This window comes from Streptomyces sp. NPDC107559 (genome assembly GCF_055657365.1).
This window is the reverse complement of record NZ_JBVKBD010000018.1, coordinates 1-53,000: the sequence shown is the minus strand read 5'-3', so window position 1 is coordinate 53,000 and position 53,000 is coordinate 1. Positions and strand designations below refer to the sequence as shown.

Annotated in this window: 71 protein-coding genes and 1 pseudogene (1 of these 72 running past the window's edge); 59 read left to right on the top strand and 13 right to left on the bottom strand. The window is 70.1% G+C overall.

The features are described 5' to 3' along the window. From ACZ7OY_RS35795 to ACZ7OY_RS35750, 10 genes are all read left to right on the top strand, one after another. Window positions 1–220 carry the final stretch of a hypothetical protein gene (locus ACZ7OY_RS35795; RefSeq protein ID WP_472249730.1) on the top strand. 314 nt of this gene lie to the left of the window's left edge, so the window shows 220 of its 534 coding nt (coding positions 315–534); its start codon lies off the left edge, out of view; the stop codon is at window positions 218–220. Beyond that, a complete protein-coding gene (locus ACZ7OY_RS35790) occupies window positions 220–489 on the top strand; it encodes a hypothetical protein (protein ID WP_472249729.1) in 270 nt (89 codons plus the stop codon). Before ACZ7OY_RS35795 ends, ACZ7OY_RS35790 begins: the two co-directional genes overlap by 1 nt. Window positions 490–525: 36 nt before the next feature. Further along, a complete protein-coding gene (locus tag ACZ7OY_RS35785; RefSeq protein ID WP_472249728.1) occupies window positions 526–999 on the top strand; it encodes a hypothetical protein in 474 nt (157 codons plus the stop codon). A 13-nt stretch (window positions 1,000–1,012) separates the two neighbouring features. Continuing rightward, on the top strand, window positions 1,013–1,309 hold the full coding sequence (locus ACZ7OY_RS35780; protein WP_472249727.1) for a hypothetical protein: 297 nt from the start codon (window positions 1,013–1,015) through the stop codon (window positions 1,307–1,309). A gap of 49 nt (window positions 1,310–1,358) precedes the next feature. After that, complete coding sequence (locus ACZ7OY_RS35775) at window positions 1,359–3,515, top strand: hypothetical protein (RefSeq protein ID WP_472249726.1); 2,157 nt, start codon at window positions 1,359–1,361, stop codon at window positions 3,513–3,515. A gap of 288 nt (window positions 3,516–3,803) precedes the next feature. Continuing rightward, complete coding sequence (locus ACZ7OY_RS35770) at window positions 3,804–7,967, top strand: GNAT family N-acetyltransferase (RefSeq protein WP_472249725.1); 4,164 nt, start codon at window positions 3,804–3,806, stop codon at window positions 7,965–7,967. Next, on the top strand, window positions 7,964–10,420 hold the full coding sequence (locus ACZ7OY_RS35765) for a 2'-5' RNA ligase family protein (RefSeq protein ID WP_472249724.1): 2,457 nt from the start codon (window positions 7,964–7,966) through the stop codon (window positions 10,418–10,420). Before ACZ7OY_RS35770 ends, ACZ7OY_RS35765 begins: the two co-directional genes overlap by 4 nt. Window positions 10,421–10,458: 38 nt before the next feature. Then, window positions 10,459–11,223, top strand: a complete 765-nt coding sequence (locus tag ACZ7OY_RS35760; RefSeq protein ID WP_472249723.1) for a hypothetical protein — start codon at window positions 10,459–10,461, stop codon at window positions 11,221–11,223. A gap of 101 nt (window positions 11,224–11,324) precedes the next feature. Then, window positions 11,325–11,873 carry a hypothetical protein gene (locus ACZ7OY_RS35755; protein WP_472249722.1) on the top strand — a complete coding sequence of 183 codons (549 nt, stop codon included), beginning with the start codon at window positions 11,325–11,327 and terminating at the stop codon, window positions 11,871–11,873. A 102-nt stretch (window positions 11,874–11,975) separates the two neighbouring features. Beyond that, entirely contained in the window at window positions 11,976–13,004 is a 1,029-nt protein-coding gene (locus tag ACZ7OY_RS35750) for a DUF2637 domain-containing protein (RefSeq protein ID WP_472249721.1), read from the top strand. A 73-nt stretch (window positions 13,005–13,077) separates the two neighbouring features. On the opposite strand, the gene ACZ7OY_RS35745 is transcribed toward ACZ7OY_RS35750, so the two are convergent. From ACZ7OY_RS35745 to ACZ7OY_RS35735, 3 genes are all read right to left on the bottom strand, one after another. After that, window positions 13,078–13,437 carry a hypothetical protein gene (locus tag ACZ7OY_RS35745; protein ID WP_472249720.1) on the bottom strand — a complete coding sequence of 120 codons (360 nt, stop codon included), beginning with the start codon at window positions 13,435–13,437 and terminating at the stop codon, window positions 13,078–13,080. Between the two features lie 63 nt (window positions 13,438–13,500). Next, window positions 13,501–13,833, bottom strand: a complete 333-nt coding sequence (locus ACZ7OY_RS35740) for a hypothetical protein (protein WP_472249719.1) — start codon at window positions 13,831–13,833, stop codon at window positions 13,501–13,503. A gap of 516 nt (window positions 13,834–14,349) precedes the next feature. Next, window positions 14,350–15,213 carry a hypothetical protein gene (locus ACZ7OY_RS35735; protein ID WP_472249718.1) on the bottom strand — a complete coding sequence of 288 codons (864 nt, stop codon included), beginning with the start codon at window positions 15,211–15,213 and terminating at the stop codon, window positions 14,350–14,352. A 338-nt stretch (window positions 15,214–15,551) separates the two neighbouring features. On the opposite strand from ACZ7OY_RS35735, the gene ACZ7OY_RS35730 reads away from it, so the two are divergent. Both ACZ7OY_RS35730 and ACZ7OY_RS35725 read left to right on the top strand, forming a co-directional pair. Further along, complete coding sequence (locus ACZ7OY_RS35730; RefSeq protein WP_472249717.1) at window positions 15,552–16,214, top strand: hypothetical protein; 663 nt, start codon at window positions 15,552–15,554, stop codon at window positions 16,212–16,214. Window positions 16,215–16,245: 31 nt separating this feature from the next. Next, window positions 16,246–16,575, top strand: coding sequence for a hypothetical protein (locus tag ACZ7OY_RS35725; RefSeq protein ID WP_472249716.1), 330 nt, complete (start codon window positions 16,246–16,248; stop codon window positions 16,573–16,575). Window positions 16,576–16,720: 145 nt separating this feature from the next. On the opposite strand, the gene ACZ7OY_RS35720 is transcribed toward ACZ7OY_RS35725, so the two are convergent. The 4 genes from ACZ7OY_RS35720 to ACZ7OY_RS35705 form a co-directional block, all read right to left on the bottom strand. Beyond that, complete coding sequence (locus tag ACZ7OY_RS35720) at window positions 16,721–16,987, bottom strand: hypothetical protein (protein ID WP_472249715.1); 267 nt, start codon at window positions 16,985–16,987, stop codon at window positions 16,721–16,723. A 51-nt stretch (window positions 16,988–17,038) separates the two neighbouring features. Beyond that, complete coding sequence (locus tag ACZ7OY_RS35715; protein WP_472249714.1) at window positions 17,039–17,386, bottom strand: DUF397 domain-containing protein; 348 nt, start codon at window positions 17,384–17,386, stop codon at window positions 17,039–17,041. 212 nt (window positions 17,387–17,598) lie between these two features. Beyond that, the gene (locus ACZ7OY_RS35710) at window positions 17,599–17,739 is read right to left on the bottom strand and encodes a hypothetical protein (RefSeq protein WP_472249713.1); all 141 of its coding nucleotides are present in this window, start codon (window positions 17,737–17,739) and stop codon (window positions 17,599–17,601) included. A 111-nt stretch (window positions 17,740–17,850) separates the two neighbouring features. Continuing rightward, window positions 17,851–17,985, bottom strand: coding sequence for a hypothetical protein (locus ACZ7OY_RS35705; RefSeq protein ID WP_472249712.1), 135 nt, complete (start codon window positions 17,983–17,985; stop codon window positions 17,851–17,853). A gap of 154 nt (window positions 17,986–18,139) precedes the next feature. Here ACZ7OY_RS35705 and ACZ7OY_RS35700 point away from each other — a divergent pair, with 154 nt between their 5' ends. Beyond that, complete coding sequence (locus ACZ7OY_RS35700) at window positions 18,140–18,388, top strand: hypothetical protein (RefSeq protein ID WP_472249711.1); 249 nt, start codon at window positions 18,140–18,142, stop codon at window positions 18,386–18,388. Continuing rightward, complete coding sequence (locus ACZ7OY_RS35695; protein WP_472249710.1) at window positions 18,385–18,582, top strand: hypothetical protein; 198 nt, start codon at window positions 18,385–18,387, stop codon at window positions 18,580–18,582. The genes ACZ7OY_RS35700 and ACZ7OY_RS35695 overlap by 4 nt, the downstream gene beginning before the upstream one ends. Before the next feature lie 334 nt (window positions 18,583–18,916). Here ACZ7OY_RS35695 and ACZ7OY_RS35690 read toward each other — a convergent pair whose 3' ends face one another. From ACZ7OY_RS35690 to ACZ7OY_RS35675, 4 genes are all read right to left on the bottom strand, one after another. Continuing rightward, window positions 18,917–19,396 carry a hypothetical protein gene (locus tag ACZ7OY_RS35690; RefSeq protein ID WP_472249709.1) on the bottom strand — a complete coding sequence of 160 codons (480 nt, stop codon included), beginning with the start codon at window positions 19,394–19,396 and terminating at the stop codon, window positions 18,917–18,919. A 77-nt stretch (window positions 19,397–19,473) separates the two neighbouring features. Next, the gene (locus ACZ7OY_RS35685) at window positions 19,474–20,481 is read right to left on the bottom strand and encodes a site-specific integrase (protein WP_472249708.1); all 1,008 of its coding nucleotides are present in this window, start codon (window positions 20,479–20,481) and stop codon (window positions 19,474–19,476) included. Further along, entirely contained in the window at window positions 20,478–20,885 is a 408-nt protein-coding gene (locus tag ACZ7OY_RS35680) for a hypothetical protein (protein WP_472249707.1), read from the bottom strand. The genes ACZ7OY_RS35685 and ACZ7OY_RS35680 overlap by 4 nt, the downstream gene beginning before the upstream one ends. Next, window positions 20,882–21,484, bottom strand: coding sequence for an RNase H family protein (locus tag ACZ7OY_RS35675; RefSeq protein WP_472249706.1), 603 nt, complete (start codon window positions 21,482–21,484; stop codon window positions 20,882–20,884). Before ACZ7OY_RS35675 ends, ACZ7OY_RS35680 begins: the two co-directional genes overlap by 4 nt. A gap of 112 nt (window positions 21,485–21,596) precedes the next feature. Here ACZ7OY_RS35675 and ACZ7OY_RS35670 point away from each other — a divergent pair, with 112 nt between their 5' ends. Both ACZ7OY_RS35670 and ACZ7OY_RS35665 read left to right on the top strand, forming a co-directional pair. Continuing rightward, on the top strand, window positions 21,597–21,794 hold the full coding sequence (locus ACZ7OY_RS35670) for a hypothetical protein (RefSeq protein WP_472249705.1): 198 nt from the start codon (window positions 21,597–21,599) through the stop codon (window positions 21,792–21,794). A 490-nt stretch (window positions 21,795–22,284) separates the two neighbouring features. Further along, on the top strand, window positions 22,285–22,653 hold the full coding sequence (locus tag ACZ7OY_RS35665; protein ID WP_472249704.1) for a hypothetical protein: 369 nt from the start codon (window positions 22,285–22,287) through the stop codon (window positions 22,651–22,653). A gap of 102 nt (window positions 22,654–22,755) precedes the next feature. Here the strand turns inward: ACZ7OY_RS35665 and ACZ7OY_RS35660 are convergent, their stop codons facing one another. Continuing rightward, window positions 22,756–22,962 carry a DUF397 domain-containing protein gene (locus tag ACZ7OY_RS35660; RefSeq protein WP_472249703.1) on the bottom strand — a complete coding sequence of 69 codons (207 nt, stop codon included), beginning with the start codon at window positions 22,960–22,962 and terminating at the stop codon, window positions 22,756–22,758. A 17-nt stretch (window positions 22,963–22,979) separates the two neighbouring features. Next, window positions 22,980–23,867, bottom strand: coding sequence for a helix-turn-helix domain-containing protein (locus ACZ7OY_RS35655; RefSeq protein ID WP_472249702.1), 888 nt, complete (start codon window positions 23,865–23,867; stop codon window positions 22,980–22,982). A 200-nt stretch (window positions 23,868–24,067) separates the two neighbouring features. Between ACZ7OY_RS35655 and ACZ7OY_RS35650 the strand changes: the two genes are divergently transcribed. From ACZ7OY_RS35650 to ACZ7OY_RS35440, 43 genes and pseudogenes are all read left to right on the top strand, one after another. Next, window positions 24,068–24,550 (top strand): ATP-binding protein, encoded by a 483-nt coding sequence (locus tag ACZ7OY_RS35650; RefSeq protein WP_472249701.1) that lies wholly within the window; start codon window positions 24,068–24,070, stop codon window positions 24,548–24,550. A gap of 176 nt (window positions 24,551–24,726) precedes the next feature. Further along, window positions 24,727–25,581 (top strand): hypothetical protein, encoded by an 855-nt coding sequence (locus ACZ7OY_RS35645; protein ID WP_472249700.1) that lies wholly within the window; start codon window positions 24,727–24,729, stop codon window positions 25,579–25,581. Between the two features lie 108 nt (window positions 25,582–25,689). Further along, the gene (locus tag ACZ7OY_RS35640; protein ID WP_472249699.1) at window positions 25,690–26,520 is read left to right on the top strand and encodes a hypothetical protein; all 831 of its coding nucleotides are present in this window, start codon (window positions 25,690–25,692) and stop codon (window positions 26,518–26,520) included. Further along, window positions 26,517–27,071, top strand: coding sequence for a hypothetical protein (locus tag ACZ7OY_RS35635; RefSeq protein WP_472249698.1), 555 nt, complete (start codon window positions 26,517–26,519; stop codon window positions 27,069–27,071). The genes ACZ7OY_RS35640 and ACZ7OY_RS35635 overlap by 4 nt, the downstream gene beginning before the upstream one ends. Next, the gene (locus ACZ7OY_RS35630) at window positions 27,068–27,316 is read left to right on the top strand and encodes a hypothetical protein (protein WP_472249697.1); all 249 of its coding nucleotides are present in this window, start codon (window positions 27,068–27,070) and stop codon (window positions 27,314–27,316) included. Before ACZ7OY_RS35635 ends, ACZ7OY_RS35630 begins: the two co-directional genes overlap by 4 nt. Beyond that, complete coding sequence (locus ACZ7OY_RS35625; RefSeq protein WP_472249696.1) at window positions 27,306–27,773, top strand: hypothetical protein; 468 nt, start codon at window positions 27,306–27,308, stop codon at window positions 27,771–27,773. The genes ACZ7OY_RS35630 and ACZ7OY_RS35625 overlap by 11 nt, the downstream gene beginning before the upstream one ends. A 140-nt stretch (window positions 27,774–27,913) precedes the next feature. Beyond that, entirely contained in the window at window positions 27,914–28,909 is a 996-nt protein-coding gene (locus ACZ7OY_RS35620; RefSeq protein WP_472249695.1) for a hypothetical protein, read from the top strand. Between the two features lie 62 nt (window positions 28,910–28,971). After that, the gene (locus tag ACZ7OY_RS35615; protein WP_472249694.1) at window positions 28,972–29,601 is read left to right on the top strand and encodes a hypothetical protein; all 630 of its coding nucleotides are present in this window, start codon (window positions 28,972–28,974) and stop codon (window positions 29,599–29,601) included. Between the two features lie 116 nt (window positions 29,602–29,717). Beyond that, window positions 29,718–31,265 carry a hypothetical protein gene (locus ACZ7OY_RS35610; RefSeq protein WP_472249693.1) on the top strand — a complete coding sequence of 516 codons (1,548 nt, stop codon included), beginning with the start codon at window positions 29,718–29,720 and terminating at the stop codon, window positions 31,263–31,265. A gap of 118 nt (window positions 31,266–31,383) precedes the next feature. Continuing rightward, on the top strand, window positions 31,384–32,052 hold the full coding sequence (locus ACZ7OY_RS35605) for a hypothetical protein (RefSeq protein WP_472249692.1): 669 nt from the start codon (window positions 31,384–31,386) through the stop codon (window positions 32,050–32,052). A gap of 158 nt (window positions 32,053–32,210) precedes the next feature. Then, window positions 32,211–32,651 (top strand): hypothetical protein, encoded by a 441-nt coding sequence (locus tag ACZ7OY_RS35600; protein ID WP_472249691.1) that lies wholly within the window; start codon window positions 32,211–32,213, stop codon window positions 32,649–32,651. 105 nt (window positions 32,652–32,756) lie between these two features. After that, entirely contained in the window at window positions 32,757–33,023 is a 267-nt protein-coding gene (locus ACZ7OY_RS35595) for a hypothetical protein (RefSeq protein WP_472249690.1), read from the top strand. 106 nt (window positions 33,024–33,129) lie between these two features. Next, window positions 33,130–33,855 carry a hypothetical protein gene (locus tag ACZ7OY_RS35590; RefSeq protein WP_472249689.1) on the top strand — a complete coding sequence of 242 codons (726 nt, stop codon included), beginning with the start codon at window positions 33,130–33,132 and terminating at the stop codon, window positions 33,853–33,855. 34 nt (window positions 33,856–33,889) lie between these two features. Continuing rightward, window positions 33,890–34,450: a hypothetical protein gene (locus ACZ7OY_RS35585; protein ID WP_472249688.1), complete on the top strand. Its 561-nt coding sequence runs from the start codon at window positions 33,890–33,892 to the stop codon at window positions 34,448–34,450. Between the two features lie 226 nt (window positions 34,451–34,676). After that, window positions 34,677–35,993: a hypothetical protein gene (locus ACZ7OY_RS35580; RefSeq protein WP_472249687.1), complete on the top strand. Its 1,317-nt coding sequence runs from the start codon at window positions 34,677–34,679 to the stop codon at window positions 35,991–35,993. Window positions 35,994–36,143: 150 nt separating this feature from the next. Further along, a complete protein-coding gene (locus ACZ7OY_RS35575) occupies window positions 36,144–37,283 on the top strand; it encodes a hypothetical protein (RefSeq protein WP_472249686.1) in 1,140 nt (379 codons plus the stop codon). 98 nt (window positions 37,284–37,381) lie between these two features. Continuing rightward, on the top strand, window positions 37,382–37,840 hold the full coding sequence (locus ACZ7OY_RS35570; RefSeq protein WP_472249685.1) for a hypothetical protein: 459 nt from the start codon (window positions 37,382–37,384) through the stop codon (window positions 37,838–37,840). 117 nt (window positions 37,841–37,957) lie between these two features. Next, window positions 37,958–38,992: a hypothetical protein gene (locus ACZ7OY_RS35565; protein WP_472249684.1), complete on the top strand. Its 1,035-nt coding sequence runs from the start codon at window positions 37,958–37,960 to the stop codon at window positions 38,990–38,992. 366 nt (window positions 38,993–39,358) lie between these two features. Continuing rightward, the gene (locus ACZ7OY_RS35560) at window positions 39,359–40,726 is read left to right on the top strand and encodes a hypothetical protein (RefSeq protein WP_472249683.1); all 1,368 of its coding nucleotides are present in this window, start codon (window positions 39,359–39,361) and stop codon (window positions 40,724–40,726) included. Between the two features lie 153 nt (window positions 40,727–40,879). Next, the gene (locus ACZ7OY_RS35555) at window positions 40,880–42,190 is read left to right on the top strand and encodes a hypothetical protein (protein WP_472249682.1); all 1,311 of its coding nucleotides are present in this window, start codon (window positions 40,880–40,882) and stop codon (window positions 42,188–42,190) included. Between the two features lie 128 nt (window positions 42,191–42,318). Beyond that, the gene (locus ACZ7OY_RS35550; protein ID WP_472249681.1) at window positions 42,319–43,470 is read left to right on the top strand and encodes a hypothetical protein; all 1,152 of its coding nucleotides are present in this window, start codon (window positions 42,319–42,321) and stop codon (window positions 43,468–43,470) included. Window positions 43,471–43,676: 206 nt separating this feature from the next. Further along, entirely contained in the window at window positions 43,677–44,036 is a 360-nt protein-coding gene (locus tag ACZ7OY_RS35545) for a hypothetical protein (protein WP_472249680.1), read from the top strand. 89 nt (window positions 44,037–44,125) lie between these two features. Continuing rightward, complete coding sequence (locus ACZ7OY_RS35540) at window positions 44,126–44,470, top strand: hypothetical protein (protein ID WP_472249679.1); 345 nt, start codon at window positions 44,126–44,128, stop codon at window positions 44,468–44,470. Window positions 44,471–44,562: 92 nt separating this feature from the next. Continuing rightward, on the top strand, window positions 44,563–44,829 hold the full coding sequence (locus ACZ7OY_RS35535; RefSeq protein ID WP_472249678.1) for a hypothetical protein: 267 nt from the start codon (window positions 44,563–44,565) through the stop codon (window positions 44,827–44,829). Between the two features lie 98 nt (window positions 44,830–44,927). Further along, a complete protein-coding gene (locus tag ACZ7OY_RS35530) occupies window positions 44,928–45,314 on the top strand; it encodes a hypothetical protein (protein WP_472249677.1) in 387 nt (128 codons plus the stop codon). 27 nt (window positions 45,315–45,341) lie between these two features. Further along, complete coding sequence (locus tag ACZ7OY_RS35525) at window positions 45,342–45,704, top strand: hypothetical protein (protein ID WP_472249676.1); 363 nt, start codon at window positions 45,342–45,344, stop codon at window positions 45,702–45,704. A 76-nt stretch (window positions 45,705–45,780) separates the two neighbouring features. Beyond that, window positions 45,781–46,086, top strand: a complete 306-nt coding sequence (locus tag ACZ7OY_RS35520) for a hypothetical protein (protein WP_472249675.1) — start codon at window positions 45,781–45,783, stop codon at window positions 46,084–46,086. 2 nt (window positions 46,087–46,088) lie between these two features. Beyond that, complete coding sequence (locus ACZ7OY_RS35515; RefSeq protein WP_472249674.1) at window positions 46,089–46,487, top strand: hypothetical protein; 399 nt, start codon at window positions 46,089–46,091, stop codon at window positions 46,485–46,487. A gap of 3 nt (window positions 46,488–46,490) precedes the next feature. Continuing rightward, on the top strand, window positions 46,491–47,105 hold the full coding sequence (locus tag ACZ7OY_RS35510; protein WP_472249673.1) for a hypothetical protein: 615 nt from the start codon (window positions 46,491–46,493) through the stop codon (window positions 47,103–47,105). 88 nt (window positions 47,106–47,193) lie between these two features. After that, window positions 47,194–47,814, top strand: a complete 621-nt coding sequence (locus tag ACZ7OY_RS35505; RefSeq protein WP_472249672.1) for a hypothetical protein — start codon at window positions 47,194–47,196, stop codon at window positions 47,812–47,814. Window positions 47,815–47,816: 2 nt separating this feature from the next. Next, window positions 47,817–48,020 (top strand): hypothetical protein, encoded by a 204-nt coding sequence (locus ACZ7OY_RS35500; RefSeq protein ID WP_472249671.1) that lies wholly within the window; start codon window positions 47,817–47,819, stop codon window positions 48,018–48,020. 111 nt (window positions 48,021–48,131) lie between these two features. Continuing rightward, the gene (locus ACZ7OY_RS35495; RefSeq protein ID WP_472249670.1) at window positions 48,132–48,785 is read left to right on the top strand and encodes a hypothetical protein; all 654 of its coding nucleotides are present in this window, start codon (window positions 48,132–48,134) and stop codon (window positions 48,783–48,785) included. Window positions 48,786–48,787: 2 nt separating this feature from the next. Beyond that, the gene (locus tag ACZ7OY_RS35490) at window positions 48,788–49,579 is read left to right on the top strand and encodes a DUF7239 family protein (RefSeq protein ID WP_472249669.1); all 792 of its coding nucleotides are present in this window, start codon (window positions 48,788–48,790) and stop codon (window positions 49,577–49,579) included. Between the two features lie 2 nt (window positions 49,580–49,581). Continuing rightward, entirely contained in the window at window positions 49,582–49,782 is a 201-nt protein-coding gene (locus ACZ7OY_RS35485) for a hypothetical protein (RefSeq protein ID WP_472249668.1), read from the top strand. A gap of 1 nt (window position 49,783) precedes the next feature. Continuing rightward, window positions 49,784–50,281, top strand: coding sequence for a hypothetical protein (locus tag ACZ7OY_RS35480; protein WP_472249667.1), 498 nt, complete (start codon window positions 49,784–49,786; stop codon window positions 50,279–50,281). Between the two features lie 2 nt (window positions 50,282–50,283). Continuing rightward, a complete protein-coding gene (locus ACZ7OY_RS35475) occupies window positions 50,284–50,718 on the top strand; it encodes a hypothetical protein (RefSeq protein WP_472249666.1) in 435 nt (144 codons plus the stop codon). A 2-nt stretch (window positions 50,719–50,720) separates the two neighbouring features. Beyond that, window positions 50,721–50,945: a hypothetical protein gene (locus ACZ7OY_RS35470; protein WP_472249665.1), complete on the top strand. Its 225-nt coding sequence runs from the start codon at window positions 50,721–50,723 to the stop codon at window positions 50,943–50,945. A gap of 2 nt (window positions 50,946–50,947) precedes the next feature. After that, on the top strand, window positions 50,948–51,235 hold the full coding sequence (locus ACZ7OY_RS35465) for a hypothetical protein (RefSeq protein ID WP_472249664.1): 288 nt from the start codon (window positions 50,948–50,950) through the stop codon (window positions 51,233–51,235). Between the two features lie 121 nt (window positions 51,236–51,356). Beyond that, window positions 51,357–51,557: a hypothetical protein gene (locus ACZ7OY_RS35460; protein ID WP_472249663.1), complete on the top strand. Its 201-nt coding sequence runs from the start codon at window positions 51,357–51,359 to the stop codon at window positions 51,555–51,557. After that, window positions 51,554–51,904: a hypothetical protein gene (locus ACZ7OY_RS35455; RefSeq protein WP_472249662.1), complete on the top strand. Its 351-nt coding sequence runs from the start codon at window positions 51,554–51,556 to the stop codon at window positions 51,902–51,904. The genes ACZ7OY_RS35460 and ACZ7OY_RS35455 overlap by 4 nt, the downstream gene beginning before the upstream one ends. Further along, window positions 51,904–52,224, top strand: a complete 321-nt coding sequence (locus ACZ7OY_RS35450; protein WP_472249661.1) for a hypothetical protein — start codon at window positions 51,904–51,906, stop codon at window positions 52,222–52,224. The genes ACZ7OY_RS35455 and ACZ7OY_RS35450 overlap by 1 nt, the downstream gene beginning before the upstream one ends. Before the next feature lie 8 nt (window positions 52,225–52,232). Beyond that, on the top strand, window positions 52,233–52,478 hold the full coding sequence (locus ACZ7OY_RS35445) for a hypothetical protein (protein ID WP_472249660.1): 246 nt from the start codon (window positions 52,233–52,235) through the stop codon (window positions 52,476–52,478). 45 nt (window positions 52,479–52,523) lie between these two features. Beyond that, window positions 52,524–53,000, top strand: a pseudogene (locus ACZ7OY_RS35440) (hypothetical protein); the annotation flags it as partial.

Here is a 53,000-nt window from a genome sequence, read left to right as displayed (position 1 = left end):
CGGCCTGGCCATCGACATCCGCTGGAAGGCTCTCGCCGACGGCACCGGCCGCCTCATCGAGGGCGCCGCCAGCCCCGAGATCGAGATCGTCGGCCGCGTCGAGAAGCGGATCTTCGACCACGACCAGAAGGTCCACGAGGTCACCCGCGACATCGCCGACCTGGGCACCCAGGGCGTCATCGCCTCGCAGGAGCCCGCGCGCGGAGGACATCCCCACTGATGAAGGACAGCCGTCTCCACGACTGGGACGCGGACAGCGTCACCGTCGCGATCATCCCTCAGACGTGCGGGAACTGCGGTGAACGCGCCGACCGGGTCCGCATGTCCCTGGAGGTCATCGCCTCCGGCACGTCCGGCTTCCTCGGCATCCAGACCGTCGCGGAGACGCCCTGCTGCGGGGGCAAGCGCAACTCGGCCTACCCGCCCGAGTACCTGGCCCGGCTCCTGGACCACCTCAAGGTCTGCCCGAACCACCACCGGAAAACGTAAATCCATTTTTCCGTTGAACCATTGAAGGAGAACATCATGTCCCGTAACCGCGACATCGAACTCGGCCCCGTCGGCCTCGTCGTCAGCGGCCTCCTCGCCCTCGTCCTCCTCGTCGGCCTCTTCATGGGCGGCATCGCGGGCTTCAAGGCGTTCGGCCGCTACCAGACCATGTCCGACGCCAAGAACAACGCCCAGGTCGCCCTGGTCAAGGCGAACAACAACGTCAAGGTCACCGAGATCGAGATCAAGAACCAGGGCCAGCGGGTGAAGGTCGCCCAGCAGCAGGCCCAGATCCGGTACGAGAACGCCAAGGGCGTGCGCGAGGCCCAGGACGAGATCGCCAAGACCCTGACCCCGCTGTACGTCCAGTTCGAGTACGCCGAGGCCCTCAAGGAGATCGCCAAGAGCGGCAAGAACTCCTCGGTGGTCTACATCCCCTCCGGCGCGGGCGGCGTGCCGCTGGTCTCCGGCGTCCAGGGCCAGCCGTCCGTCGGCGCCCCGACGAAGTAGGGGGTCGACTGACATGACGGACTTCCTCACCACCGCAGAGGCCCAGGCGTGGGTCACGAGGCAGATCAAGGCGGGCTTCCGCCACGGCTGGGACGACGACAAGGGCGACGGCTGCACCGTGGTGCTCGACGTCAGCCTGGACGTCGCAGGGGCGAAGCCGGTGGCAGTCAGCGTCGTCGCCTTCCCTCCCCTCGACGGCAAGCGTGTCGCCACCCTCGTGACCATCGACAGCATCGCCCAGCAGAAGCTCTTCGATGCTGGCAAGGAGATGGCCGAGTCGATCATCAAGACCCTGCCCGACGCCTACTGATGTCCCACCGGCGCCCTCCCGCCCCTGAAGGGGTGAGGAGGGCGCCGCCATGATCAGCAAGAACAACGAGGACACCTCGCCGCTGGCGAATTTCGACCCGACGGAGATCCACCAGCTGTTCCTCGGGCTGGAGGTGCCCGACCCGATCACGTTCGTGGTCTCGCCGAAGTACCTGAACCGGCCGAACCTCTACCCGCGCCAGGCGACCTTGCTGAAGGTCTTCTTCCTGCGTGAGGACCTCTTCACGGACTACGACTACCAGGTCGTATCGGAGTGGGACGAGCAGTACCGCACCGCGAAGACCACCAACGAGCAGCGGGCCGCCCGCGCCGCCGAGCTCGGCGAGGGCGACGAGATCATCTTCGAGGCGCTCGCGGAGCTGGACCGCAACGAGGACGCCCCGAAGATGCCCATCGGCGGCACCCCGGACGTCCTGGGCCGCATGCGGGCCTGCAAGGAGCTGGGCTACCAGTGGTTCCGCGAGATCCTCCTGGTGATGGGCCGACGCGCCGGAAAGGGCCACATCAGTGCCCTGGCCATGGCCTATGTCCTGTGGAACTACATGGCCAAGGGCGACCCGCAAGATCACTACGGAGTCGACAGGGATAAAAAGCTCGCGTGCCTGATTTTCGCCGGTAAGCGCGAGCAGGCCAAGGCCAACCTGTGGCGTGACCTCGTCAACGTGGTCACCGGCGGGCCGTGTTTCGCCCCCTACATCGCCTCCAGCCTCGGCGAGAAGCTCTCCGTGTACGCGCCGCACGACTTCGTGCGCATGGATGAGATGCGCAACCGGGGCATCACCACGGCGCTCGACATGGCCACCTTCGAGATCCTCCCGAAGGAGTCCACCCTGATGGCAGGCCGTGGACCTGCGTCTTTTATCATGGGTTTTGACGAAATGGCCCACGTTGTCGCTTCTGGCGCGAACCGGTCGGCCGAAGAGGTCTACACCGCCTCCGTCCCCTCCCTGGACCAGTTCAAAAAAGACGGCTTCCTCATCGAGCCATCCTCCCCCTGGCAGATGACCGGCCAGTTCTACTCGAACTACGAGCGCGCCGTCGAGATGGAGCCGGACGGCATCACCCCGGCCTACCCGGCGATCATGATGATCCAGCTCGCCTCCTGGGACATCTACCTCGACTGGCAGATCGCCCACGAACTCCCGCTGTTCCCCGAGGGGTTCATCGGCGACAACGGCGAGTACTGCGACGTCCAGCCGCCCGGCTTCCGGCCGCTGAAGAACGCCATCCAGACCTTCGACGACCAGATGCGCAAGCTGGAGAAGGCCGACCCCGACACCTTCGCCGTCGAGCGCCGCGCCCAGTGGGCCACCGTCATGGACGCCTACCTCGACCCCGACAAGGTCGACGCCGCCTTCAGCCCCTGGTTCGACCGGCCGCCCCAGTACGGCACCCCGGCCATCGTGCCGACCAGCGAAGGCATCCTGTCCTTCGTCTACAAGGGCCACGCCGACCCCTCCAGCGTCAACTGCCGCTTCGGCCTGGCCCTCGCGCACATCGAACGCGACCTGGAGAACCGGCCGCACGTCGTCTTCGACAAGATCCACCACTTCGACCCCGCCGACTTCCCCGGTCACACCATCGACTACGAGGAAGTCGAGGACTGGATCTGGGACGAGATGATCTCCCCCTACCAGCCCGAAGAGTTCACCTTCGACCAGTACCAGAGCGTCGGATCCATCCAGAAGCTCGTCAAGAAGATCGCCCGCACCCGCATGGCCAAGCCCGTCAACGTCTACGAGCGCACCGCCACCAACCAGCTCAACTGGCGCTACGCCGAGACGTTCAAGGCCGCGATCAACATGGGCCTGGTCCACGCACCCGACTACGAAGAGGGCGCACTGGAACTGAAGTTCCTCCAGAAGGCCCCCAACTCCAACCGCGTCGACCACCCGACCGTCGGCCCTGTCCAGACCAAGGACATCGCCGATGCGATCATGATCACAACGTTCGCGCTCATCGGTGACTGGATCGAGGGCTACAAAGAGCTGCTCAACAACGCCGCGCCGACCGGCGCCATGCAGGGCGGCCTCCACAGATCCAGCGCCCGAACCCCTGACATGGCCGCCCCCGATCACGACCTGCAGTCCTACATGGACGCTCTGCGATCCTTCACGCGGACCCGTACCGGACGTCCGGGCTGGGATCAAGGACTAGGTCGTACAAGGTCCGGATATCGCCGGTGACTGAGAATGGCTGCCTTGCCTCTGAGGAAAAGGCCGTGGCACGATAGCTGCGTCTTGTGAATAAGGGCTGCGTTTTCCTTCGCAGCTGGCAGGCGTGCCTCGGGTGCCACCGGCGTCTGACCGACTAGGTCGGCCGGACGGCGCCCAGGTGTGGTGATGTCTGGCGGGACTGACCCCGTAAAACGTCGCACGAGACACGAGAAGCCCCCCGGAAAGGTACCGCCGGGGGGCTCTCCCATTCCCATGTCCACCACCCCTTCACCGACGTGAAGGGCTGGAGGTGCAGGGATGACGGACATCAGCGCGGCCAGCTTCTTCCGCCAGGCGGGTCTCGCCGACGGCGGCAACTTTGACTTCGAGCACGAAGAGAGCGACACCGGCGGCACGAAGCGGCCGACCCGGGTCCTCCTGCATGCCCAGCACCCCGAAACGGGCGAGCGCATGGGCACCCTCGACTACCTCGTGCCGCGCCGCAAGGCCGACAAGATCTACGTCAACGAGGTCCGCACCCAGCCCGACCACCGGGGCAAGGGCGTCGCCAGTGCCCTCATGGACGAGATGCAGAGCCGCCACCCGGGCACGCCCATCGAGCACGGCGACCGTACCCCCGACGGCAAGGCGTGGTGGAAGGGCTACACCGACGGCAAGAAGGTCACCCGGGGCCGGACGATGGCCTCCCTCACCGACGCCTTCCGTATCGAGGCTGCGGCCCTGCCCGACGGCATGATCTGCATCTACCCGCACCACACCGGCCTGACCGCCACCGCCGTCGACTTCTCGGACCTGCCGAGGAACCACCAGGACCGTGGCGTCCCGAATACCTGGACCCAGCTCCGACAGTACGGCTCAGAAGACCGAGCCCAGCTCCACCTGCCGGAACACAAGATCGCCTCACAGCAGGAAGCGCAGGAGCTGGCCAACAAGGTCACCGACGCGTCCCGCGTGAAGCGGGTGGCCGTCCACCACGACCCGTCCTTCAGCAACTACAGCTTCCACACCGTCCGCGACGGGGACCCGCACATCGTGCTCGGCCAGGGCGGCATGAACCGCATGACGCTGCTGCACGAGATCGCTCACCACGTGGACCGGATGAGGGGCACGCAGGACCGGGACGAGCCCCACGGCGATTCCTTCCACGAGCACCTCAACACCATCCTCCGGGAACACCACCCCCAGGGCCAGATGGCCGAGTGGGCGCACCGGGACGGCTTCCACGCCGCAGACCGGTGGATGCGCACGGGAGGCCACGCCCGCTTCCACCAGACGGACCCCAACCCGGAGATGACCGAGACGGAGCGCGCCCGGCCGCAGCCGGAACGGCCCAAGCCGCTGTGGGGAGACGAGGAGCACCACCCGGAAGTCCAGGACCTGGCCCGGCACGCCATCGACAACGGAGACCACTACCTGAAGCACCTGAAGGAGTACCCGAAGCTCGACCCGAGCAAGGGCTCCATGGGGGAACAGGTGACGGCCCGCAGCACCGACAAGAACCTCTCCCAGGGCGTGGGGACGGGGCTGATCAAGCCCTCCCACCTGAAGAACTGGGTGATGCGCCACCCGGACCTCGAAGGCATCAAGCAGCGCTGGGCAGAACACTCGGGCTACGGCGACTACCCGTCGATGCACCGCGACGTCTACGAGCCCGAGTTCGGGCCCAGCCAGCTCAACGACACCCACAGCGGAGCCCGCACCGGACCCGCCCCGGCCCCCTGGCACGGAGCCGACCCCCACCAGGTGATGACCCACGAACACGAGGCGGGCAACCACTACGCCAAGTACCCGGGCCACGACACCGACGACCTCGACTACGACGCCCCCGAGGAGCACTGGCGCCCCCACTGGGAGGCCATGGGCACCGACGGCATCCTCAAGAACAAGTTCGTCCAGCCCCACCAGGTCAGCCACGAGGACGCCGCCGAGTGGCTGCGCTACCACCCCGACCGCGCAGGCATCGAGCAGCGCCACAACGGCAAGACGGCCATGCGCCGCACCGCCGTCGTCGAGGACGGCGACGACGTCCCCTCCCGCCTCCTCAACCCCCACGGCCACCACATCCGCGCCAAGACCGGCGGCCACAGCAACATCGAGATGGTGCCCCGCGACGAGATCGCCCGCTACGCCAGCCAGGAGACCGACCCCGACCACGCCAAGGCCGTCGGCAAGCACATCGCCACCAGCGGCGAGATGGAACCCCTCCTGCTGCACTACCACCCCAAGAGCGGCGAGGCCTACCTGGGCGAGGGCAACCACCGCCTGCGCGCCTCCTACCCCCTGAAGATGGAGCACCTCCCCGTTCGGGTCCAGCGCAACAACTACGGCCTGCCCGGACCCGGCGTGAAGGTCCCCCAGGACCACCCCGCCCACACCGCAGGCGAACACGTCCCCTACGACATCAAGCCCTCCGACATCGGCCTGACCACGGTGGACAAGCCGACCATGCCGGAGTGGGACAAGCGCTCCGAGCTGGCCCAGTACCGTCTCATGAACCCCAAGAAGGCCGCCGGTAGCCCGGAGTCTTTCGCGCGTGGGGAGGGCGAGGACTGGTCCGATCACGAGGCCCGCGTCCGGCGCGGCCTGTCCCTCGGGCACCTCGACTACATGCAGGCCCGCGAGCACGGCTACACCGGCGACGCCCGTCAGGACACCCGCGACGACTGGACCGGCCAGCCCACGGCAGGAAAGGGCTGGCAGCCGCTGCCTGAGAAGCTCTACCACACCACCACCGACGCGGCCGGAGTCATGGCCAACGGCCTCAAGAGCGGCGGGGAACTCGGCCAGCGCAACGGCCACGGCCTGGGCGGCACCCCCCAGTGGCTGTCCCTGACCCACCGCGAAGACAGCGCCCACAACATGCTCGACGCGCTGCACGAGTATCACGCCCACCTCAACGGCAAGACCACCTACACCGACCTGCACCGCGCCGCCCAGCAGGGCGAGGGCGCCCAGAAGCCGTTCCACGACGCGTTCGAGTACGCCGCCACCGGCGGCCACAACGACTACGCCAAGGAGTCCATGAGGCGCGGCAAGCGCCTGGAGCCCGGCTTCGCCTCCTACGACGAGGCCAAGGAGAAGGGCTGGACCCCGCACCCCACCCTGCACCGGGGCATGGAGGGCAAGAACGGCTGGGCCGGATCGGGCTGGGAGCGCGAGCCCACCATCGAGGAGCGCCACAACGAGTACGGCGCGTTCTCCCGTTCCCGCGAGTGGGACGGCAAGGGCAAGCCGTCGGTCCTGTTCACCTCCAACGACCGCGAGGCGTTCGCGAAGAAGGACCCCGCCAACTTCGCCGTCCTGCACCTGCGGCCCCAGCCCGGAGCCCAGGGCTTCCCCGGCGGCGACAAGCACGAGTGGCGTACCGGCACCGGCGAGGCCGTCCAGGTCCACGGCGAGCCGATCCGCCGCCAGGCCAGCGCCAGCCCCGAATGGATCGCCGAGTGGGGGAGCGGCTCCAAGCCCTGCCCCTGCTGCCAGGGCGCCGGTGAGCACGGCACCGGCCACGAGTGCTACCTCTGCGACGGCAGCATGACCGTCGGCCAGGACACCCCCGAGGACTACCGCTGCGACGGCACTCTCCCTGACGGCGGCCACGGCAAGACAGCCTCCGGCACCCCTGTGCCCGACAACACCCAGCCCTACCGGCACGAGCACGACTGGCTGCCCCACGGCCACTTCTTCGGCCCCGGCAAGAAGGGCCTGGACCCGCGCCTGTTCGACGAGCAGAGCCGCATGCACCCGGCCGTCCGCCAGCACCTGCTGAGCCTGCTCAACGCCTTCTGGACCCCGAAGTACGGCGACTCCTGGCAGATCTGGGCCCGCGTCTACCTCACCGGCTCCGAGGCCTCCCACTGGTACGGCAACAACGACCTGGACGTCCTGATCGGCGTCGACCACGAGGCCCTGCACCACCACATCGACCACTTCACCGGCGAGCCCGACGACGCCATCGACGCCCGCCTCACCGACCAGCTGCGCGACGGCCTGAACGACGACCACCGCATACTCCCCGGCCCGGACGGCAAGGACACCGGCCCCTGGGAAAGCACGTTCTACGTGAATCCGGGCTCGTACGACATCCGTGATCTGAAGCCGTACGCCGCCTACGACATCACCCGCGACGAGTGGGCCGTCAAGCCGGTCGAGGTCCCCGACGACTTCGGCCCCGAGAAGCTGCCCGAGTCCACCTGGGACGTCCTCGACGCCCTGCAGAAGCTGATCAAGGCCGTCGGCGAGCTGCCCGAAGGCGTCCAGGAGCGCGAAGGCGCCGCGCTGTACGATTACCTCCACGCTGACCGCCACAGCGCCTTCGGCCCCGACGGATCGGGCCTCTACGACCCCGGCAACGCCGTCTGGAAGGCCCTCGACAAGGCCCCGGGCAAGCCCCTGCAGCAGCTCATCGACTGGAAGCACGCCCACGACGGGACCGCCGCCACGGACCTGGAGACCGCAGCATGACCGACATCAGCGCCACCTCGTTCTTCCGCACCGCCGCAGGGGTCCCTGAGAGTGCACCGAAGGGCCTGGCGACCAGCGAGCAGACCTGGGGCCACTACCGGGCCGAGCACGCCGCCTTCAAGGGTGCCGACCAGCGGCAGTACGCGAGCACCAAGGACGCCCAGCAGCACGCCGACGAGATCACCGACAGGGAGGGCCTGCCCCGCGTCAAGGTGCGCATGCACCGCGCGCAGCAGCCGAACTACTCGCGCTACGACTCGCAGCTCTACGTGAAGCCTGAGCGCAAGTACATGCCGGTGGTCTCCCTCGGGAAGTCCTCCTACAACGAGGGCGTCCTGATCCACGAGCTGGCCCATCACAAGCACTTCACGACGTCGTTTCCCGACGGCAAGGTCGATCCCGAGGGGCGGGAGAAGTACTTCGCCGACGACGAAGGCGGCCACGGCGCAGGCTTCCAGCAGCACTACCACCAGATGATCTCCGACCATCACAGCGGAGGCAGCGACTTCGCCGACTCCGTACGCGGCCACGCCACAGAGGGCGGCTTCTGGAAGGCATCAGCGCTCCAGGACGAGCCCACCGGAGAGGAGGGGCCCCTGAACGAATCACACGTCTGCCTCTCCCCGTCCAGCGAGCCACGAACAGCCACGGCGCACTTCCGTGACGCGTACGATTCTCCCGAAGGAGGAACCCATGGACGAGCAGCAGCACGAGACGATCGACCCCGAGGTCGAGCTGGAGATCCTGGAGCGAGAGGCCACGGCCGACGACCGCAGCCCGGTCAGCCTGAACGAGCTGCGCGGCACCGTCGCGAAGCGGCAGTTGGCCCAGCAGAAGTAGAGCGCCACCCCGAGCTTCAGGGCGACCTGGACCGGCTCGGCGGCGGCGCCCGCCACGTGCAGGAGCACATCGAGGCCCTGCGGCACGGTGTCCACGGCGGCGTGCACTCCTACGCGCTCACGGCCCCCCTCAACGGCTGGCACGGCTCCATCACCGGAGGGGGGCACCAGGTCGTCCACCGCCACGACCACGACACCAACACCCTCCACGTCGGCTACGCCGGGCACAACATCTCCGATGCCGAGCAGCGCCTGGGCGCCTCCAGCGGGAGCAGCTCCCTGCCGGTGGAGTTCCACAAGGGCGCGGAGAAGGACTTCGACGGCTTGCACCCCGAGGTCCAGGAGAAGGCCCTCAACACCATCGACCGCCTCGCACGCGGCGAGCAGCACAAGTACGACCACGCCCTGAACGGCAAGCAGTGGGAGAGCGGCGGCTGGCGCTCGGCCCGCGCCGACTTCCTGCACCGCGTCACCCACCGCTTCGAGGACAACGCGGGCAACCCCACCTCGCACGAGAAGGCGGCCCGGCTGTTCATCGGCCACATCGGCCCGCACAACTACGAGGCCGCCTCCAAACGCCTGTCCAGCCTGGCGGAGTTCTTCAAGCAGGCCTTCCAGGGCGGCACCCCCGAGGGCACCCTGGCACGCGGCCTGAACGTCAGCCTGCCCGACCACATCCACCAGTTCGTCCACGACACCCGCCAACCCCTCCCTGCCCGCGCACACATGCTGCTGTCGGAGCTGAAGAAGCCCCGGGACGAGATCTCCAACGAGACCCTGACGGGCGCCTCCGGCGGACTGGGCGAGTTCTGGACCCGCAACCACCGCGTCTCCGACGACGCCGCCCTCGCCGAACACGAGAACCACCCGGCCGGGCAGCGCTCCACCAACGTCACCCTCCACGCCAGCCACCCCGGCGCCGAGCACTACTGGGGCGAGATGGCCGGAGGCCACGGCGAGGACCACGAGGACAACTGGCGTGTACCGCTGCGCCCCGGCAGCCCGCTCGGCGTGCACTCCATCACCTGGGGCGAGCCCGGCGGCCAGCAGCACCACTACGACTTCAGCACCCCGGTCGACAAGCACGCTGCCGCAGTCAGCCACGACGACGGCGTCATGGTTGCGTTCGTTCCGCCGCCCGAGATAGCCGAGCAACTCGCCCTGCACGGAGGGGAGATGGCCGACGACCTGCACATCACGCTGGCCTACCTGGGCAATGCGGCCGACTACACCAAGGAGCAGCTGACATTGCTGCCGCAATTGGTTTCGGCCTGGGCAATGCGGCAGAAGCCGGTTACGATCCACATCGGAGGCGTTGGAACGTTCAACAACGCCTGGAAGAACCAGCATGTTCTGTGGGCGCACCCCGATATCCCCGGCGGGGTGCGGATGCACGTTAGTCTGGCCGACTACCTGGAGCAGTACGGATATCGTCTGCCCAGTGAGCACGGGTGGACTGCCCACATGACGCTGCAGTACGTCGACCGGCACAAGCGGTTCATGCCGCAACTGCCAGCAGTCAGCTGGGAGGCGACCGAAGTGGTCACCTTCGTGGGAGCGGCCCGCCACGCCGCTCGCCTCGGCCTCCGTCCCAGCACACCCACCACGCTCTAGAGTCCCGCCAGATTCGGAGCAGTCAGGAGAACGCTCGCATGAGCACGCCCACCACCACCAAGACTCCGCCCAGCCACTACCAGAACGCCATGGACGACGCCGACTCCATGGGCTGGGACGTGGTCTGCAGCGACACCAGCGTCAAGCTCTCGCCGCCCAACGCGAAGAAGGGCGAGCAGATCGTCCTGGACCTGAGGACGATCATGGCGCCGCCGCAGCTGCGGACCCTGCTCGTCAACAGGGGCTTCATCAAGGCGGTGACGGCGTGGGAGCGCGCGCAGAACCAGGCGGAGGCGGCGCCCGTCGCGGAGCCCAAGGTGGAGGCCAAGGCCCCGCAGGGTGGCAAGCCGGAGAGGGTCTGCCCGGAGTGCAAGGCCGGGGGCGAGGACTTCCGCAGCACCACCCCGCAGGGCCTGTCCGCGCACCGCCGCAAGGCGCACGGCGTCGTCGGCAACAGCGACGATGCCGTGCGCAGGCGGGAGAGGCTCGCCGCCGAGGCCCAGGCCAAGAAGGCGGCCCCCGAGGCCAAGGAGGCCCCTGCCCCGGTGCCCGCCCCGCGCGCGGCCGAGCCGGACACGGCCGTCGGCCTGAGCGGCCTCCCCCTCGCGGTGGCCGCGCCGCTGGAAGGCCTGATCAAGGCCATCAGCGCCACGAGCGGCGACCACGCGGGCCTGCAGCAGGAGGTCGAGAGGCTGCGCGGCTTCCGCGAGCAGGTCGAGGCCGAGGTCAGCGACGGCACGAAGGCCCCCGTCCAGGTCGTGGCCAGCCTCCTCACCCTCATCCAGGAGAGCAAGCAGAACTAGCCGCTGACCTGCGAAGCAGCCCCCCATTCTTGCAACGTATCGCATGTTGCTATAGAGTGGGGGCTGTTCCGTTTGACCGCCACGTACGGAGGAGGCGCCCCATGCCCGCCACCAGCCAGCCGACGCGCCCCCTGGAAGCGCTCCGCATGAGCAGCGACCCGGACCCGTTCATGGTCGACATGAACGACGTCCCCATGACCGAAGCCATGACCGTCCTGCGCCAGCTGGGCAAGCTCCGCATCCAGACCATCCTCTCCGACCGCTTCCTGGAAGAACTGGTCCTGGACGGCATGATGCTCACCCTCTCCGAAGGCCAGACCGGCATGCACAGCATGCGCGCCCACGGACGCCCCTTCGACAAGTGGCGCGCCCAGTTCAGCCGACTCATCAAGGGCAGGCGCGGCATCGACCCCGCCAAGATGAACTGGCGCACCCGCACCCGCGACCTGGAACCCGAAGAGGTCCCCGCCTACATGAGCGCCGAGAAGGTGGAGGCCGTGGGCGACCTCGTCGAACGCCTCGCCACGCTGCTCCAGGAGATCTACCAGGAGCGCGAGACCCAGTACCCGGCCATGCACGAGCGCGCCAAGCGCCGCATCGAAGGCGACACCCCCAGCCCCAAGACCAGGACCAGGGCCAAGGCCAGCTGAACCAAACAGCGCCCCCGAAAGGTCCCCGTTACGGACCCCTCGAAGGCGCTGCAGCGACACAACCGCCAGCCAATTCCCGCCTAGGAAGAGAACACAACCGGTATGTCTGCCACTCAGGGTACCGCCACCACCCCCATGGTGTCTCACAGCGGGGCCACCCTCCGCGACCGCCTCCGCACCTGGTCCTCCCACGCCGACTGGGACAAGACCATCACCGACGGCATGATCTACCTCATCGCCCTCGGCGGCTTCTACGTCGGCTACCAGGTCCTCTTCGTCATGGCCACCAAGGTCGGCATGCCCGCCGACCAGGCCGCCGTCGTCTCCGCCATCGCCGACCTCCTCATCCTGACCATGTCCCGCAAGGCCGTCCAGGAGATCAAGGAAGGCCGCTCCGCCTGGGGCATCCGCACCATCGTCGCCCTCGCCTCCATCACCACCTTCTCCCTCCAGCTGCGCGCCGCCTGGCCCAACCCCATCAGCCTCGGCTTCCACGGCCTCGCCCCCGCCGCCTGGATCATCGGCCACGAAACCATGCTGCGCGGCCGCCTGCGCACCGCCAAGGCCGCCCGCAAGGCCGCCCAGATCGCCGCCGGACTGCGCCCCGCCCCGCTGCCCTCCATCCGCCGCATCTGGTGGCTGCTGGCCCCCTTCAGCACCTTCACCATCTGGCGCCTGGTCAAGCTCACCGAGCAGGCCCCGGCCGACGTCATCCGCATGGAGATCGCCCGCCGCAAGGGCAAGAACGTCCCCCGCGCCTGGCAGAGCTACACCGACAAGACCCCGGCCGCCGCGCCGGTGCTCCACGAGATCTGCGGACCGGCTCTCATCACCATCGACAGCCTCCTGCCCACGATTTTCGGCAACTCGCAGGTCACGGCCGTTCTGTACCGCGAGTCCGACCCCACCGAGAAGGTCCCGTACTACGAGATCGACGCCCTCGTGCGCATGCTCCCCGAGGCCCCGGCCAAGGGCCGCCCCGAGGACAAGGCCATCGAGTACATCCGCCGCGTCGACAACCTCGCCGCGCAGCGCGACATCAAGATCACCGGCGTCTTCCTCGCCGAACTCCTGCAGGTCGACGGAACCCGCATCTCCAAGCTCCGCAAGGCCATGGCCACCACCCCCTGATACGCCAGTAGGATGAACGACAGCAGGGCCCGGGAAGAGCGTGACGGCTCACCCGGGCCCTGCTGTCATGTCCTCAGCTGCTGAGGAACGCCGCGTTCTGCACGTACACGTTGTCCGCCACATTCGCCAGCAGATCATCACCAGACCCGCTGGCACACGCCGCGTCCATGAACCCCTCGAACGACTCGACCGTGGACGTCGTCGGCGCCCGGTCCCCCTCACTGCCGTCGATGCCCTTGGCATTCACCAACAGCACCTCGGCCGCATCCCACCGCTCGCCCTCACTCAGACGCCCCACCCAGTCCGAACACGACTGCGCCCCATACGCCACCCCCGAGCCGGAGCCGTCACCGGAGCCGTCCGAGCCTCCACTGAAGGCGACCACCCCGGCCAGCAACGCCACCAGCACGCCCCCGACCGCGAACCGCACCACTCTGCCCATCATCCCCACCCCTCCGCCGGAGCCTCCCCGGACACCGGTATTACAGCACCTGCGTCAGACCTGAGCGCTGGCCAGTGCTCGCAGAGCTTCATCCAGCGCAGTGACGGGGTCGGGCCAGCAGAACAACTGGTCGACGCTCAAGGCGCTGATGACCTCCGCCCAGCCCACCTGGGTCCAGGCGCGCCCGCCGCCCCTCGCCATCGTGGAGACGGCCCAGCCGCCGCCCTGAAGGCCCGACTGACGGCGCAGGAGGAGTTCGGTACCACCGTCCTGGGGGACGGGGACGCGGTACTCGGTGGCGCCGGAGGCGAGGGTCTGGGCTGCGGCGAGCTGCTCACGCAGCCGCTGGTTCTCGGCGAGGAGCTCCTGCCGGGTGGGTTCGCTCATGACACAGCATCATGTCGCACCAGGAGGCCCGAAAAAGACCAAAGGCTCCGAAAACAGGTCGGGGCCTTCGAAGTCCTACACCCCCACATCGGCGGGGAAGGCTTGGCCGGTCACGGTCGCCCGTGCTCTTCCACTGGTACACCCCCGCATCGGCGGGGACACCTCCGCTTGCGCGGAGCGGCCGTGCATGTATCCGTCTGAGGAGCTCAGCTCCTGCACCCGGTACACCTCCGCTTGCGCGGAGCAACATCCCCGCTGGCGCGGGGAGCAGTACTGCATGCCCCTGGAATCAGAGCCATCCCCGCATCGGCGGGGAACTGCACCAGTGAGGTTCTGGCTGTGCCAGCCACTCGGTACACCTCCGCTCGCGCGGAGAGGGATGGTGCAGGTGGTGCACCCGCTGGCGCGGGCAGTGCCGGTGCGGTCCCGTAACCAAGTCGGGGCCGTTCCGACGAGAAGAACTCTAGCGGCTCTTGGGTCCGGTTGCAGCCGCTTCGAGCAGTTCGCCGCTGTCGGTCACGGGTCCTCCTGGGGCTCGTCCCACAGGCCGGTGTGGGCGACGGCGTCGGCGGTGATGGGGCGTGGGCGTTGGGCGAGTCGGGGGCTGGTGTCGGCGATGGCGCGGACGAGTTCGTTGGGGAAGCGGCTGTAGAGGGCGCGGCCGGTGCGGGACAGCAGCAGGGCCCATTCGCCGGGCTTGGGGGTGGGGCGGTGGGGGAGGTAGTCGTGGACGGCGTCGCCGACGAGGGGGTCGAGCTCGACGGGGCGGCCGGGGCCGTCGTGGTCGTCGGGCAGGCGGCAGTGCCAGCTGCCGTCGGGCTGCTCTGTCATCAGGCGGTGGTCGAGGCGTACGGCCTGGGCGGGGCGTAGTCCAGCGAGCAGGAGGTAGGCCAGGAGCTGGTCACGGTGGTGGTGCTGGCTGCGGTTGGGTCCCCAGGCGCCGACGGCCTTGAGGAAGGCGGCGCGCTCGCGCGGGTCGAGGCGCTGGGGTGCTCCCTTGTCGCGGTCGACGCCGGAGCGCAGGTCGTGCAGGTGCGGGGGTGTGAGGACGAGGCGCCGGTCGCGGGCGGCTTCGTAGTACTGGACGAGGGCGGTGATGCGCCGGTCGTGGCTCTTGGCGACGTCGGGGTGTTCGGCGGCGAGGACTTCGAGGGCCTCGGGGCCGGTGAAGGGGATCTCGCCGAGGTAGGGGCGCAGGAACTCCTGGTCGGCCCAGCGGGCGACGTGCTCGGGGCCGACGCGGTAGGGGTGCACGCGGGGGCTGCGCTGGGCTGCGCACCAGTCGAGCCAGCTCTTGACCTCCCTGCGGTACTCGCCCTGGGTGGAGGGGCGCAGGGGGGCATTGGCGAGCCAGTCATCGAGCAGCATCAAGGGTTCCACGCCTCCTCATCCTGCCGGGTCCACCGTGAAGGTCAACCTTACAAAACCTCGCGGAGCCACCACCCACTAGGAGAAGTCGCGCGCAGCACCCGTCCTGCACTTCGCGTTTCCAGCTCAGCTACCGGCCAGGGGGTGGGCCTGCCTGAGGTTTTGTAAGGTTGTTCACGGGATGTGAAACGGCCGAACGCCGAGTGGGACGAGCTGGGATTCTTCGGAGTCGGCGGCTGGCGGGCCGCGTGGCGGATACCCCGATCCTGCCACGACCGCAGGCCCGAAACCAACAAACGCCCCCACGGCGTGTCCTAGGCTGGACGCCTCATCCCGCCTGGAGGAACCCCGTGACCACCAGCCCTCCCCCCTCGGAGAAGGGCATGCGCAAACACCGCATCGGCGTCGCCTACGTACGCGACTTCCTCGCCAAGCACGGCCACAGCAATCTCCCGCCGGAGACCATGGCCGACGGCCTGAACGTCTCCACCTGGTGGGCCTCCGTCCGCACCGGCCTCAACGACATGCCGGAGCACAAGCGCGCCGACATCCTCTCCCTCGCCGACCTCGGCGCCGACCTGCGCACCGAGAAGCAGATCAAGGACGACACCAAGGCCGCCGCCAAGAAAGCCGCCGCCGACCGCGTCCGCCGCGAACAGGAGCGCCAGCGCACCCAGAGCGCAGAGAAGCAGGTGTCCCAGGACCGCGCCCTGATCCCGCACAAGGCCGTCCTCGACGCCGTGGCGGCCTTCGCCCGCGACCAGCTGCACACCCTGGTCCCGCTCGACGCCGCCACCCCCGACGGCGTCCGCTACGGCCGCCAGCTCGACCGCTGGCGCAAGCACCGGAGCAACCTCCCCCGGCACCTGCTCGCGGCCCTGCAGGACATCCCCCACTGGACCTGGACCCGCACCCCGTCCCGCACCCCCCGGCCGCCCGCACCCGTCCAGATCCCCGACGACACCACCCAGATGAACCGATCCGGACTGCGCCAATTCCTCCCCGGAGACTGACACGCGACACGTGGTGCCATAGAGTGAGGGCATGTCGAACCAGAGCCCGCTGAGCCAGCGTGACTACACCCTGTCCATGCGCACCAGCCCGCGCTCCCGCGAGCCCCAGCGCAACGAGGGCCTGCGCAGCCTGCGCGTGCACCGCCTGCGCGACGCCGCGAAGGCCATCCTGCGCCTGCCCAACAAGACCAGCATCACCACCACCGACACCGGCCGCTACACCCTCTTCTGCGAGGTGGACGACATGTGGTTCCGCATGGCCGAGTGGGGCGAGGAGGTCGAGTGCCCCGAGTGCGGCACGGTCTTCGCCGTGGAGTACGCCGTCTACTCCGCCCTGCCCCGCCAGGCCGACCAGGGCTGACATAACGGTCCCGCCGGAGCGCGTCCGGGGGGAGGACTTGTGCGCAGCATCGGCGGGACCTGGAAGGCGTGTACCCGGGTCCCGCCTCTTCATGCACAGCAGAAGGCCCCCGTCACAGGTACGTGACGGGGGCCTTCTGCCGGGCCTAGGTGAGCGGCAGGCTCTCGGCCTTGCGGATCTGGGCGGCTTCCCAGTCCGCTTCATCCAGCTCTCTCCTAATGCCCTCGCAGGTCCTCTCGCTGGCGGCCGACCAGGGCCGTGCGGGGATCTCTTCCTGGTCCTCCCAGGTCCCCCCGTACACCAGGATCTCGCGCTGGCGCCGGAAGTCCGCATCGGTGAAGGGCCGCTGGGGGCGCTGGGTGCGCTGCACGGGCCGGGGCGACGGACGGAACGCTTGCTGTCGTTGGTCCATCGCCCCAGTGTGTCCCGCAGCGGGCGCCGTGTCCCGGTTTTGGCTACACGATCAGGCGTTGCTGAGTTCCGCCGAGGCCAGCAGCTCCGCGTCGGTGGCCAGCAGGTCGTCGAACTCGCCGTCCTTGGCGCCCTGGATGAACTTGGTGAACTCCGCCCGGGTGAAGCGCAGGACGGGGCTGTCGGGGTCCTTGGAGTCCGTCAGCTCGATCATGCGGGTGCCGTCGTCCACCTTCGGGTGCGGGTGGTCCTGGGCGTCCGGTCCGGCGGTGACCAGTACGCAGTCCTCGTCGGGGATCATCGGGCCCAGGTCGGTACGGGACGCCTTGCGCCAGTCCCTGCCCGGCGCGTTGACGTTCTCGAACTCGACGGTGACACGACCGTTGGTGATGGTGCCCATGTTGGGTCCTCCAGTCTGTCCTGCTCGGATGGTGACGGCGAAGATCACCTGTGAGTAGCCAGGTGACTACCGACGGCACCGACTGTAGTGACATTTTCTCGTCTTGACTACGGGGCGCGTGAGTTGATGCCGACCGCCGGTCGCACACACGAAAGACCCCGCCCACGCGCCACAGGGATAGCGCACGGACGGGGCCGTTTTCGGTGAGGGTTCTACCTGATGATGTTGAGCCTGCGGGCCTGGGCGTCACGGTTGAAGACCATGTTGCACGTGGGCTGCAGGCACTTCCAGGTGTTCGCCGTCTGGTCGGTGTTCGAGGTCACGTTCGTCGAACGGCAGTTGGGGCATTCCATGGCCGCCTCCTTCGTCCTGGCGGGTAGTCCGCCCCAGTGTGACGCCTCGTCGGCTCACTGTCTGCCGGATCCGTGACGCTCACCCTCCCGGGTGGCGCAGCGGTTCTCAGGTCACATGACGTTGCCGCACTTGCCGCAGACGTAGACGTCGCCGTGCTTGGTCATGGTGCCGCCGCACTCGCCGTTGGGGCAGGTCATGCCGAGGGGCTTCACGAGGCGGGCGAGGACGAGGCCGAGGTTCCGCATGTGGGAATCCTTCCATGCATGGTGCACCTGTGTGCAGTCGGACGACCACTCACAGTTTCGACTGTAGTGACATTTTCTCACCTTGACTAGGCCGTGAGTTCGACTGCTGTCGACCTCCAGGCGGAGGGCCCAATGGGTGGAGAGAGGAGCCACCATGCCGCCCCGCCGCAAGAAGCCCGTACGTACCGAGATCCGCCTGCCGCTCTTCCCTGAGCGCGCCTGCCGCGACCTGGTCTCGGGCGAGTTCGCCAACCACTCCTGCGATGTCGTCGAGGGCCACCTGGGCCCGCACGCCTCCCTGTCCGTGGCCAAGTCCATCGAGATTCGGCTGCGCTGGGAGAACGAGCACCTGGGCGAGCTGGATCCGACGGAGGCCGCCGACCCCTTCGCGAGCGCCCCGTGAGCAGCTCTGGAGCGTTCCCGCCGCCCCCGGCGGCCGATCCCGCCATCGCCCTCCACGACGCGGCCGTGGCGGCCCTCCAGCGGCTGCACAACCACCTCGCCGTGAACCGGCCGAAAGCTCTCGCGACGGCCGACGGCGGCGACGCGGTCGACGTGGCGCTGAGACTGCTGGACGGCCTGCCGCCGGAGCGCTGAACCGCTAAGCTGCCGCATGCGCTCACGATGCGCCTTTCAGAGAGGGCCCCTCGTCCGGTTAAGGCCTAGGAACCGGTAGGACGAGGGGCCCTCTCGCGTGCTGGCATATGCCAACTCGGATAAGTCGCACGGGAACTGAGAAAATGTCACCCGTCGGGTGCATACTGGTCCCACTTCGGGTTCACGCTCGCAGAGGCCACAAACCCCCAGCTGGTCCGGTACGCAAACTCCGCCGCCGCATCAGCTGACGTGGCCAGGTTTGTCACAAAACCAAAACAGCAAGGCCCCCGTCGCCACCTCTTCCGGAACGACGGGGGCCTTGCTGCGTGCATGATCAGTCGTCGAAGACGTCGCCGGACGCCTCAGCGGCCATCAGATCCAGTTCATCCTCGAAGCGACGCATCAGCGGCCCCTTGCGCGGCACCGCAGGCACCCCGGTCTCCCTCTCCAGGCGCCGCGCCTCGGCCTGCATCTCCGCCTCCTCGCGCAGCAGCATCCGCCACAGCGCCTTGGTCCCGTTCTGGAACTTGTAGCGCTGGCCTTGGTATCGGGCCTGGAAGAGGAGCAGGTGAGCGTTCAGCGGCCCCTCGACCTTGACCGTCTTGGGCTTGTCGAACAGCTTGCCGCCCATCATGCCCCCGGGCGGCAGCATGAAGTTGATCTCCTCGGGCTCGTCGGCCGCAGGCTCAGGGCGGCGCGGCTCCGGCTGAGGTACGGCCTTCAGCTGGCGCTTCGGCTCCGATGCCACGGGCGTGCCCCGGTCGACCGTCTTCTTGTTCTCGTACGCCTGGCGCCGGGCTTTGCTGGTGACCACTGGTCGCCCTCCTCGATCGTGGTGAGACGGCCAGTGTATCCCGCCTCAACGGTTCAACGGTTTTCCGTTTTTCTGTGTCACAGCACGCCACGCATGGCGTTGTCCTTCATCTTCGGCCGGACATAGACCTGGGCCTGGGTGCCCTTCGGGGACCAGTCGCCCTGCTCGCAGATCTGGCTGTGAGTGGCACCGGCCTCGGATGCGGCCGTGGCTCCCGAGGCCCTCGCCGAGTGCGCGACGTACCGCGTGTTCGGGCGGGCCTCCAGCCCGGCCGCGAGCGTCGTCCGCTTGACCAGGAGGTTCAGGTGGGTGGGGTGTAGCCGGTACGGCAGGATGCGGCCGGTGCGCGAGACGCGGCGGAACAGCGGGCCGTCGTGGATGCCCTGCTCGCGCATCTCGGCCTTCCAGGCTCGCAGCCAGCGGACCGGGTCCGACAGCTCGTGCTCGCCGGGTGGGAGGATCACGGGCCTGCCCCGCGCGGCCTGGTCGGTCTTGGAGTACGTCTTGAACAGGCGGGCGTCGCCGTTGTCGAGGAAGCTCAGGTCCGGCAGGTCGAAGCGCATCATGTTCGAGCGCCGGGAGAAGGACGACATGCCCGCCGTCAGCAGGGCCGCATCCCGCAGCCGGGCCGCCCGCTTCCCCTCCGGCAGCGTTGCCACCATCAGACGTAGCTCCTCCGGCGTGAAGACCTCGGCCCGCAGCTCGCGGTGTCCGGCGTCGGCGCGCTCCTTCTTGTACTGGCCCACGATGCGCCAGGCGTCGGCGGTGTCCGGCATCAGCTTCTCGGACACGTTGGCCTGGTCGTGGAAGAACACCACGGCGCCGATGCCCTGCTTGATCGCCGACACCGAGTCTCCGGCGTCGGCACGGGCGGCCACCCAGTTCGTCAGGGTGTCCGTGGCGCACGGCAGGTCGACCTCGCCCTCGGCCGCGCACCAGTCCTCGAACTTCTTCGCCTCGCGCTTGTAGGCGCGGAACGTCTCGTCGGGCACCGAGCCCTGCAGGCGGCGCCGGGCCGACTCCGAGAGCCGGGCCCGGCGCGGCCGGACGGCGGGGGCAGGTCCGCCGACAGGCTGAAGGCTCACCGGCCGCTCCCGTACAGCTTCTTCATCTGCTCCTTGATCTCTTCCTCGCAGGGCGTGCAGGTGCTGTGCCCGAACCCGTGGGCCAGGACGGCGAACTCCTCGCGGTACTTCCAGGTGAAGCAGGAGCCGCACAGCTCCTGCCGTACGGGCTCGACGGGCGGCTCACAGTGCAGGCGGAAGCCGGTCCTGCGCTCCTTGCCCGCCTTCGTCCGGCCGGTCGCGTGCAGGTTGCGCCGTGCGATCCAGCGGTGGCCGCCCATGCGCTGGCCGCCGCTGGGGTCCCAGACCTGGACCCTGTCGCCGTCGAAGCCTTCCACGACGAACGGCTTGCTGCGGTACTCGCCCCAGAGGTAGTCCGTCTTGCACGGCACGTACGTCTGCCACCGCTTCACCTCGAAGGTCACGCCTGCACCTCCTCGTGGTGGGCGAAGTCGGAGGCTGCGCGGGCAGCCCACTTCGGAGCGAGCTGGCGCATGACGTCCCCCTCGACGATGCCCTTCTTGTGCCGGAGCCCCAGCTTGGCCAGGGAGTCGGCGGCTTCGTTGAGGGGGTGGCCGGTGTGGCCGGGCACCAGGCGGTAGCTGAGTTCCTGCAGGCGGCCCACCTTGCGGCTGAGCGCGACCAGGGTGGGAACCGTCCCCTGCGACCTCGACCGCAGGCAGTACCCCTCGGGCATGGCGCTCTCGCCGCGCTTCCACCTCTGCAGGAAGGAGAGGGCGTCCCTGCTGTCGGTGAGGATGCGAATGGGCTTGCGATCGGTCTCGTCCACGAGGTGCTCCAGCGCGTCCATGACCGCCCGCAGCTCGTTGACGGTGGAGCGATGCCGTCCCGCCATGAGGTTCTTCGGGTAGGGGTGCGCCAACAAGCCGAAGTGCCCCTGGCTGCTGACATAGGCGATCGAGACGTGGACGTCGTTGACCGACGCGTCGGTGGCCACGACCAGACGCCCGTCGGGCCAACCTCCTTCGGCCTGTCCGTAGTACCCCAAGGTGCTGGCGGTCACCTGGTCCCCCTCACATTTTTGAATGTCACGGTAACGGAGGTTACCGCAAGTGTCGCCGCCTGGCAGGCCGTTCTGCTGCGCCCGGCGAGCCGCCGCTGCCAGCATGACGGCCATGGCAGAACTGAAGCCCCACGAGCTGAACGGCGACGGCGACGAGCTATTCGAGCTGACCGCCGGTACGTACAGCCGCAGGTACCTGGCCTGGCATGAGGAGACTCACGGCGGCCTGCCGCCGGAGATCGAGGAGACGCTGATCGACGCGACCGACCGGATCCTCGGTGAAGCCGCCCGCCTCCAGGAGGAGCAGTAGGTCCCCACAGGACCTCCACAGCACCTGCCGCAACCATGTTCGGACGTGACGCGTTGTCAGTGGCATAGTCGAACCCTCGCCATTCGAACAGAGGTTCGAACGACTGAGCGAGGAGTCGAGAGGAGGAGCAGGAGCCGTCCGAGCGCAGGATCGTTCTCACGGAAGTGTGTCGACGTGGAGAAGTTGAACACTGCTCATGTTGCTCATACTGCGTGCACCCTGCACAAACGTTGCACCCACCCCCTCGATGGGGTAGGTTCGCGAATGCCGCGACTTTCAACAATCGGTCTTGATGCAATCAGGGTCAGCCCGGCCAACCCGCCACCCGGGCGAGCGCATCGAGCAATGAGAGCGATAACGCGCATATAACAACCAGAAAAGGCAGGACATGAGTGGGGAGTCCAATGCCGAAAATGACTCGGAAACCCGCCACGAGTCATTTCGGCATGAACACCGGAAAATTCCAAAGCGTGCTTATTTCCTCGTCCTCGTGGGGCTGACCGTCGGCTTGTTCGCCGGGTTCTCCATAGCCTCCCCGTCCCTCCCTCCGTCGCCGTCGCCATGGGCGTCACCGCTCCGCGCGGAGGAGCCCACCGCCTGGACCATCCCCGGGAATGGCGTCTACATCGTCGGCGCCGTCAGCGAGGGCGCCGACGTCCGGCCGGGCCTGTACCACGCGCAGGACAACCAGGAGTGCACCTGGCGCACCGCCAGGAACGCCACCTTCGAGCCGCGCGCCCTCGTCGCTTCCGACACCTCGTCCGGAGACGCGTATGTGGAGCTGCGGGCCGGGGAGTTCTTCGACACCAACGGATGTACGACATGGCGCCGGGCTACTGGCCCGGGTGCCCCCAGGTGAGGCAGTCTTGAGCTCGCGGCCGTGACTGGTCGATTCTGGGAACGACGACACCCCCGGCAACTGCTCTGCCGGGGGTGTCTGCGTGTGCGGGCTGGTGCTACATCAGCTGCGGACGCTGGTGACGAACGCGGTCCAGGCGGCCGGGGTCACCGTGATGACGGTGCTGCGGGCCGGGTCCTTGCTGTCGGCGATGTCGACGTCCACGATCTCCGAGCCGTCGAGGCCCTGGCGGGTCTCGACGCAGTTCTCTTGGGCGGTGCTGTAAGAGGACTTCTCCCACGGGGTGTGCCGCTTGTCCATCTGATCCATGCCCTTCATGTGTTCTGTCAGTTCCCCAGATTCTTGAGGAGTCCGTGCAAGTATCGACGAGTTTCCATCGGAGACAACGCCTGACCGATGAGCTGTTCGTATCTGGCACGATACGCACGCACTCCTTCAGGTTCGTCGGTGAATGAACTGTTGCCGTCGTACCCCTCACGGAAGCCGATGTCGACGCCCTCGTCCAGCGTCATGATGCTGAACGAGCCCGGCACTCCGGTGTGCAGGCCGGACTCCAGCAGCAGCACCTGGATCGTGGCCTTCGTCTCTCCCAGGTCGAGGAGATTCCGGATCTGGTCGTGGTGCGCCGTCTTGTCCGTGACGCTCGGGGGCGTCAGGACAGCCGCCTCGCCAAGGATCACCTGGAGGCGCGGCGGGGCCGGATCCTCGCGCTCAAGGAGTCTCTTGCGGTCCTCGCGCAGCTTGAGCTTGCTGACCTCCCTGCCGGTGTTGGACGGGAGCACTCCGGTGGGCATCTTCTGGTCGGTCCTTATGACCTCCTCGGAGTACCGCTTCGTCTGGAGGAGGCCGTGGACCACGAGCGGCTCCCACGCGCGGATCTCCCCGGCCAGGTCTTCCACGTCGGCGTAGTCGCTGAACGTCGGCCCGAGCTGGTTGCCGTAGGCGCCCCAAGGGCCCTTGGCTGCGGAGATGTTGGCCCACTTCGTCCACTTGGCGATCGTCTCGTCGTCGGCGACGCCGTACAGCTCGGCCAGCTTCGGAATCATGCTCATCGGGACGGGGGCGATGCCGTCCTCCTGGCGGTAGACGACCGGCTTCGACATGCCGGTCTCATGGACCACCGTCTCGACCTTGACCCCGGCAGCCTCGCGGGCACGCTTGAGCATCTTCCCGGTGATCGTTCTCCTGACCGTCTGCCGGGCCTTGTACGCCACATGTCCTCCCCAGGTCGACGCGCTGGATCACAGTCTGCACCCTCCCGCCCCGACCGAACCAGCACACGATAGAGAGAATTCTCTCTCCAGGGCTTGCGAACGCGAGAATTCTCCGCGACGGTAGGTAACAGCCCACTTGCGCCACGTACCGCAAGGGTGTGAGGGGCCCTCATCTGCCCATCCTGCACCGGGAGTTACACATGCACTCCCTGACCCACCCTCAGAGGCCGCCGACTCTGGGTTCTCTTGGAGGCCTGCGCTTCACCCAGGCCTACCGCAAGCAGCGAGACGCCGTACCGCTCGCCCGCCACCGGTTCCGGCAGGCCGCCTGCGATGCCAGGCTCGAAGGTGACCTCCTCGACAAGGCCGAGTTGTGCCTGTCCGAGCTGACCGGGAACGCCGTCAAGCACGCCATCGACGCCCGGGAGAACCCTCAGATCCTCGTCGAGGTCGCCGTCCGCGCCATACGCCGCCGTCTGCACCTGGAGATCAGCGTGTGGGACCGGGACGAGAGCTGGACCCCCCGCCTGCCGGACCGGGCCTCCGCCGCTCTCGAACTCTTCGACATGCCCTCGACGGAGACCCAGGGGCGCGGGCTCTTGCTCCTCGCCTGCACGGCCAGCGAGATCGGCTACGACCGGGGCCCGAACGGCAAGCGCATCTGGTGCCGTTGGCCTCTCTGACCCCGACGACATCCCCGCCCTTGACACACGCGACACGTGGTGCGTTAGGGTGGGGGTGTCGTCGTTGAGATGGAAAAACGTCGCGCAGCCCTCCGCCAGGGCGCAGCGCATAGCGTGAACAACTCGACGACCCAGCAAGGGCATCCGCCAGTCCTTCACCGTCAGGAGTCCCCGCTATGGACCCCACGTATTTCGAGCAGTTCACCACCGAAATCAACCCCAGGAATGCCGTAGCAATGCGTACCGGGGAACTCGCGCCGGGCTGCGTAATCGCCACCGGCTGGTACAAGCACCACGTCGTCGTCGAATTGCCGACGCGGCTGAACAAGCACACGGAAACGCTCGTCCTCGCCCTTCGGCACGTCCTCGGCGGCCACACCGTGCGCCCGTACTTCCCCGGCGGCGACGCCGAGGTGAACCTCTACCACGCCCGCATGCCGCAGCCGCTGATCGACCAGGTGCTCGACATCCCGCCGTGCGTCATCCCCGACGCCCCGGCCGTCGGCGACCGCGTCGTCTTCCAGTGGCAGCGCAACGACTTCCTCGGCACCGCCCGCATCTACGAGTACGACGGCGAACAGTGGTGCACCGTCACCTCCACCGAGGACGGCGGCCGCCTCAAGGCCTCCCGGTACTCCAGCGTCGCCGTGCGCGCCTTCGTCCGGCTCACAGACGTGCCCATCGAGTACGGCTGGCACGTCTACCTGCCCGCCACCGAGAAGCACCCGCACCTGTACATCGACGACCACGCGGCGCCCGTGCGCACCCCCGACGAGCTGGAGACCGGGGACGTCGTCCTCATCCCCGGAGGGGGCCGCCTGGAGGTCGAGGGCATCCGCCACAACGCCGACGGCCACACCCTGAGCCTGCACGTCCTGAACTCCTCCCGGCACCGGCTGCGCTACCTCACGTGGGCGAGCAGGGACGGCGACCGCATCGAGCACCACGGCCGCCCCGGCATGCTGTACCTCACCGAGCCGCGCACCGGCGAGCGTCAGGCGCCCGCCACGCTGGCCGGACAGGCCGCCTGACCTGCGACTTCGGCGGGGCCGAGCGAACGGCTTGACACACGCGACACGTGTTGCGATAGAGTGCGTCATGTCGGAGCAACGCCCCTCCATTCCCGCCTGGAGAACACCATGAGCACGGACCCCGCCAAGACCGTCGCGTCGTACGTCGCCGTCGTCGAGCAGCTCAGCCGCGAGATCTTCGGATCCCTCTTCCCCCACGACCCGGAGAACGACGACACCCGCTACCACTCCAGTCGGCGCAGCGACATCCCCGCCGAGCTGCTCGTCCCGGCCGTCAACACCACCGCCGACGTCAAGCCCGGCGACATCCTCGTGCTCATCGAGGGGGACCCCTTCGGCAACGCGCTGCGCACCTTCACCGCGTACGACGCCCTCATGTTCGGCGCCAGGCCCGAGCTCGTGGTCGTGGTCAAGACGACCGCTAAGCAGATCGTCGTGCGCTACGTCAGCAAGGCGTGGGGCAACTGGCACACCGACCTCGCCGAGTTCGGCACCCCCAACGTCGACTACGACACCCGCCTCTCCGTCGACTCCGGATCCCGCGAGATCGGCCGCCTGGGCACCACGGAGGAACTGCGCGAGAAGCTGGTCACTCACCCGAAGTTCGCCGACTGGAAGGCCGCCTACGCCGCCGCCAAGGAGGCGTCCAGCGCCTACTACGCCGAGCGCAAGACCGCGCAGGACGCCGAGATGGCCCGCCTGGCTCCCATCAAGGCCGCCGTTCAGGGCCTGGTCGACGTCACCGGCGAGCGCCTGGTGAACATGGCCCACAGCGACACGCCCCGGGGCGAGAACCCGTGGCTGGAGGCCAACGACTTCATGCGGGTCCGCGTCTACCTCGCCGGACTCCGCGCCGTCGGCCAGCTCACCGAGGCCCAGCACCACGAGGCCCTCAAGTACCTCGCCGTCATCATCGCTGCCACCAAGGGGAACCAGTGACCACCACCGACCGCGAGCTGCCGCCGCCGATCAAGCCCCGCACCATCAAGCGCTACCACACCGGCACCGGCGAGAAGGGCTACGTCACCTCCGACGGCTGGCTCAAGTTCACCGCGCGCTACCACCGCACCCGGCTCATCGGGTTCTCGACGGAGGTCCTGCGCGGGCCCGAGCTGCCCTACAAGCACGGCATCCTCAGCCTCGACGAGCTGCGCACCATGTACTGCACGCCGGTCGGCGAGATGCCGTGGCTGGTGGGCGACATGGACCAGGGCGTGTTGCGCGTCGCGAAGTCCATGCGCGCCGCCGTCGCGTGGGCCGGATCGCACGCCTGCGCCCCGGTGCGCTCCCGTACCCACAGCAAGGGCGATACCTGCTACGACTACGTGTTCGGCGAGCCGGGCGAGGACGCGAACACGTGCGTGTTCATCATGCGCGCCGACGACGCCGCCCGGCACGGGTTCGACCCGGTCGAGCAGCCGTGGTACCCCTACCCGGACGACCCGCACTTTCCGGGGCCGCGCGCCAGGGCCGAGGACCTCGCCGCGTGAGAGGTGAGACCTGCGGCGCCGAGCACCCCGAGCAGCCCGGCACGCTGTGCACCCGCGCGCCGCACGACAACCAGGGCTTCCACTCCGAGCGTCACACCCGGACCGTCTGGGCCGCCGACCCCGTCCCCCTCGTCGAGGGCCGGGGTCGTGCGGCCCTCGCCGCCATCGCCGCCCGCACGACCCGCCACCACCCCACCGGCCCCGCCATGGAGGCCGTTACCAGGAAGGACCGCCATGACGGCTAAGGCCGCGAAGATCACCCCGACTCGCGAGAACGTGCTGGGGGCGTTCGCCGAGGGGCGCACCTTCAGCCACCGCCCCCTGGGCATTACGGATATCGCCCGCAACATCGCCGAGGAGCGCGACGCCTGGCAGGACCCCTTTACGGTCATGAGCCGTGCGGCTCTGGTCCGGCTCCTGCACGAGATGACCGGGGACGGCGCCCTCGTCGTGCGCACGGGATCGGACTGGTTCATGGACGGCGTCACGTGGCACGACCGGCGCCCTGACGCTCGTTACTGGACGACCCGGGAGCGGGTCGAGGAGCGGGCGCGCAAGCGTGCGGAGGAGGAGCAGAAGGCCGAGGAGGAGCGGGCCGCCGAGGAGGCCGACCGGTACGCCCGTGAGTTGCTCGTCATCCGGCACCGCGATGAGTACGACGAGCTGATCGAGGACTACCGCAGGGGGGCTCGGCTGGCGTAAGCGGGGCGGTTGTCAGTGGCCTCCCCTACGGTGGCGCCGGGTGTGAAGCCCGGCGCCACCTGCGTTTTCCGGGACGAGTAGACAGGCGACTCATGACGCTATAGAGTGAAGCCACCTTCCCGCCAAGAGGAGCACGCCCGATGACCACCAAGCCGCTGACCGAGATGACCCCGGTCGAGATCGACACCATCCTCGCCCCGATGTGGGACAAGCAGGGGCGCAAGCTGATCGAGATCGCCGCCAAGCGGCAGTTGATCGCCGAGCGAGACGAGCTGATCCAGCTCGTCATGACGCAGAAGCTGACCGACCCCAAGGTCCGCCGAGCCCGCATCACCACCCCGGCCCACGGCGTCCAGCTCATGCGCCGCCGGTACATGGCCGAGGAGGAGCTGGGGTGGCTGCGCGACGAGCTGAAGGCCCTGGAGGCCGAGTCCCTCCCCTATGAGAACGAGTACGTTCGCCGGGGCGCCTGGACCCGCGTCTTCCTGGCCAAGAGCCACGACGGCCACGCCCACAACGGCAAGAGGTGCTCCACCTGCAACAACGGCGAGAACCCCACCGAGTTCGCGTGGCTGACCCAGTACTCCGGCCTGCCCGAGGCGGAGATCATCGCCGACGCCGGAGAGCGCGCCTGCACCACCTGCTACCCGTCCGCCCCGGCCGACGCCCTCAAGCGCAAGACGAAGATGTTCACTCCGGACGAGGAGGAGGCGCAGAAGCGCCGCGAGGAGCGCGAGGCCGAGCGAGCCCGCAAGGCCCAGGCCGCCGCCGACAAGAGCATCACCACCCCGGAGGGCGGCAAGGTCTACACCTCCCGTCACGCCTCCGACTACGCCAAGACCCTCCGTACCGCCGAGATCGCCGCCACCGACGCCCTGTATGACCTGGTCCGCGAGCAGCAGCACGCGACCGACCCGGAATGGGCCTGGTACTACGAGGGCGGCCGCCGCACCACCGAGAAGGAACAGGCCGAGATCGCTTACCTGGCCTGGCACATCCTGCGCTCGATCGCCTTCAAGACGGACCGGACCTTCGCGGCGGTCTACGAGGTCCACGAAAGGAAGGCGCAGGCCAAGGTGCGCAAGGTTGACCGGGAGTGGGCGAAGAGTCCGCAGAACCCGAACCGCGTCAAGTAGTCGAGTCGTCCGGCGGGGCCTGCGGGCCCCGCCCCCTCCCCGGATCACCAGGAGCACACATCATGCCCGGATACCTCCCTCGGAACAGGGGGAACCGAAGCGCCCTGCGCGTCGGCCCCCAGGTATCGCGCCGACTGCGCAAGGCTGGGATCAACGTCTCCCCGGCGGCAAGGAGGTACGCCCACGAGGGCGTTTTCGTCGCCGCGCGGGGGCTGGGCATCTCGGTGCTCGTCGACTTCGGCATCCGCCACAAGAGGGGGAGGGAGGTCGCCCAGGACATCGCGGACGTCGTCACGGCCTGGGGGCTCACACCCACTGTGTCCGAGGTGCCGCACCCCGAGACCGGAACGCTGAGCGTCTTCGTCCACTTCACCTACCCCGCCCCCAGGCCCGCCGAGGAGCGCCGCCCGGCCGCGTCCACGGACGGTCCGGCCGCGCCGGAGGGCATGGAGTGGATGCGCGTGCAGGCGTCGACCGTCACGGCCACCCTGGCCATGGCTGGCTACTGGAGCGCCGAGGGTGTGAGCGTGGAGCAGGCGACGACCACGGCCGTGACGGTCCGCGTCGCCGACGACGCCCCCGAGACGTACCGGGAGGGCGTCCCCGTCGCCCTGGGGCGCAAGAAGTTCACGGTAGAGCCCGGCGATGAGTTCCTGACCGTCCGCAAGCTCAAGAAGGCCAAGCAGCGTTGACGCAGCCCGCCCCGACCTGGGGCGGGCTGCCGGTTTTCCGGACCCAGTAGACACGCGACACCTGTTGCTATAGCGTGGGGCACGTCAACCCGCCAAGGAACACAAGGAGGGCCGCAATGGCCACCCCCGAGAACACCAGGAAGACCCGCATCGCCGGGGTCGGCATGGTCCCCGCCGACGAGGCCCAGAACCTGGAGGTGGGCGACCGCGTCATGTGGAACGGCGGCAAGACCTCCACGGTGACCAAGACCGAGGAGGCGTCGCCGCACTTCCTGCGCGTCTTCCTGAAGTCGGACGAGACCGGCGAGCAGGAGGCCGCCCCGCGCCGCTGGAAGAAGACGGCGATCATCGCCCGCATCCCCCAGACCAAGGAGACCCCGGCCGCTCCCGTGGAGCCCGGACCGATCTCCGCCGCCGAGATGGAGGCTGCGCACGGCCCGGCCGCCCTGGAGGAGGGGCGCCAGATCGCCCGAGAGGCGGCCGTGGAGGTCGGCGCGCTGCGTCTGCCCGTGGGCACCCGCGTGCGGCACGGCGTGCAGGCGTGGGCCACCAGTGTGAAGGCGCCCAAGGGCACCGCCGTGGTGGTCGGCGTCGGGCAGACCTACCATGACGGCTCGGTGGATTACGAGGTGCTCGCCGGACAGGACTTCTCCCAGCGCATCGGCCCGGACAACCCCATGACCAAGCCCGAGACCTGGAACAGCCTCCGTGTGCGGGAGGTCGCGCCGCCGCGCTTCGAGGCCCGCAGCGTGAGCGGCCGGACGACCCACGGCGTGCTGGACATCGACGCGGACCGCTGGCTGACCGTCGGCCAGCGCCAGGAGGACGCGCAGGAGACGGCCGACGCGCTCAACACCGGGCGGGCCGCCCTGGACGCGTACGGCCGGATCCAGTGGCCGGACAACCCGCTGCCGGAGATGCCGACCATGGACGGCTACCGCTTCGAGATCACTCGGACGCCCGGCCGCACGACGGTCAGCATGTACGCCGATGGCCTGGCCGCCCCCGTTCACCAGGACTGGACCGGGCTCCCGCCTCACGATGAGGCCGTGCCCATGATCGCGCGGGAGATGGTCCGCGTGGAGACCCGTCACCACAAGGAGACGGCCGCGCTCCTGGCCCTGGACGACGCCACCATGTACCAGGTGGCCACGGTGGACGGCCACGTCGAGACGATGACCGGCCGCGCTGCCCGCGCCCGCCTCCAGTCCTACCGCGAGGAGGCCGGGCCGGAGAAGCTCCACAAGAGCCACAACAGCCCGGCCGTCACCCTGGCGCACTCCGGCGCGTGCTGGGTGCTCACCGTGCACGCCTACCGCGAGGACGGCAGCAAGGACTTTCGCCGGAATCTGCGCGTGATGGTGGTGCCCCAGGTCGCCGCCGACGCGGGGCAGGCGCTCATGAGGGGCACGGGGGGCGGCTACCTGCTGCCCTGGGACTCCCTGAACACCGAGGCGTACGGCCCGTGGGTGCGCCCGGTGGCGGGCTGCCCTGATCAGGTGGTCGTGCACTGGGTGGTGTGCGGCGTCGCGATGGAGCCGGGCGCCCGGCAGTACGAGGAGCACATGGAGACGTACCGGGGGGTGCTGGAGGCCGCCGGGTGGACGTTCCGGGGTGACGTGGGCGGCGGCATCGTGTTCCGCAAGCCCGAGACGACCGCCTGACCAGCAGCAACACGGCGTGGCTCCACTCGGCTTGACACGGGCGACACGTGTCGCGATAGAGTGGGGCCATGCCCGCCGGGGAAAGCCCCCGGAGGACTTCCCGCCTATGGAGGACAGCATGGACAACTTCTTCAACGCCGGTGACCGCGTCGAGATCGCCGAGACCGAGCACAACGGCGAACTCGTCCCCGCCGGGTTCGGCACGGTGGACCGCGACCACGGCGGCGAGAACGTGTTCGTTGCCGTTGACGGCGACCACTACAGCTACCCCCACCAGGTCCCCCCGATCCCGCGTGAGCTGCTCACCCTGATCGAGGCCGACGAGGACGACGAGGACGAAAACACCCTCGCCGACCTGATCGACGCGCACAGCGTGAAGATCGTCCCGATCTACGTGGACAGCTTCGACGGCTCCCCGACCGGCGAGCGCGACTACGACGTGTACGACGTCCTCATGACCATCGAGGCGGCTGAACTCGGTCTCTACGGCGGCACCGGCCACCAGGCCCCCAAGCGCACGATGCTGTTCCGGGGCTTCGGTCAGAGCTACGCCGACAGCCTTCCGCAGAACGGCGGCGCCCTGGTGCTCCCCACCACCGCCGAGGTGCTGGAGGCCGCCATCTCGGACGCTTCCAACGCCGTCAACTACGGCAGCGCGGAGGAGTGGGCGGCCGACATGAGCGTCACCCGGGACGTGCGCAAGCGCTGGGCGGGGATCGTCACCCTGAACAAGGAACTCCGCGCCTTCCTGGGCGACGCCTTCGACGAGTTCGCCGACGCGCTCTGACAGACGGCCCCGGCCCCGCCCACCCAGGGCGGGGCGCCGGACCGAGCCGGGTTCGACGCCCGGCCGGGGCGCCCCAGTAGACGCGCGACACTTGTTGCTATACAGTGGAGACGTGCCGGGGAAGCCCGGCGCGCCCGCCTAGACCCAGGAGTATCCGCATGAGCTTCTTCGACTACCTCACCGCCGACGAGGCCGTCCACGCTGCCCGCGACACCGCCCCCGGACACCTGCGGATCGACGGCCTGAACGGCATCGACGCCGACCGCATCCCCCGCATGATCACCCGCACGAAGGCCGGGAGCGCCCGCAAGCCCGAGGGCGGACGGGGCCAGGACGCCCACGGCTACCTGGACCGGTTCAAGGCGATCATCAGTGTCGAGTGGGCCAAGGACGCCGACCCCGGCACGGCCGAGGTGGTCTACGCCGACGGCACCACCGAGCTGATCGGGCGTCAGGATCTGCTGTGCGTCGAGCGGCCGATTCTGTCCACCCCCGAACTGGTCGAGGCCAACAAGGCCAAGATCAACGACGACTCCCTCCCCATCCAGGTTCGCCGCGCCGCCTTCCGCGCCCACAACCGCTACCAGTCGCAGGCCTAGCACCACCAGCCCCGGCCCGCCCCCGCGAGGGGGCGTGGCGGCTCGGTCCGGTTCGACTCCGGTCCGGGGCGCTCACCCGCTCACCCACCACCACGAAGGACAGGCATGGCCAAGACCGAGAAGATCAACCCCGAGGCGCTCGCGCAGTCCGGCGACGTCGAGCAGGACGAGCGGCCCGGGGTGCAGGAAGTCACCGCACAGATGATCTTCGAGTACGTGCTGGAGAAGAACGAGCTCCCGGAGTACTCGGCCCGGCCGTTCTCCTACTGGCTGGATGAGGTTTGGTACAGCCTCAACGAGGAGGGGGCCGAAACCGTCGGCAGCGTGATCGAAGGCGCCCTGTCCGAATGGTGCGGCGGCCGCCAGAAGTGATCACCACCGCCCCGGCGGCCGCAGCCAGCGGCCGCACCGGCCCGAGGCAGGTTCGAAGCCTGCCCGGGGCACTCCCGATCATCCCGCCAGACACGAGGGGGACCGCATGACCACCGCCACGGCACCGCGACCCAGCATCTACGACCCGCGAGCGCTCGCCGGATGGCTCGCCGACAACGACATGCCCGGCCGCCGCAGCATGACGGCCATCACGACCATTCGCCGCGAGCGCAACAAGCGCAACGCCCCGGCCCCGGTGCGGCCGTCCCTGGAGCTGCGCGCCCACGCCCGCCTCGTCGACCGCGTGTACGCGGAGATCATCCGCCGGGGCGGAGAGACCGAGATCGAGGGGAACTACGGGACCGCGTACCTGGAGATCGCCAACCGGTCCGGGCGCCTGGTCCTCGCGCACGCCGACGGCTGGCGGAAGTACGGCCGGGGGCCCGCCCGCCGGGCGTCCCTGAGCTACCTGTGGGGGCCGGACGACGCCGGATCGGGCCCGTGGGCCGTCCGCGTCCCCGGCACCATCACCACGGTGCGCGAGGCGCTCGCCTGGCTCACCCCGGCCGCCGTGGTGCAGGCGAAGCAGGAGGGGCGCAAGGTCCGCCGACAGGGCGACGTGTACGCCATCGAGACCACCCAGCGCCGCGACGGCAAGGGGCTCGACGACCTGCCCGACTCCCACCGCTGGAACGCCCGCACGCGCAACCTGACGCACCGGCCCGAGGACGGCCGCAAGCACCGCCCGGTGCGCCTGCCGTGGCCGGTGGAGTTCATCCCCCAGCGCGCGTACCTGATGGGCCGCAACGGCGGGCGCGGCGACGCCGACTGACCACCACTCACCACCACACACCCGAGAGGATCACATGGACCCCGAGGAGACGCTGAGGGCCGTTCGGGAGCTGATCGGCCCGGCCGGGCCGATCTCGCCCGTCAACATGGCCGAGCTGATCGAGCAGGCCAGGACCCTCCCCGCCGCCGACAAGATCAAGTTTGTTCAGGCTATGGGATTCCGGCCGGTCGGGTCCGCGCATCAGCCCGACTGCCCGGCCATGCTGGGGAGCGGCAACCGCCACAACTGCGTGCCCCCGGCCACGACGTGGAGCGCGCCCCGTGACGTCCTGGAGGAGCGCGGGGAGACCTGGGAACAGCGCTTGCGCCGCGCTCACGGAGAGGGGCGCGAGTGGCCTACCGTCGGCGCAACGATCATCGTGCAGGACCGCCCGCAGACGGACGCTGACCGGGCGCTGTGGGCGACCCGCCAGCCGCCGACCCGTAAGGGCGTGGTCATCGAATCGCCCGCCGACGGTGACGGGCACCTCGTGATCGACACCGGCGGTGAGTACGGCGGGATCACGTACCCGACCAACTTCAGCAGCCGATACACGTGGAAGCTGGCCAGCGCGGCCGAGGAGGTGACCGGATGAGCCACCCGAAGCGCCCCAGGCGCCCGAAGCGCCCGCCGCGCCGGTAGGCGCCGACCACGACAGGAGAGGGGCCGCCTAGACGAGAGCCGACGGCGGGAGTTCAGCAGGCAGGACCAGGGCAGTGCGCCCGGTTCCTGCCTGCTGGCATTTCAGGGGTTGACACGCGCGACACGCGTCGCGATAGAGTGAGGCCAGTCCCGCCGGACACCACCCGAGGAGCGCAACCATGCCCGACGTCGCCCGCTACACCATCACCGAGAAGTTCAGCCCCGACCAGACCGTTGCCACCTGGACGGCCCGCACCGGCCGTACCGTCGCCGTCAAGGTCGAGGTCCCCCAGGAGCACGGCATGTACGACACGGACGTACTGCGCCGCGCGCTGGCCGAGCACGCCGGGGTGGACGCCGAGAACGTCCACCCGATCCGCGCCCGTGGTGAGATCGCCGTCGCTCCGCACGTCTGGGAGGTCCGCCGTCCGGAGGCCGACACGCTGCCCGTGGTCGAGGAGCAGGCGCCCGCCCGCCCGTCCATGGCGGGCATCCCGTCGCGCTGCTCGCAGGCCGAGGCTGTCACGGCCGCCTACAACGCCGAGGCGGCCGAGCTGCTCGGGGAGGGCGATCGGTTCGAGCGCCAGTGGCGCGCCGAGGAGGACTCGGCCGTGATCATCATCGACCGCGCCGAGGCGCTCGCCCTGGTCGTCAAGGGGCTGCGGGATGACTGGCTGGTGAGTCGGCATGACGGCGGGGTGGGCCTGATCACCCCCGGCACCGCGACGTACCTCCTGGTGCCGCTGCCGTGCCCGACGTGCGACGCGGCGCCCGACGAGCCGCACCGTGACGCGCTGCTGTCCCTGATCGCCGAGACGCCCGCCGCGCCCGAGGACGACGGCGCGAACCCGCTCGACGAGATGGGCACGGATGAGCTCCTGGACGTCCTGCGCTTCCAGGTGGTCGGCATGCCCGACACCGTGTTCGTCCGCGCGTGGAAGGCCATGGACGCGATCCTGACGAACGGCGGCATCGAGTGCCTCCCGGCCCCGTGGGACGGCTACGGGGACGAGCAGGCTCTCAAGGGCGCCGACGAGGAGACCCGGGCGAACCTGACGGCCCGGTTCATGCCGCAGGACCCCGCCGACGAGAACACCCGGCCGTGCGTGGAGATCGGCGGCGCCCAGGTGTACACGTACCGCAAGGACGGGCGGCTTGTGGTCTCCATCGACCTGGACGGCCTGCCCGCCGACGGCGGCGACGTGCCCATGGTCGTTGACGTCCAGGGGAACGAGGTGTTCACCGCCGGGTGCGCCCCGCAGGACATCAGCGCCCTGCCGGTCGACCAGGACGTCGAGGAAGCCCGCTTCCGCCCTGTGGAGAACATCCGGCCCGGCTGGTGGCTGAAGCAGGCTGACAGCTCGTGGAAGTGCGTGCGCAAGGTGAACGAGCGCAACGGGGCGCACTGCGTGGTGCGGGTGGAGTTCGCCGACGGCAGCACGGATGACCTGCCGGTGAACACCCAGGCGCTCAGCCTGAAGAACAGGCAGGCCTAGGCGCTGCGGCCAGCAGGGGCCGGGAGATCATCCCGCGCCCCTGCTGGCGCGTCCTGAACTGGTCAGCGCATCCGGCTTGACACGCGCGACACGTGTCGCTGTAGAGTGGGCCACGTCCCGCCGGACACCACCACCTGAGGAGCACACCCCATGACGCGCATTGTCGAGATCACCCGCAAGCCCACCGACGTCCAGGTCAAGGCGCTGCGCTACGGCGCGGTAGACCCGCGCGGCATCATCGACCCCAGCGCAGACAAGCGCACCCACGAGGGACTCGTGGGCCGGGGGATGGCCGACTGGGTTGAGGGCGCCAAGCTGGGCCTGCACGGATCGCTCACCACGTACTGCGTGATCATCCGCCAGGGCCGCGAGTACCTCGCCGAGCTGGACGCGGTGGAGATCACCCGCGCCGACGTCGAGGAGGGCAAGCGCCAGGCGCTCGCCTGGCTCGGCTACGGCGAGCGCCGCCGGGAGGCCGAGCAGGCGCCCGCGTCGGTCGTGCTGAAGGGGGAGTTCGCCCGCATCCGACGCGTGATGCGCCGCGCCATGGCCAACAACGGCGCCGAGGCGGCGAACAACGCGCTCAACCAGTACAACCGCACCGAGGCGCTGCTGAAGGCTGCGCGCCGGTTCGAGGCGGAGGACGCGGCCACGGCCGCCCAGGAGGAGAACACGATGGAGCAGCAGCAGGAGCCGCGCGAGTTCCGGGGGCTCACCCGCGCCGACGTCGCCGAGGACGCCGTGCGCGCCCTGGAGGACATGCACCCCGAGGACCGCGCCACGGTGGAGGGCAAGGCGCCTTCCGTGGTGCTGGGGCTGGCGTTCCGCCGGGCCCAGGCGATCTACTGCGCCGAGGGCGCGCAGGGGCACAAGCACACCGCCGACGAGTCGGCCGCGTACAACCGGGTCGCGAACATCGCGAGCGCCGCGATGATCTTCGAGCGGGCCGACGACCCCGAGGCCGCCGCCGCCGCGCGGGCCGAGCACGACCGCATCACGAACGCGGAGCGCGCCGAGGAGTCCAAGCGCCTGGAGGACGCCCGCGCCCGCGCGCTGGCCGCTGAGTGGGCGCGCGCCGAGAAGCACGGCAAGTACCTGGTGCGCACGGAGGAGCGCGGGCACAACATCGTGGCGGTGTACGTCAAGGGCCCCGACACGGAGATCTCCAGCATCGAGCGGTCCCAGGGTGCCTACGCCCGCGCTCACGGTCTGCGCCCGGGGGCGTCCGCCGGTGGCGGTGAGTTCTTCCGGGGCGAGTACATCGCCCAGTGCGCCTACCACCGCGCCTGAGCGCCCCAGGAGCACCGTACGGCGCCCGGCCGACCACATGGGCCGGGCGCCCACCGCAGGACCACCACAGACCCGCACAGCCATGAGGAGAGCACACCATGCCGCACATCACCGAGACCACCGTCCGCGCCGCGCTGGCAGACGGCACGCTGACCACGGGCGCCCGCTACTGCCTCCGCATCTGGAGCGACGACCAGGCCCCCCACAGCATCCTCGGGGGGTTCGTCGAGATCGAGGGCGTCAAGGCGCACGCCGACGGCGGCGCGACGCTCATGTACACCTGGCACGAGAACGGCACGCGCAAGGTTCACCAGGGCAGCAAGGACTACAGCGCCACCACGGCGATCGCGCTTGTGGCCATGAAGCCCCTGGGTGTCTCCTCCTCGATGACCTACGCGCACCATGACGACCGCCTGATCATCGCGGGCGGCTACATGGACGCGCACCCCGGGACCATGCACCAGAGGTGGGACGTGTACAACGCCGAGGGCGTCAAGGTCGCCGAGGGCGTGAGGGTGGACGAGGGGCGGGCGCTGCTCGCCGAGCAGCACGCCTGACAGCACCACCACGGGCCGCCCCGGCTTCAACGGGGCGGCCCGACCCGGTAGACACGCGACATGTGTTGCTGTAGCGTGAGCGGTCCCGCCAGACAGAAGGCACGAGGAGAGCAGCACATGAGCGCAACGAAGCCCACCACCACCGGAGTCAGCGCGCTGCGCGCCATGGACGCCAGCGCGGACGGCCGCATCAGCCAGTCCCAGGGGTTCCGCCTGCCGACGCTGCGCACGCTGGAGCGCCTGGGCATGGCCAAGGTGACGACGTGGGGCCTGGGTGGCACGTACGAGCAGGGCAAGGGCACCACCTGGGCCGCAGGGATCACCGAGGCGGGCCGCGCGTACCTCGCAGAGCTCGACGGCCCCCAGGCCGGAGTCGACACGCACGGCATGAGCGACAACGGCAGCCACGGCCGCATCTGGCGCTACGAGGGGACCGAGGTGCGCGTGTACGCCACGGGCCAGGGCGCTGAGACGCGCTGGCACGCCGAGGGTGCGAACGGGGCCGAGGTGCTCGACACCCCGCATGCACAGGACGCGTTCGACGAGGCTGCGGCGCAGCGCGCCCAGGAGCAGGACAGCAGCGCGTCGGCGGTGTCGGCGGACTTCGCCGCCCGCCAGACCGGCCAGGAGCAGGAGGAGCAGGAGCACATGACCGAGCAGGAGCACGCGAGCGCGGCGGGCGACCGGTTCGCCGAGGCGCAGCAGCAGCGCCCCGCGTACACCGTGCGGTGGATGGACCTGGACACGGGCGCTGAGTACAGCCAGGACTACCGGCACCCGCTGGACGCGGTGAACGCGGTGGGCTCGGCGCGCTCGTACGACAACACGGCGCCGCTCAGCATCACCCCGGTGCCGGACTGGTCGCAGTACCAGCCGGGGGGCAAGGCGCTCGGCAAGGCGCTCGCGGAGATCCAGGAGAAGCGCGCGATGCAGTGGGGGCGCTACGGGGACGAGTGGATCGCCCAGGGCGCAGGCAAGCGCTGGAGCGTCGTGGAGCACGCCGACGGAGAGGGCAAGGGGGTGCGGGTGTTCACCCTCCAGGTGCGCCCGATCGAACCGGCGGACGGCGACGAGCGTTACTACCAGCCCGTCAAGGCTGAGTGCACCAGCCTGGAACAGGCGCAGCGCTACGTGCTCAGCGTGAGGGCCTAGCAAGGGGCAGGGAGCGTGAGCGGCAGGGGCAGACGGAAGAGCGCGCCCCTGCCGCTCTGTGTGGGTGTGTGCGCATATGGGGTGAGTCGGACACCCCTTCGAGGGGGACGGACCCGGGCCGGGCCAGCGCTGGGCGCAGCGGTGGGCGCTGGGGCGCAGCGTGGCGGGGGTTCAACCTCTTGCGCGCGGCCTGCTCCGCAGGCTCGTTGCGGGTCCGCTACGCGGCCCGGGGGGCTGCACCGCTACGCGGCGCATGACGCTGTGGCGCTCCGCGCCACTGAGGCAGCAGCAACGGGTAGACACGCGACACGTGTCGCGCTACCGTGGGGACCCCGCCAACGTAGAGAGCACCGAGGAGCAGCAGCCATGAGCGTCATTCACTGCACGAACCCCCACGCCGCCGGTTACAACCCGAACAACCACACGGGCGACTTCGAGGCGCACCGGGAGGCCGCGCACGTCGAGACGTTCGCGGGTGCGGTGCTGCGCATCGGTGAGGTCAACGGCCCGTCGGACTCGGACTTCTACGCGGTCGTGTGGGACGCCGAGGCGCAGCAGGTGCGGACGGTGGAGTACGGCTCCACCCGGGGGTGGACGTACCACAACGGCGCCGACATCGACGCGACCCGCGACGTGATCGAGCTGGCCGTCGCGTACCTCACCGAGCAGCGTTTCGCCGAGGCGCAGGCCAAGCACGCCGCTACGCCGCGCAAGGGGTACACGGCGCGCGCCACGGTCAAGGGCGCGGCTGTCGAGGGTGTCATCGCGTGGGTGGGCACCGACCGGCCCACGAGCAACTGGGACGCCCGGTACGGCACGCGGACGGCGCGGGTCGGTATCCGGGTGGAGGGCCGCAAGGGCCTGGTGTTCCGCAACGTGACGGACGACGACTTCGCCATGGACGCTGAGCCGGTGAGCGAGGCGGACATGGTCGAGTGGCGCGGCACGATCGGCTACAACGTGCGGGCGGAGTTCGGCCAGGCGCTGGCGCTCGCCGACAAGCGCGAGCCGCTCCCGGCTGCTCCGGCCCCGGGAACGATCGTGGACAGCTGGGAGGCCGACGCGGACGGCTGGATGCTGTACGCGGTCGGCGAGGGGCTGTGCGAGGAGGAGTGGGCGCACAGCATCGCGGTGGCCGTGGTGGACGATCTGGCCCACGCCTACCGGATCACCGGCCAGCGCGCGGACGGCACGGCCATGGCGGAGCGCCAGGGCACGCCGTTCCAGGCCATGCACACGGTGAGCCGGTGGGCGGACGGCGAGACGATGATCATGCACAACGGGGAGGGCTCGGTGCGCATGGTGCGCGACACGGGGGCGTGGCTGGAGCTGTACCCCCAGGAGAACCCCCAGGGAACCCAAGAGCGCCCGGCGGCCCCGTCGGCGGCCGTGGAGGCGCAGCAGGGCCCCGAGGGCGTCCAGGGGGCCGTGGAGGCGCTCCAGGGCACCGAGGCCGACCCGGAGTGGGTGGAGCGCCGGGACTCGGCTCTGCTGGTGCTCATGGGCGCCATGGACGGGGGCGCTGGCCGCTACCGGCGCACCGTGCTGGTCAAGGGGACGGGCGCGCGGGGGGTGTCGGACACGATGCCGACCGAGATGGCGCGGGCGTACCTGGCGGAGGAGCTGGCCGACGGGGGTGAGCTGTCGAAGCCGGACATGGGGCTGCGCCTGGTGCTGACGCGGGCGAACGGGGCGCGGCTGGAGCTGTCGCCGGTGCGGGGCGCGGGGGCGTAGCTGCGATATCCGTTGCTCCTGCCGGTGGGCCGACCGTGAGTTTTCGTTGCGGCGGCCCCCGGTGGGTGCGGATTTCGTTGTCACGTAGACACGCGACACGTGTCGCGCTACCGTGGGCACCCCGCCTGGATGAGACACCCTGAGGAGCACACCATGAGCGACCTGATCACCCGCAAGCCGACCCCCGTGATGATCGAGCTGCTGCGCCGGGGCGCCGCCGACAAGCGCGGGATCATGACGCTGTTCGACCACAACGACCGCACCCAGGACGGCATCCTCCGCCGCGACATGGCCGACGTCGTGCCCGAGCCGGGCGCCACCCACTCCTGGCTGGTCATCAACGACCGTGGCCGCGCCTACATCGCCCAGCTCGACGGCGAGCAGCAGCAGCCCGCCCAGGAGCCCGCCAGCGCCCCGCAGGCGGCCCAGGAGCACCCCACCGTCCCCGGACTGCCCGCGCTCGCCGAGGCGCGCCAGGACACGGTCACGCTGGGCACCGGCGACGCCGCCCGCACCGTGCCCGGCTACACCGTCATGGCCTACGGCTCCTCCCGTGAGTTCGCCGACATGGGCAGCACCTGGGTGGAGGTGTGCGGGCGCTGCGGCGGTGAGGGCGAGCTGTCGTGGAACCGGCACGTGTACGAAGGCGTGTGCTTCGGCTGCAACCGCACGGGGCTGCGCCCCGACGTCTTCACCGGCACCCAGGAGCAGCGCGACATGGTCGTGTACCGCTGGGCCATGAAGAAGGACCGCGAGCGCATCGCGGCCGAGAAGCGCGCCGCCAAGATCACCGCTGAGCGCGCCGCCGCCTGGGAGCGCTGGAACGCCCGGCACGCCGATCTGCTCGCCTGGGCGCTGGGCCTCACCCCGGACGCCACCGAGGAGTACGACGAGCACCGCCAGGCGCTCGCCGACACCCAGGAGGAGGCGGAGCGCCTCGTGTTCACGGGGGAGCGCCTGGAGTTCTCCGGCCAGTACGACGAGGGGTTCCACGCGGGCCGCTGGTGGGCCACCTTCACCCGCACCGAGGTGCACGAGATCTTCAACAGCTACGGCGGCCGCGCCGCGCACCTCATCCAGGACCTTCGCCAGCAGTTCGAGCCCCTCGACCCGCGCGGTACGGCGCTGCTGCGCAAGGTGATGGAGCGCGTCACGGCCGCTCAGGCGACGAGCCGGTACGCCGGGCCGGTGGACTCCGAGGTGACCGTGACGGGGCGCGTGAAGCGCACCATGATCGTCAACGGCTACACCCAGTGGGCCGCGTCGCGCCGCATGATCGTCCTGGAGGGCACGGGGGCGGACGAGGGGATCGAGCTGACGGCCTACTCCGGCAGCAAGGCGGCCAAGGCGCTCCAGGAGGGCCAGGAGGGCGTCACGATCACCGGGACCGTCTCGAAGCGCAAGGAGTACAGCGGGACCCGTCAGACGACCGTGCGGGGCGCCCGGGTGAGCGTGGCCGAGTAGGGCGCAGCAGGGCACCGGGGGGAGGCCGCCGCCATGGCCTCCCCCCGGTGCTTTCTCACCCGACCCGGTAGACGCGCGACACCTGTTGCTGTAGCGTGAGGCTCCCGCCGTTGATAAGGAGCCTGAACATGATCATCCGAGACTTCATCACCGCCAAGTACTACACCGGCGAGATGACCATGGAAGAGATCGTGGGCACCGTCTACGGCGCCGCCGACACCGCCACCCGTGACTTCCTGTCCTGGGCCTACTACGGCGCCGGACAGCTCGAAGCCGACGACGTGATCGCCGGGATCATCGAGCGCAACCCCGCCACCACCACCGCCACCACCGCCCCGGAGGCCCCCGCCATGACCACCGCCACCACCGCCACCCCCACCACCCCCACCGCCGTCACCGTGGCGCTCCCCGGCGGATTCTGCGACTGGTTCGAAGGCACCGGCGTCGCCATCGGCCAGGACAACAGCGACCCCCAGTGCGCCGCCGCCCACGCCGTCTGGCAGGACGCCGCCCGCCGCAACTACGGCCGCAACGGCTACACCATGACGATCACCACCGCCGACCCCGCCGTCCTCGCCCTGTTCGCCGAGTACGCCGACTACTGCCTCGACGCCAACGCCGACGAGCGCGACGAGCGCGAGATCAGGGCCGCCCGAGAGACCCTGAAGCGCCTCACCGCCGCCCGCACCGAGCTGCGCACCCTCATCGCCCAGCAGGGGCCCCAGGAGCCCGTGGAGGCCCCCACCGCCCCCGAGGGGCCCCAGGCGCAGCAGCAGCCCGCCGAGGGCCCCCAGGAGCCCACCGAGGGCCCCGCCGCCGACATCGTGGTGCCCGTCGGCACCACCGTGACCGTCACCCAGCGCGGCCAGGAGTTCACCGGCACCGTGGAGACCGCCGGACCGCTCCGCGCCGCGACCATGGCCCACGCCCGCCAGGGGACCCGCACCCACCGCGTCGGCATCCGCGTCCCCGGCCGCGTCGGCTTCATCTGGGCCGACTCCCACGAGACCACCCCCGCCGCCGCGATCACCTGGCACACCGAGAACCACGGCCAGCGCGCCGGAGTCCTCACCTTCGAGGGACCCGCCGACCTGGACGACCGCGAGTTCATGATCATCCGCGCCGCCAACCGCGACGAGGACGGCGCCCACCGCTACCGCGTCTCCAGCATCGACGGCACGTTCAAGGAGCGCGGCACCCTCGCCGCCGTCACCACCGCCGCCGCCACCCGGCTCGGCCACACCACCACCACCCCCGCCGTCACCGACCCCGCCGCCTGAGCAGCCCCCCGGGGCGCTCCCACCACCCGGGAGCGCCCCACGGCCACAGCCGCCCCCGCAGGCCCCCAGGAGCCAGCGCGGAGCGCTGCACCGGCCACCGTGGCGCGGAGCGCCACAGCACCACCACCGCCGCGTAGCGGCGGAGCGCCGAGGCTGCGGAGCAGACCGCGCGCCAACTGATCACCCACCACCCAGGAGCGCCCACCATGACCGTCACCCACGGAGCCCCCGCCACGCCCGCCACCGCCGACCAGGGCGCGCCCGTCACCGTGGAGATCCGCTGGACCGAACGCGACGGCCAGCGCCTCACCGGCCTGATGACCCTCGTCGGCCTCACCCCCGCCGACACCGCCGCCATGGACGCCACCGGCCGCGTCGACCAGTGGCTGATCACCGGCGGCATGCGCCGCTCCACCCTCGACGGCATGAACGACTACGCCGACGACGCCCACCACTTCGACCGGCTCAGCCCCGCCCAGGCCGCCCACGCCGCCGCCGCGTTCCTCGGCCTCACCGGCCGCCCCGTCCGTCACCTCGTCGTGCACGAGTGGCGCGACGGCGCCTGAGCGCCCCCAGGAGCGCCCCGCCCGCCCGGGGCGCTCCCCAGCCCCACCCGACCGCCCGCAGCCCCGCAGACAGCCACCAGGAGCCCGCCATGCCCACCGCCCCCGAACGCGGCTACCGCGTCACCTTCACCGCCACCGCCACCGGCCGCGTCTACTCCCGCGTCCACCCCACCGAGACCGCCGCCGTCGCCTACGTCGCCGCCGTCGCCGCTGACGCCAGCCTCGCCCCCCTCGGCTGCGCCCCCGAACCCGACTGGACCGCCCACACCGGCGGCGCCGCCCTGGCCGACGCGATCACCGCCGCCCGCGCTGCGCACCCCCGGGCCGCTGCCGCCGCCGACGGCCGCGACTCCGAGCACGACCAGCACGGCAACCCCACCACCCCCGACGGCGGATGGACCGAGTACGGCCGCAGCATGACCCGCCGCCCCTGACAGCCCCCGGGAGCGCCCCGCACGGCCACCTCGGCCCCGGGGCGCTCCCCGCCCGCCACCGCCCGCCACACAGCCACCCAGGAGCACCGCCCATGAGCGCCAAGCAGAGCCGCACCGGACAGATCGTCGCCGTCCGCCGCACCACCGAGTCCGTCTACGACGGCCCCAACGGCAACGCCCTCACCGGCACGCGGGTGTGGACCACCGCAACCGTCCGCATCCTCGACGACGGCCCCGACGAGGGCCGCCTGGTCAAGATCAACATGGACCCCGAGGAGGCACTCACCTGGGCCCAGCGCCTCATCGACGGCGCCGCCACCACCCAGGAGCGCCGCAACGACGTCGGCCACACCGACTGACAGCCCGCCAGCCGCCCGCTGCGCCCCGATCCCGACCCGGACGGGGCGCAGCGCCCACCGACCCTGACAGCCCGCCAGCAAGCCCAGGAGCACCCCGCATGAGCCCGCTGCCCGCCTACCACACCGAGCCCAACACCGACCGCGACAAGCCCGGCTGGGACCTCGTCCGCGTCCACGGCCGCAGCGCCCTGGTGATCACCACCTACACCGACGAGAGCGCCGCCGACCGTGCCGCCGCCGCCCTCAATGCCGACGCCCCGCACGAGCACGGCGCCGCCTGCGCCAACAGCGGGCGCACCGTCGGCCGCGAGTACGCCCCGCACGGCTGGGACACCCCCGCCGAGGACATCCCCGACCCCGGCCCGTACACCGTCGGCGAGCGCGTCACCTGCCTGCTCTGCGGCGCCGAGGTGCCCGTGGCCCGGGTGAAGACCACCGAGCGCGAGACCTTGACCAACTACGTCGCCTGGCTCGCCGACCACTGACCCGACCGACCCCGAGGAGCGCCCGCCATGGGCCCGTACGCCAGCCCCAGCCAGCCCCGCCCCACGCCCGCCGTCGACACCCTGCGCGCCCTGGTGCCCGCCTCCGCCGACCTGATCGAAGTGCGCGCCCAGGCGAGCACCCCCAAGCGCTCCGGCGTCTGGGAGCGCGCCGAGGTCCTGCGCGCCCTCCAGTGGCCGCCGCAGCCCACCGAGGCGCCGCGCCCCATCGCCAGGACGGCCGACGACAGCAACCACGCCAGCATGACCGTGTGCGAGTTCCTGCGCGCCAACGAGCACGCCGGTAACGTCGGCCTGGTCCGCGCCGACGGCGCCCTGTGGACCTTCCTGATCACCCTCGCCCGGCCCCGCTGGGACGACTGGACCGACTGACCCCCATAGCCGCGCCAGCGCCCGCCAGCGCCCGGCACGGCCCCCGCTGACCCGCCACAGCACCCAGGAGCACCCCGTGAGCACCCCGCCCGACGGCCGCCAGGCATGGCAGGCCCTGCGCCCCGGCACCCTCGCCGCCCTCGCCCGCCGCAACACCGCTCAGGAGCTGGCCGACCTGTTCGGCGTCCCCATCGGCACCGTCCGGGGACGCCTGTCCGTCCACCGGATCACCGCCCGCTCCGCCGTCATCCCGGCCGCGCCCCGCCCGGCTCCCCCTCGCTGCGCCGCACCGCTCGCCGACACCGGCGCGCCCTGCGGGATCCTCCTCGAAGACGACGGCTCGTGCCGCTGGGCCCACCAGCACGCAGCCGGGAAGGACTGACCATGTTCAAGGACTGCACGGCCGCCGCGCTGGCCGACCTGCTGGAGCGCATGGCCCGCCACCCGCACAACACCGGCGGACTGTCCATGCTCGACGAGGCCACCATGGCCTTCGACCGCCACGGCGAGGACATCGGCGAGGCACAGCGGGCCTTCGCCAGCGCCCGCCACGCCCACCAGCGGTCCTGGGACACCGAGGCGCAGAACTACAGCGGGGAGCTGTGGGAGAAGGCCCTGGAGGCCGCCCGCGAACTCGCCCGCCTGCTGCGCCCCCTCGGCGACACCCGCATCGCGCGCTGCCAGCGCCCCGCCGGATGGGGCACCTGCAACCTCCCCCTGGACGACGACGGCGTGTGCCGGTCGTCGCTGGGCCACACGGACGACACCACCCAGGAGGACTGACCCATGGCCACCGAGACCGACCCGCAGGCCGCCCGCATGGACCGCTGGGAGCAGGCCGCCCACGCGGCCGGGCGCCCCGTGGACCGCACCACGCTGCGCGTGTACATGGCCGTCGCCGACGCCGAGTTGGCCGAGGCCCTCCAGGCCGCCGCCGACCGTGCCGTGCGCGCCGTCTTCGCCCTCAAGTCGCCGCCGCCCGCCGGGTCGCAGCACTACCGCTCCGGCTGGGACACCGGCCTGGAGGCCGCGATGGACGCCGCCCGCGCGGCCGTGCTGGACGCCCCGCCCGCCCCGGCGCGCTCCATCCCCTTCCCCGAGCACGAGCACGTGCGGGTGACCGCGCTGGACGAGAACGACCGGCCCGCCCGGGATGCCGACGGGAACACGTGGGTGCACTGCGGCGTGTGCGGGATCCCTCTCCCGAAGACGATCTGCGAACTCCCCCACCTGACGATCGCGGAGGAACAGGCGTGTGAGCGCATGCGTATCGCCGCCGTGTCGCTGGGCACGCCGTGCGCCCGGCCGGGCTGCGGGCATGCGATGAACTGGCACACCGGCACCGCGTCGCACGGGTGCATCGCGGGCGGCGCGTGCCCGTGCCCCGCCTTCCAGCGCTGATTCCTGACGAATTCTCACGGCCCCACTCCATGGCATCACTTGGTGCCCTAGGGTGGGGCCGTTGCCATCGGATAGGACGGACCGCCACATGCCCGACACCGACACTCCCGTGCACGAGGACGCCGCCATCGCACTGCGGCGCATCATCGCCGACAAGCACCCCAGGGCTCTCGACCCGAAGACCCACGAGCACATGGGGGTGTTCATCGGCCTCACGTTCGCCGTGCCCGGGTACGGGCGGGAGCGGCGCTTCTACTGGATCGACCCCACCGGAGCCCTGGCCGAGCAGCCCCGCCGTGGCCGCGATGAGGCCGCCGCCGTCCTGCTGCCCCGTGCCGACCGCGCCGTCGACCTCGTCACCCCGCGCGAGCTGTGGACGCGGGCTGGTGAGGAGCAGGTGTCGCTGCTGCGCGAGGACGCGGGCGACTGCAGCGACTGCGGCAGGCAGCTCGCCCGGGGCATGTTCCGCTGGATCAATCGCAGCGCCGTTGACGACGACCCGTGCAACCCGTTCCCCAGCGACGGCCGGTTCCCCGACCTGCGGCACGCCGACGGCAGCCAGAACCACGGCGTGCACGACGGCCCGACCGCCAGGAGGGCCTGCCCCGAGTGCCTGCGCCCCGGCCTCACCACCCGCCCCACCAGCTACGGCTGGAACGTCGACTGCTCGCAGTGTGGCTGGCACAAGTACACCGACATCGGAGACTGACCATGCCCGAGAAGGTCCAGGCCCGGTCCCTGGCGCGCGGCGACGTCATCACGCTCGCGGACGGCCGCCGCGTCCAAATCATGGCCGCCCCCCGCTACAAGCCGGGCTCTTCTGTCGTCAACGTCCGACTGTGGCTCGTCGACCACGACGAGCCGAACTTCGGCTTCACTCTCCGCGCCGAGACCGAGTACGAGGTCGAGGACTGACCCGGGTAGACACGCAACATGTGTTCCGATAGAGTGAGGGCAATGCGGGGCCGGGTGTCATACCCGGCCTCTACGCTCCCACCACCATCGAGCACCAGGAGAACGACACCCATGGCAACCACCGCCACCCCCGAGCAGCGCGCCGCCAGCGCCGCCCGCATCACCGCCGAGCTGGCCACCAAGCCCCTCACCCTCCCGGTCTTCGCCGCCGTGCAGGCGCAGGTGGCTTCCGTCATGAACGTCACCCCGGCCACCGCCCGCAAGTACCTGCAGGCCGCTGTCGAGGCCGGGCTGCTCGTCGAGATCAAGCCGCGCCAGGACTGGACGATCATGCACGCCATCCCCGGCTCCGTCGACTGGCCCACGCTCGACCTGACCGTGTACGCCGACGGCAGCGGCGGCAGCTACTGGACCAGCGGCTCCAAGCCGTACGGCCGCCCGCCCGCTCTGGCTCTGTCGTTCCTCATCACCCCGGCGCAGCGTGACGAACTCGCCCGCATCTACAAGGCCGAGGCCGAGGCCATCGGCTCCAAGGAGGAGGCGAAGCGGGAGGCCGAGGAGGCGGCAGACCGCGCCGAGGTCCAGCGCCGCGACCCGGAGCTGCTGGAGCTGCTCGACGAGCTGACCAGGCGACTGCCGAACTCCAGCATCAAGGGCCTCCCGAGGAGCCGCCGCGAGGGCGTCATCCCCATGCTCACCATCGCCCACAAGGACATCGAAGCCTTCAAGACCGTCCTGCGCGCCGCGTTCGGTAAGGAGGGCTGACCATGGCCAAGCCCCAGATCGACGGTATCTACGAGGTGTACTCGACGACGCTGCACGCGTCCGTCATCACCCGCGAGAAGATCCCCGTCCGCGTGCTCAGCGGCACCCGCTGGATCATGCCGACGGTCGGGCGCAGCGTGCAGCCCCACCAGGCCGTCTCCGCACGCAAGTTCCGCGTCGCCGACTACCTCAACGACCGCGACACGACCTTCCCCGAGGGCCTGCTGGTCTGCTGGGTGCAGGCGCCCGGCAAGCCCGGCGACCTCGGCCTGCGGGCCGCCACCGGCGCGGACGCCGTCCAGAAGCTGCGCGCCCTGGACCGCCCGGACCTCGGCCGCTACCGCGACTTCCTGTACGGCGCGGCCAGGGACAGCAACCTGCAGCTCGACGTCGTCAACGCCCCTCACCTGACCGACCTGATCCCCGAGGAGAACCAGCCCATGACCGACAGCCGCCTGAAGTCCGACGAGGAGCATGAGGAGCGCGAGGATGCCCTGCCCAAGTGGGTGCAGGCCAAGTTCGACCTGATGCGGCGGCGCCTCGCCGACGAGCGGACGGCCAGCGCCAACCTGCGCGGCGACATCGACGAGACCGACACTCTCATCCGCCACTACGAGAGGCCGGACCACCGGCTGCCCCGCCGCGCCGAAGTCTCCTTCCTGCCCGACTCGGCCCGCCCGGACTACGCGATCGAGTGCGCCATGCGTGACGGCGCCCTGCACGTCCACGGCAGCACGGGCCTGGTCGTCCGGCCGCGCATGTCCAACGGCATCATCATCGAACTGGAGAAGTGACCATGGGTGCCGGGAAGCCCCGCACCACCAACGCCGCCGTCCAGGCCCGCAAGGACGTCATCGACGCTCTGCGGGCCGGGAAGCCCCTCTCCGAGCCCGATGCCCGAGCGCTCGTCGACAAGATGGCCGAGGCGTACCGCAGCTCCGGCTGGAGCAACGGCTACGACGACGGCCACCACGACGGCACCTACAGGGAAGACTGACATGGACGACAGGCTGTACCGCGCCCTCGTCAACGAAGCCATCGCCGACCGGTACTCCGGCCTCGACAGCCTGGAGCGCCAGTCGGAGGACGGCTACCTCGACCGCCTGCCGACCGGCGACCGGGCCCTGCGGGGCCAGGTCCGCCTGATGATCAAGTCCCTGGTCGACATCGGGCTCGCCGAGAACAGGAATCGCGACTACCACCGCCTCCTGCGGCGCGTGCCGTGGTGCTCCAGCAGGGTGCTGGCCGCTCGCGCCGTCAACCGACTCCTCACCATCGCCGAGTGGGCGTCCGAGGCGGACGGGGAAGAGGCCGGTTCCTCCTGGAGTGCCGCCGCTGAAATCGCCTCGTGGCTGATGGAGGACTACAACGGCTACCCGCACCGCTCCGCATTCGGGGACCTCTCCGGCTGGTACTTCAACGCGCTGCGCTGCGTCGGCTGGGACGAGTCGAACTTCCGGGCGCTGCTGGCCGCCCTCGAACCGAAGGAGGCCTGACCGTGAGCCGCTACGAGGAACTCATCCCGTCCTGGATCGAGCAGACGAACCGGGGACTGAAGCCGCGCGGCCGGTGCGCGGAGCCGGGGTGCGGCCGTGAGCTGGCTCTGCGGGTCGACAACACCGTGAGCCCGCACAACTGGACCGACCGTCAGGGGCACGGCACCGGTGCGAAGTGCCTTGGCGGCGGGGAGCGGTCGATGAACCTCACCCTCGACCGGGTGCGCCCCGACTTCGACACCGTCGAAACCCGGCTGCTCCTCAAGATCGTCGGACTCGCGATGAACAACCCCGCCATCAGCCTGATCTTCGACGCCGACCAGGATGCCGCGCTGAAGCGCGCGCTGGCCAAGCTGAAGGATCCGGCCTCCCGTAAGACTCTCACCCGCACCGAGGAGGCGCTGATGTTCGCCGCCCTCGCCGACAAGGAGAACTGACCATGATGGAGCCCGAGCGTCTGACGCTCACCGGCCTCGACGACATGAGGCACTTGATCCTCAACGAGATGATGATCAAGGCGGTGGCGTTCGCAGTGCGCGCCGGTCACACGGACCGTACGGCGTGCCGCTTCGCCGTCGCCCTGGTGATGACCAACCTGCTGGAGTCCAGCACCCGCTGGCCGGAGGTCCTGAAGACGGTCATGGACCTGGAACAGGAGGGCTGACCGTGCCCGTCGCCCTGACCGGGTCCGGCGAGGTGATCACCTGCGACGGCTGCGAGGCGCCGCTGGAGGAGGTCGCCGAGGACATGAAGCACCCGATCCTGGAAGGCCTGTACGACCCGGGCGTCAAGTTCTACGTCTGCCGCCCGCTGCCCGGCCGCGTCTCCTGTCTGACCAAGGCGCGGCGGCGGGAGGCCGAGCACCTGAGGGACTGCTTCCTGTGCCAGAACCGCCACGGCCGTCTGCGGACGGCCCAGCTCATCACTGAACTGCTGAAGGAGCCGCAGGGGTAGACGCGCAACATCTGATGCTCTAGTGTGGAGCACGTTGCAAGGTGCTCTCGCCCGCCAGCTGGGCACCCGCGACACACCACCACCAACACCCCCCTCGACCCGCCACGAGGAGAACAACTCCATGCGTCGCACGATCCTGGCATACCTGCCCATACTGCCGTCCGCCCTGACGCCCGCCGTCTGGATGTGGCTGCACTACCGCTTCGGCTTCACCCCGCAGGGCCGCGCCCTGCGCGACAACCTGACCGTGCTGTACGCGGTCCTCACCGCCGTCCTCGCCATGGTCGGCCGCGCCTGGGCGATGCCCAAGGCCGAACGGTGAGCCCCGACGACGGCCACCGCGACTGGGTCGCCGCCACGCGCGACTCCTACCGCGATGCCTTCGCCGAGCTGCTCATCCCCCGCATCTTCCTGACCGCGCACGGCGCCTCCGACCTTCCGGTCGCGCCGGACGCGCTGGTCCTTCAGCTCGAAAACGTCGGCGGCCGCCCGGCCCTCGGGAACGCGATCCGCACGGAGTGGCCGGTGGAGCTCCTGCAGCCGCTGGCCATCTACGCCGAGGAGTGCTCCCGCACCTGGGACCCCGTCATCTGGCATCTCGCGCACATCGCCGCCGACTCGCTCGTCGAACAGGTCAACCGTCAGCTCGTCCGGGAGGGACAGCAGTGATGTATCTGATCACCATGGCCGATGCCGCCGAGATGGGCGCGCCCGAGTGCTTCTCCGACGAGTTCGCGTTCCTGGAGCGCACCGGCCAGCTCCCGCCGTCCACCATGCCGGTCGAGCGGGACTGGGGCAGCGACGCCTACGACCCGTACATGGACGAGCGGTACGAGGAGCCCGGCGTCTGCCTCGACAAGTTCGAGCCCCTGCCGCCGGTCGCCAAGCCGGAGCCGCTGAAGGTCATGCCGACCGGCCGGGCCGGTCACCACCCGTGGTGCGACATCGACCACGCGCCCGTGCCCGACCACTGCCCGCCGCCGTTCTGATGGGTGATATGGACGCCAAAGCCCGCCGCAAGGTCATCACCGCCGGTGTCATGGCTGTACTCGTCTTCGGCACCATCACCTGCGCCGCCGAGTTCGGCACCGGCTCCGAGAACCCGCAGGTGCCCGCCCGGACCACCTTCGTCACCGTCCTGCCGGACTGCCGGGACTCCACCGCACTGGAGCAGGCCCGCGAGGACGCCCGCCGGGCGCAGCACAAGGTGATGAGCCAGGGCGACTCCTGGCTCGCCCCGTAGACCACCTTCCGCCACCGTCAACCCACGTATCCCAGGGGGATCACCATGAAGATCAGCGACACGTGGCTCCAGCTCGCCGAGCACGAGTACGCCCAGGGGCTGGCCGTTCGTGACAAGGGCGCTGCCGAGATGGCCCGCCTCATCAACGACAGGCTGACCCAGTTGGGCATCACGCCCGTCAATCCGGCTCGCGCCGACGGACAGGGCAACCTGGTCCCCGCGCAGCTGACCCAGGCCGTCGAGGACAGCCGCTTCTACAGCGTGCACGGCTCCTGGGACGAGGACGAGTTCGCCCTGGTCCTCCTCGTCGGCGACTTCCGGCAGCCGGGCGACAGGGACTTCCTGGCCCTGAAGAAGTCCGGCTTCGAGATCTCCAGCCGCGACGGAGCGGCCACCGCCCGGAGCTACGTCGTCCGCGCGCGCCGCTCGGGCCCGGCGCCCGTCGCCGAGCCGCCGTCCGACGCCGAGGCCCTCTCGGGCGCGCTCGACAGTCTGCGCCTCGTGCTGGACAACCTGGCCGAC

Excerpts from the sequence above, each read along its gene's own strand:
- ACZ7OY_RS35790 (WP_472249729.1), top strand. The coding sequence starts at position 220 with ATGAAGGACAGCCGTCTCCACGACTGGGACGCGGACAGCGTCACCGTC.
- ACZ7OY_RS35785 (WP_472249728.1), top strand. The coding sequence starts at position 526 with ATGTCCCGTAACCGCGACATCGAACTCGGCCCCGTCGGCCTCGTCGTC.
- ACZ7OY_RS35780 (WP_472249727.1), top strand. The coding sequence starts at position 1,013 with ATGACGGACTTCCTCACCACCGCAGAGGCCCAGGCGTGGGTCACGAGG.
- ACZ7OY_RS35775 (WP_472249726.1), top strand. The coding sequence starts at position 1,359 with ATGATCAGCAAGAACAACGAGGACACCTCGCCGCTGGCGAATTTCGAC.
- ACZ7OY_RS35770 (WP_472249725.1), top strand. The coding sequence starts at position 3,804 with ATGACGGACATCAGCGCGGCCAGCTTCTTCCGCCAGGCGGGTCTCGCC.
- ACZ7OY_RS35765 (WP_472249724.1), top strand. The coding sequence starts at position 7,964 with ATGACCGACATCAGCGCCACCTCGTTCTTCCGCACCGCCGCAGGGGTC.
- ACZ7OY_RS35760 (WP_472249723.1), top strand. The coding sequence starts at position 10,459 with ATGAGCACGCCCACCACCACCAAGACTCCGCCCAGCCACTACCAGAAC.
- ACZ7OY_RS35755 (WP_472249722.1), top strand. The coding sequence starts at position 11,325 with ATGCCCGCCACCAGCCAGCCGACGCGCCCCCTGGAAGCGCTCCGCATG.
- ACZ7OY_RS35750 (WP_472249721.1), top strand. The coding sequence starts at position 11,976 with ATGTCTGCCACTCAGGGTACCGCCACCACCCCCATGGTGTCTCACAGC.
- ACZ7OY_RS35740 (WP_472249719.1), bottom strand. The coding sequence starts at position 13,833 with ATGAGCGAACCCACCCGGCAGGAGCTCCTCGCCGAGAACCAGCGGCTG.
- ACZ7OY_RS35725 (WP_472249716.1), top strand. The coding sequence starts at position 16,246 with ATGTCGAACCAGAGCCCGCTGAGCCAGCGTGACTACACCCTGTCCATG.
- ACZ7OY_RS35720 (WP_472249715.1), bottom strand. The coding sequence starts at position 16,987 with ATGGACCAACGACAGCAAGCGTTCCGTCCGTCGCCCCGGCCCGTGCAG.
- ACZ7OY_RS35715 (WP_472249714.1), bottom strand. The coding sequence starts at position 17,386 with ATGGGCACCATCACCAACGGTCGTGTCACCGTCGAGTTCGAGAACGTC.
- ACZ7OY_RS35710 (WP_472249713.1), bottom strand. The coding sequence starts at position 17,739 with ATGGAATGCCCCAACTGCCGTTCGACGAACGTGACCTCGAACACCGAC.
- ACZ7OY_RS35705 (WP_472249712.1), bottom strand. The coding sequence starts at position 17,985 with ATGCGGAACCTCGGCCTCGTCCTCGCCCGCCTCGTGAAGCCCCTCGGC.
- ACZ7OY_RS35700 (WP_472249711.1), top strand. The coding sequence starts at position 18,140 with ATGCCGCCCCGCCGCAAGAAGCCCGTACGTACCGAGATCCGCCTGCCG.
- ACZ7OY_RS35670 (WP_472249705.1), top strand. The coding sequence starts at position 21,597 with ATGGCAGAACTGAAGCCCCACGAGCTGAACGGCGACGGCGACGAGCTA.
- ACZ7OY_RS35660 (WP_472249703.1), bottom strand. The coding sequence starts at position 22,962 with ATGGATCAGATGGACAAGCGGCACACCCCGTGGGAGAAGTCCTCTTAC.
- ACZ7OY_RS35650 (WP_472249701.1), top strand. The coding sequence starts at position 24,068 with ATGCACTCCCTGACCCACCCTCAGAGGCCGCCGACTCTGGGTTCTCTT.
- ACZ7OY_RS35645 (WP_472249700.1), top strand. The coding sequence starts at position 24,727 with ATGGACCCCACGTATTTCGAGCAGTTCACCACCGAAATCAACCCCAGG.
- ACZ7OY_RS35640 (WP_472249699.1), top strand. The coding sequence starts at position 25,690 with ATGAGCACGGACCCCGCCAAGACCGTCGCGTCGTACGTCGCCGTCGTC.
- ACZ7OY_RS35625 (WP_472249696.1), top strand. The coding sequence starts at position 27,306 with ATGACGGCTAAGGCCGCGAAGATCACCCCGACTCGCGAGAACGTGCTG.
- ACZ7OY_RS35620 (WP_472249695.1), top strand. The coding sequence starts at position 27,914 with ATGACCACCAAGCCGCTGACCGAGATGACCCCGGTCGAGATCGACACC.
- ACZ7OY_RS35615 (WP_472249694.1), top strand. The coding sequence starts at position 28,972 with ATGCCCGGATACCTCCCTCGGAACAGGGGGAACCGAAGCGCCCTGCGC.
- ACZ7OY_RS35610 (WP_472249693.1), top strand. The coding sequence starts at position 29,718 with ATGGCCACCCCCGAGAACACCAGGAAGACCCGCATCGCCGGGGTCGGC.
- ACZ7OY_RS35605 (WP_472249692.1), top strand. The coding sequence starts at position 31,384 with ATGGACAACTTCTTCAACGCCGGTGACCGCGTCGAGATCGCCGAGACC.
- ACZ7OY_RS35600 (WP_472249691.1), top strand. The coding sequence starts at position 32,211 with ATGAGCTTCTTCGACTACCTCACCGCCGACGAGGCCGTCCACGCTGCC.
- ACZ7OY_RS35595 (WP_472249690.1), top strand. The coding sequence starts at position 32,757 with ATGGCCAAGACCGAGAAGATCAACCCCGAGGCGCTCGCGCAGTCCGGC.
- ACZ7OY_RS35590 (WP_472249689.1), top strand. The coding sequence starts at position 33,130 with ATGACCACCGCCACGGCACCGCGACCCAGCATCTACGACCCGCGAGCG.
- ACZ7OY_RS35585 (WP_472249688.1), top strand. The coding sequence starts at position 33,890 with ATGGACCCCGAGGAGACGCTGAGGGCCGTTCGGGAGCTGATCGGCCCG.
- ACZ7OY_RS35580 (WP_472249687.1), top strand. The coding sequence starts at position 34,677 with ATGCCCGACGTCGCCCGCTACACCATCACCGAGAAGTTCAGCCCCGAC.
- ACZ7OY_RS35575 (WP_472249686.1), top strand. The coding sequence starts at position 36,144 with ATGACGCGCATTGTCGAGATCACCCGCAAGCCCACCGACGTCCAGGTC.
- ACZ7OY_RS35570 (WP_472249685.1), top strand. The coding sequence starts at position 37,382 with ATGCCGCACATCACCGAGACCACCGTCCGCGCCGCGCTGGCAGACGGC.
- ACZ7OY_RS35565 (WP_472249684.1), top strand. The coding sequence starts at position 37,958 with ATGAGCGCAACGAAGCCCACCACCACCGGAGTCAGCGCGCTGCGCGCC.
- ACZ7OY_RS35560 (WP_472249683.1), top strand. The coding sequence starts at position 39,359 with ATGAGCGTCATTCACTGCACGAACCCCCACGCCGCCGGTTACAACCCG.
- ACZ7OY_RS35555 (WP_472249682.1), top strand. The coding sequence starts at position 40,880 with ATGAGCGACCTGATCACCCGCAAGCCGACCCCCGTGATGATCGAGCTG.
- ACZ7OY_RS35550 (WP_472249681.1), top strand. The coding sequence starts at position 42,319 with ATGATCATCCGAGACTTCATCACCGCCAAGTACTACACCGGCGAGATG.
- ACZ7OY_RS35545 (WP_472249680.1), top strand. The coding sequence starts at position 43,677 with ATGACCGTCACCCACGGAGCCCCCGCCACGCCCGCCACCGCCGACCAG.
- ACZ7OY_RS35540 (WP_472249679.1), top strand. The coding sequence starts at position 44,126 with ATGCCCACCGCCCCCGAACGCGGCTACCGCGTCACCTTCACCGCCACC.
- ACZ7OY_RS35535 (WP_472249678.1), top strand. The coding sequence starts at position 44,563 with ATGAGCGCCAAGCAGAGCCGCACCGGACAGATCGTCGCCGTCCGCCGC.
- ACZ7OY_RS35530 (WP_472249677.1), top strand. The coding sequence starts at position 44,928 with ATGAGCCCGCTGCCCGCCTACCACACCGAGCCCAACACCGACCGCGAC.
- ACZ7OY_RS35525 (WP_472249676.1), top strand. The coding sequence starts at position 45,342 with ATGGGCCCGTACGCCAGCCCCAGCCAGCCCCGCCCCACGCCCGCCGTC.
- ACZ7OY_RS35515 (WP_472249674.1), top strand. The coding sequence starts at position 46,089 with ATGTTCAAGGACTGCACGGCCGCCGCGCTGGCCGACCTGCTGGAGCGC.
- ACZ7OY_RS35510 (WP_472249673.1), top strand. The coding sequence starts at position 46,491 with ATGGCCACCGAGACCGACCCGCAGGCCGCCCGCATGGACCGCTGGGAG.
- ACZ7OY_RS35505 (WP_472249672.1), top strand. The coding sequence starts at position 47,194 with ATGCCCGACACCGACACTCCCGTGCACGAGGACGCCGCCATCGCACTG.
- ACZ7OY_RS35500 (WP_472249671.1), top strand. The coding sequence starts at position 47,817 with ATGCCCGAGAAGGTCCAGGCCCGGTCCCTGGCGCGCGGCGACGTCATC.
- ACZ7OY_RS35495 (WP_472249670.1), top strand. The coding sequence starts at position 48,132 with ATGGCAACCACCGCCACCCCCGAGCAGCGCGCCGCCAGCGCCGCCCGC.
- ACZ7OY_RS35490 (WP_472249669.1), top strand. The coding sequence starts at position 48,788 with ATGGCCAAGCCCCAGATCGACGGTATCTACGAGGTGTACTCGACGACG.
- ACZ7OY_RS35485 (WP_472249668.1), top strand. The coding sequence starts at position 49,582 with ATGGGTGCCGGGAAGCCCCGCACCACCAACGCCGCCGTCCAGGCCCGC.
- ACZ7OY_RS35480 (WP_472249667.1), top strand. The coding sequence starts at position 49,784 with ATGGACGACAGGCTGTACCGCGCCCTCGTCAACGAAGCCATCGCCGAC.
- ACZ7OY_RS35470 (WP_472249665.1), top strand. The coding sequence starts at position 50,721 with ATGATGGAGCCCGAGCGTCTGACGCTCACCGGCCTCGACGACATGAGG.
- ACZ7OY_RS35460 (WP_472249663.1), top strand. The coding sequence starts at position 51,357 with ATGCGTCGCACGATCCTGGCATACCTGCCCATACTGCCGTCCGCCCTG.
- ACZ7OY_RS35450 (WP_472249661.1), top strand. The coding sequence starts at position 51,904 with ATGTATCTGATCACCATGGCCGATGCCGCCGAGATGGGCGCGCCCGAG.
- ACZ7OY_RS35445 (WP_472249660.1), top strand. The coding sequence starts at position 52,233 with ATGGACGCCAAAGCCCGCCGCAAGGTCATCACCGCCGGTGTCATGGCT.